We start from the raw sequence: 57,671 nt of genomic DNA on the forward strand, positions 1-57,671 counted from the left end.
TATCAGTGACATCTAGCAAATCTGCACGAAGTTCATTTAATACTACATATTGTTTAGCAAGCGTTGAAAACTTACCATATAAGCCAATGATGGCAGCATCTGCATCGAAAATATCACGATACATTTGTTGGCTAGTGAGTGCTTCTTCAGGGTCGAGGTCGAATACTTCTTTACAAGAACTACCAACCCATACACAAGAAAGTACAGCTAGATTGAAGATTATTTTTCTAAACATTGATTTCATCTTATTTCGATAATTTTAACGATTAATAATTTCAGTTGACCGAGGGATTTTAGCTTGATATTATAAACCAATTCTAAGCCCTAAGTGAAATGATTTTTGGATAGGCTCTAATGTATTGTCAACGCCTTGTCCTACTACTGCATTTGTTGAACTAAATTCTGGATCATAACCAAGGTATTTTGTGAAAGTCAACACGTTATTTGCCGCAGCATATACTGTTAAATATTTCAAAATACTTTTGTCGATTGAGAAATTATACGACACTGAAACTGATTTTAATCTGAAATATGAACCATCTTCAATCCATCTGTTCGAGAAACGTGCGTTTTGAACTGGGTCGCCATAAGTAGCTCTTGGAATATCAGTAATTTGTCCTTCGCCTCTCCAACGAGCAACCATCGCAGCCGATTGATTATTGAAATTTGCACCAGATTCGATACTTCTACGAGTATAATTATATACTTCGTTGCCAGAAACAAAGCTACAAAGGGCATCTAAAGTCCAGTTTTTGTAGATAATACGGTTAGTAATACCTCCGTAGAAATCAGGATTAGGATTACCGATAATCTTTCTGTCTTGGTCGTCGATTACTTTATCTCCATTCAAATCTTCGAATCTAACATCACCACCTTGGAAGGGCTTCAAAGAACCATCTGGCAACCTTGAAGATAAACCTTCAGCATTTGCCTCAGCATTAGAAGCATAAACACCTTTTGAAGTATTACCGAAGAATACATTCGGACTTTCACCCACACGGGTCAAGAAAGAAGCCTGACCATAGTTAGAAATGATGTCGGCATTGGCGTTTGGTAACTTATCTAATTTAGTTTTTGATTTAGCGATGGTTACACCCAAATCCCATTTCAAATCAGATTTGTTTAATAATTTGATATTCAAACTAGCTTCAATACCTGAAGTACTCATAGCAGCGTTGTTCGTCATTACATAACCTACACCAGCTACCGTTGGTAATTTCTCAGCGATAATCATGTCTGTAGTTTTGTTGCTGAATACATCAAGACTTAAACCCAAACGCTCGTGAAGAACGCTCATGTCTAAACCTGCATTAGACTTAGAGATATTCTCCCATTTCAAGTTTGGATTAGCAATGTTTCCACGAACAATCCCTTGAAGACCTAATAAGTTTTGACCAACATAATATTGTTTTGAAGCATAATTACCGATGTCATCATTTCCTACACGACCTGTAGAAACACGAAGTTTTAATAAATCGAAAGGACCATCCGCTAAGAATTGTTCAGAAGAAAGCAACCAAGCTGCCGATACAGCAGGCATCACTGCAAAAGGAGTACCGCCAATTCTGACAGCATCGCTTGTAGAAACATCTTTCCCAAAACGAGAAGAAGCATCCATTGCCATTGTGAAAGCCAAGAAGTATTTATCAGCATAAGTATAATTTAAGTTGAAATAAGTATTCAACCAGTTATAAGTACCAATTCCACCTTGAATATTGTTATATAAAACAGAACCATTGTTCACACTGATTAATTGGTCGGTTGCTGAGTTATAAGCCAAGATTTTGTCTTGTTCTACTTTAGAGCTAATAAAACGTAAACCTATACGACCAGAAATATCATGCACGTTTTTGAAAGTTTTATTGAAAGCTAAATACGTTTCATTAGATACATTAAACAAACGTTTTGTTTGTGAACTCAACTGGTTTAATGCCAACACATTTTTAAGCGTATCACTTACCAAACCATAGTTTGGAATAAAGCGGTTTTCTTTGACTTTATCGAAAGTAACAGCAATGTTCGTTCCTAGTTTGAACGCATTTGAAATCGCATATTGGAAGTCAATCACACCAAAGAAACGATAAGCTTTGTTCCCACCCAAAGTACTTGTAGCAGCCACAGCAGGGTTTCCTACCGAGAATATATCTTCATCTGCCAAGAAAGGAGAAAAAATCCCTTGACTTGAAACACTATAATCTGTTAAGATTGGTGCTTTGATTAAGGCTAAATAAAGAGGATTCGTTTTAGAGGCAAATCCAAAATCTTTGGTTTCAGCTTCATTGTACGAGAAACTCAAGTTGGCTGCTGCTGTAAGCTTGCGGCTTAAGTTCATATCAGCATTGAAACGAGTACTGTATTTCTCTAAAGTTGAACCAGCAACACCATTTTTATTACTTAAATAGTTTACCGAAAGTGCATATTTTGCAATGTTATCACCACCCGTTACACGTAAATACATGTTGGTAAGCGGTTTACTTGCCATTACTTTTTTCTGCCAGTCGGTATCGTTATGATAAGTATAATAATCAGGGTTCGACTTGCTGTCATTCATAAAAGGCAATGTTTCCATTTGCGCATTTGAATAACCAGCCGAAGAAAGAATATCAGTTAAATAACTTCTATAACTATTGGCATTCATTACTGGTAAATCCTTAGGAGCAGCGTTCACACCACCATACATGGCGAAGTCAATTTTTGTACCTAATTCTTTCGCTCTTGAAGTCGTAATCATGATAACTCCATTGGCTGCTTTTGTACCATAAATTGCAGATGCTGAAGCGTCTTTCAATACAGTAATATTACTGATGTCTCTTACGTCAATATAAGCTAATGGATTATCGAAGTAATTGTTATTCAATGAACTGCCATAAATACCAGCATCGTAAATAACATTATCAATCACATACAAAGGACGGTTTGTTCCTTGGATAGAATTTAAACCACGCAAAGTAGTAAAGCTTCCTGCGTTTGTAGTACCAGAATAACGAGTAGCGTTTAAACCAGCGATTCTTCCTTGTAAATAACTATCTGGAGAATCCGTAATTCTTGCCCAAGCATCAGGAATTGCCAAAGCACTAGCTGCACCCACTACACGTTTCCCTGTTGAAGTACCAGTTGGTAATCCAAAAGATTTTTCAAGTCCTGATTGGTCTTGAATGGTGATAGTGATTTTATTACGTTTAGCAACTGCTACTTCAGTACTTTCATAGCCCGGACATTCTACAGAAACTGAAACTTTCGGACTAGGTACACTTAGTTTAAAAGTTCCGTCTTCAGCAGTAATGGCAGAAGTCATGTTTTTAAAATAAACCCTTGCGCCCGTTACAGGTTTTCCTGTAGAAGCACTTATTACAATACCAGTAATTTCGGTATTATATTTCGGGTGAATTTTTACTACTTCCTGAATTTTAGTTTCTTGCGCCTGTACAGCAGTGCCGTACATCATGATTCCACAAAAAGACGCTAAAGCAACTGTCGTTTTGGGAAATGCTTGTATATTTTGTATGAAATACTTCATTTGAATCATCGTTAAATTATTATGTAGCTAACTAAAGAGCTGGTACAAGTTTGATATAGTCAAGTGCCATGGCATTGGTTCCATTGGCAACCAGATACATATTAAGTGTACCATAAGCCCCAACTGTATATTCTCCCAGCAATTGTTCTGTATAGTTCTTTACAGGCAGGGCAGCCGTTGGGTAAGCAAACGTTGCAGAGCTTAAAGTACCCATCGCTAACTTTTGGTTGATAACAAACCCTGCTGTTTCGCCTGTTGATGTGTTTGAATTATACAAATCGTTTACTGCTACCCAATACACTTTATATTTGATAGATGGAGTTTCAGGAGCTACATATCTCAACCAAAAACCTGCGTTAGCATGCCCCACTACAAAAACTGATTTGAAATTTGTATTGGTTAATGGGTTTAATAAGGTTCTTGTGGCGATGACAGCAGCTGCTAAACTTGAAGCAGTAGGCATTCTAGCAATATAATTCTCGCCTTGAATGATGATTGGCTTGAACTTTTCATTAACATTTACGTTGATTTTTCCTAATACGTGAACAATTCCATTACTTACTTTGAAACTTTGAGTGATGGCAGATTTATCAATTGTATAGTTTACATCAAATTTAGATTTGATGGACGTTGGAAGTTGTTCAAGTGAGTATTCCCCTTCAATCACTAAATCTTTGATGGTTTCAAAAGCTGCTTTTCTGTATGTACTATCAGTTGTGCTAGTTTTGTAGTAAGGCGATAACTTATTTACTTCTTGTGTGAAAACATCATTTGGTAATAAAAAATAAGTATAACGTTTAGACTCATCTCCCAAATCATATACTTTTTCGGTAAAAGAGTTTACCGACTGAAAACCAGTTCCCGGACGATATACTGGCTGACCTGTTGTAGCACTGATACTATCAACAATCGCTGTGTTTGGATTAAATACAAGTGTTGTAAGATTTACGATAGCCGAACTTTGTAATGAAGTTGCTTGTGTAGCATTTACATAAGCCCAAAGTGAAGGCAATACTTGTACAGCGCTACCAATAACATGCAATACACCGTTTCCAACATATTTATTAGAAGAAGTAATAGCTGCTGTAGCAAAAACATCTTTGCCGAAGCTTGCATATTTTCCATTTAATAAGCCTACTAATTCAGAAGTTTGCGTTGACGGCATTACATGACTTTGCAAAGCAATATGATTACCCACAAATGCTTTTAAAGCAGTAGTGTCATTGATAATGGTTGTGCTTAAATTAGCTAAGGCATCGTTAGTAGGAGCCCAAACGGTATAATTTTTAGAAGAAGAAATTACTTTATCGTAACCTGATTTTTCTAAAAGTTCTTTGAATTTACTCAAGTTGGTTTGTGTGCTAATTTCAGCATATAATGATTTTCCTAAATCATCATTCTCTGAAACCAAGCGGTCGTCCCAAGTCTTACAAGACGCTAGGATAATGCCGCAAAGAGCAATGAGCAAAAAATATAAATATCTTATTTTCATTTGAATTTCTTTTAATGTTTTAATACAGTTTCTAAATTTTATCAGTCACTGTGTTTGAAAACCTGCTATTAGTTTGCAATTAAGGTACCATCTGGTAAGTGGCGTGGACTCAACTGATTTTGATCAATAGGAATAAATTGAATCATATCAATATTGTTTGGAGAGTGCGTACCATTGATTGCTGTCAAACGGAAAAGGTGTCTGTCAGTTGTTTTAATATCAATTGTTCCAAGCAAACGACCAGCAGCGTTGATGTCAGTTCCAGGCGACATATAGATTTTCCAACCTAATGATTCTAATTCACCAGAAGATAGATTTGGAACTTGGTCAATAAATAAGAATGGGCGAGTCAGTGTCTCTCCGTCAATTGCACCAGTACAAGTAATGGTAAAACTGTTTGAAGTACGTTGACGTCTGTAGCACATCCATACTTTGTATTTTCCTTTTGGAATGATAGGTGTTCTCATTTCTAACCATAAGTTTCTACTTGGTACACCCATTGGTACTTGTAGATAATCTCTTTTGGCAGCGTTTTCAGAACCTGCATACACATAAGTAGGAGGGAAGCTGGCATTAGCCCATTTAATATCATTTAATACAGTACCTACTGGGAAACCGTAAGTTCTTTTTCCATAATAACTAGATAGTTTTTTGATTTCAGGGAAATCGCAAACATCCCAGTCGATTCTAATTGGCAAACGTAATTTTACACCATAATGCCCTAAAGTGCTATGTAATACACCGTTGGTAGCAGTGTTGTCGCTTAGCGTACGAGATAATTCAACACCCATTTCTCTGACACCATTAAAAATGTCATCGTTCAATAATACCGTTTGTCCTTCTAATTTTGAACTTACAACGGTAGGTTCAGTAGATACTTTTGTGATGTGTGAAGTGGCAGTAATAATATCTCCTAAATATTTTGCTCCATCTAAAATATGATAAGCAACAAAAATATTAAGGCTATCAGACTTTAATTTAGGATTACCTGATTTAGAATATCTTGCTTTCAGTTGAGCATAATTTGTAAATCCTGCTTGTGCCAATACAGTATTTGATTCTGCCACTAAAGTCATAAAACGCTTATCTAAATTCTCATTAACAGTATTTAAAGAATCATAATAACCTGTTTCTTTTAAAGCCTGTGTGAAAATAGAATAATCAGGATTAGCCTCTGTTAATTGAGCAATTGTTTTGGTAGCAGGTTTTAACACGCCATCCAAAATATGCAACATTCCATTACCTGTTTTGATGTTCGATTCAACAATGTTTGCTTGGCGATTCAAAGTATAACTTGAGCCATTCGTGCCGTTTGTTACACCAGAAAGTAAGTACTGACCGTACATGGTAACTAATGGTAATTTACCGTCTTTGAAAGAGTTCGTGGTAAGCGTATCTCTAATCACATGGATTTTTACAATGCCTTGAGCTTCTTCTTTCGTAAGCTGGTCAGCAGTTTTTCCAATTTGTGTTAAATATGCTTTTACGGCTGTATTGTTTGGCGCAAACATTGTGTAAGCACCATAAGCATCCAAGAAACTGTTGTAGCCAGATTTATCAATAATACTTGCAAAATCAGAATACTTCTCAGGATACTTTTGTAAATAACTATAAAGGTTGGCATCACCAGTGGTGGTTTCAACGATAGTTATATCCGAACAGCTCATAATACTTAGTCCTAATAAAAGACCAAGCAATGGTAATGTGAGCGATTGTATTAACTTTTTCATTTGTTTATTTTTTTAATGTCTCCAAAATCATCTTTAAAAAATAGAATACTACAATTGGCATGATTGACCATTGATAAAAAATCAATCAACCTTTTGCTGTACTATTTTGCTGTTTACTTATAAAATGGATTTTGTACCAAGAGCGTATTTGTTTGAATTTCGTATTGATAAATTGGCAAATAATGGCTGTTTGGATCTTTGATTTTAGCAATTGCCGATTGTTGTCTTTCACTAGGGACACTTCTTGCAGTTAATTCAATCAATAAGTCGAGACGTTTGTAATTACTTCTTTTAGCATTTCTGAGCATATCGAACCAACGTTTTCCTTCAAAAGCGAATTCTCTGGCACGTTCTTCTAAAATATATTCTAATACACCACCTGTACCATCAATATTAGTAGCGTCTGGAGATTTTTCAGTTTGTGGAATTGCCCAAGCTCTTTTTCTGATTTGTGAAACAATGTCTAAAGCTTCTTGTCCTCTATTTAACAATGCCAAAGCTTCAGCTTTCATTAAGAGTACATCAGCATAGCGATACACAATAAAGTTGAAAGGAGTATCGCCAGAAAGACGGTTATACTTTGTAATTACACCGGTAGCAGTACTTAAAGAAGCATCATCAGCACGAGTATCATAATTGGTAGGATCAATAATATCTTCTGTGAAAAGAGTTTCAGTAACATAAGTAGTTGCTTGGTATCTTCTGAAAGAACTTGATGCACCTGAACCAAAAATGGCAAAGAAAGGGTAAGTAGCGTTGATAAAGCGAATGGTATAATCGCTACCATGTGCTAACTCAAAAATACCTTCGTTTGAATTTCCCGCTTTTACTGTATTGAACCATGCTAAACTTCTTTCTGGGTTTGAAACCAAACCGAATTTTGCACTATTGATTACTTTGTTGGTGGCAGCAAGTGCTTCTGTTGGTTTTTCCATCCATAAATACACATCAGCTTGCAAAGTATTAATCATGTACTTTGTAATTCTGCTATGATCTTTCTCTTTGTTACCATAAGTACTTGGAATATCCTTTTCTGCTTCTTCTAAATCTTTTACGATTTGTGCCAAGATGTCATTCTTACTAGCTTTTGGCAAAGGAACAATTTCGTCATCACTACTTGTAGCCGATAATTTCAAAGGAGCTTCCCCGAACAATCTTACCAAATAGAAGTACATCCATGCTCTCATGGCTTTTGCTTCTGCCACATGACCTTTCAAGGCTGCTTCTGTGTAGGTTTTATCTTTGTCTAAAACACTTGGAGCAAAAGCAATTACTGTATTACTATAATTGATAATACGGTAGAAATCACGCCAGTCAGTCAAAGGGTTGGTAGGAAGAATATTACTATTGATAATATCTAATTCAGTATTCGTAATTCTGAAAGAAGTAGTAATCATATCAGCTCTGATTTCGCCGAGGATAAACATCTTTTCAGGCAATCCATCAATCAAAGACGCATAAATTCCACCCACAGCAGATTCTACTTGTTCTTTATTTTGCCAGAATCTGCTTTGCACGATTCCGTCTTGTGGGCTCAAAGCCAACCAATTGTCGCAAGAACTTGCAATCAATAATGAGCTTACACAAATCAGGTTATAAAATATTTTTTTCAACATTGTATCTATTATCTATATTGTTGTATCTATCTTGATAATGCTTCGTTTAGAAAGTCGCTACTAAACCAAAAGTCACCGTTTTAGCTGGAGGAGTCATTGAGTTATCCGTTGCTACTCTGAATGGGTCGCTACCTCTCATTTGTACTTCTGGGTCTTGTCCGCTATAATTTGTCCAAGTCATTAAGTTTTCTACTGTTCCGTAAGCTCTAAGCGCTGAAAGGTTTAAAGTTTTTAAAGCCTTTTTGGTGAATGTATAGCTCAATGTAGCTGTTCTGAAACGTACAAAAGAAGCATCTTCCACATATCTGCTTGACCCCAACCAGTTATAACCTGTATTGTACAAAGCACGAGGAACCATCGTTTCATCACCTTCTTTTCTCCAACGAGACAATACTTCAGTACTTTGATTTCCGAAACCATACATACTTGTAGTACTCATTCTTGTAGCGTTTACTACATCGTAATCACTACGGAAGTTGAAGAAAGTAGTCAATTTGAAAGATTTATAAGAAGCACTTGCACCAAAACCACCAGTGAAAGCAGGGTTACTATTTCCTAAGTACACTAAGTCCATGTAATTGATGTTACCATCTTTGTTGATGTCTTCATACATTGCATCGCCTGGTTGGAAAATATAATCTGTTTGTGGATAGTTAAAACGCATATAAACAGATTGAGCGTCAGGAGTAATGATTGGCTCGCCACTTTTTCCTCTTGCTACAGTTGCAGCTTTGTCTTTATAAACTCCTAAATAACGGTAGCCATAGAATGAACCAAATGGATTGTTCACTTGCATGTAAGTCATGTAAGCACCATTTACTGTAGCAATACCACCTTGACGAGGATACAAATCTGAAATTTCACGGATTACGTTTGTGTTATGAGCAATGTTCATGTTGAAATCAACCATCACATCTTTTGTTTTGTAAGCGTTCAAGTTCAAGTTGAATTCCCAACCAGAGTTTTCCATCGTTCCAACGTTCATTTGAACAGTGTTGAAACCTGTAAATGCTGGAATTTGTAAGTTTTCAAAGAATAAATCTTTTGTACTGTTTTTGTAGAATTCAGCATCAATCGTTAATTTTCTATTACGAGTAATTAAGTTAATACCTACGTTTCTACCAATAATACGCTCCCAGCGGAGGTTATTCAATTGCATTGTTTGTGGAACTACAGCCGATGAGCCAAGGTATGACCAACCTAAAGTGTTGAATTTACCATAGTATAAATAATCTTTACGTGGGGCATTTCCACTTTGTCCGTAACTCATTCTTAAACCTAAATGCTCGATAAGGTTATCAAATCTTTTCATGAATGGCTCATCAGAAATAATCCATTTTGTAGAAATAGAAGGGAATAAACCATAGCGATAAGCTGGACCAAAACGAGAGTTTCCATCTCCTCTGATACCCACATCAAAAATATAGCGGTCTAAAAATCCATAGTGAACATTCATCAATACACCGATGTTACGTGTTTGCGAAACACCCGACGATAAATTAGAAGTAGTTAAACGTGCAGGGTTAGTAACATCTGTTAAATCAGAAGATGCAGTGTTGGTAACATAGGCTTCTTGCCAAACAGATTTTACATCAGAAGTATTTAACGCCCACAAACTGGTTAATTCGTGTTTCGTATTTTTGATTTTTGGGGTATAAATCAAACTTGTTTTTGTAGTAACCGCAAAACCATCCGCATCACCATCTGTCGCAACGTTTACAGCAGGGCTAGTAAATGTTTGTCCAGTGGCTACTTGTGGTAAGAATGAATTGGTTTTGTTGTTGTTAATATCAAACTGAATATCAAAAGTAGCCACCCATTGTTGTGGTACTAAATCATATTGTACTTGAAAGTGTGGAATAATTCTTTCAGAAATGATATTGTTTTTAGCAGATTTAACCATCGCCACAGGGTTGTAAGTATTTGAAAACGTACCCTGAATATTAGTAAGTGGCGAGAAGTAATTACCAGTTAATTGCCCCAAATCATTGTATTCAAAAATACTCATGTTAGGCATTTTGCTATAAGCTACTGAACGAATTAAATCTTTATTAGATGTCAAAGCTGATACATAGTTTCTTGCATTATCCGAGTGAGTAAACGATAAGTCGGTCTTAAAACGAATTCTGTTAGAAACGTTATAGTCAAGGTTGATACGAGTATTGATACGGCTAAGTCCTGTTCCGATAGTTGTACCGGTTTGGTTGAAATAACCAGTCGAAGCATAGTACTTCGCTTTTTCACCACCACCCGTAATCGAAACAGCATGATCTTGCGAATAACCTAATTGCGTAATAGCATCTACCCAGTTCACATTTTGTCCATAGTTATTATACCAATATGGGTCATTTGGGTCGTATTGGAATTCTTTTACGGTTTGCGTATTCAAAGGAGTACCATTTCTGTTCATAAATGCTTCTGGAATCAACATTGAATATTGGTCACCCGAAAGCATTGGAATGGCATTTGGTTGTTTTGAAACCGAACCTTTAAAAGTATAAGTTACTTTTGGCGTACCTACTGTTCCTCTTTTTGTATTAATAACCACAACACCATTGGCAGCTCTTGAACCCCACATTGCTGTAGCGGCAGCATCTTTCAAAACCGCAATATTTTTAATATCAGAAGGAGCTAAGTTCAATAAAGAAGCATAACCCATTTCATCAGCAGTACCGAAGTTGAAGTCAGATGGAATTGATGTTTCATAAGGCATACCATCTACTACAATCATTGGCTCAACAGAAGAGTTGATAGAAGAAGTACCTCTAATTCTGATTTGCATTCCAGTTCCTGGGTCACCAGAAGCAGCAGTAATATCTACCCCAGCCAAACGCCCTTGTAACATTTGGTCGATTGATGTCCCTTGCATATCTTCAACCATTTTAGCATCAATTTTTGCGACTGCAATGGTTGTATTTCTTTCAGATACTGACATCAAACCATTATCGGTTGGTCTTGCAGAAACAACTACTTCGTCAAGGTCAGAAGTGGTAGCTTCCATCCAGATTTTCAAAGAGCTTTTTCCTTTGATGTCAATTTTTTGTGTTTTATAACCGATACTCGAAAACGATAGTCTATTATTAGCATTAGAAACTCTGATAACGAAGTTACCTTCTACGTCAGAACTCACACCTTTAATGATACGATTATCACGGTCAAGCTCAGCAACCGTAACACCTATTACGGCAGAGCTATCTTTGAGGTCAACTATTTTGCCTCGAACGGTATGTAAAGTAGATGTTTGTGCTATTGAAATGTGTTGACATAATAGCAATACACCCGTTATGATTAGTAATTTGGTAAAAATTTTCATTGGCTTATTTGCAAATTTTTAAACGAGTTGTGTGACCTAAAAATCCACTTGGTTTTCCAAGATTGAGATTTAATTAGCCTTTAGATATCCATCAATCAAATGAATCATTGCTCTGTTAGAAAGGTTATTACTTTTATCAACCCTAACATTTGATTTTTTTGAAGTAGCATCAGCCAATTGCATTGAACCCACCGCATTTATTACAGAGATTTTTACGGGATCTCCTACCGCATCTTTCAATAAAGTTTCCATAGCGCCAGATTCTTTTCCGTCTGTAGCAACTACTTTTTTGTTCAGGATATGGTAGTTAATAAAATCTTCAACAATCTTTTTGTCAAGTAAACTAGTCGGGTTAAAGTTTGGTGTTTTTACTGCTCCAGAGCCTGTTCCGGGTAAAAGACCAGCATTTACTGCTGCTTGGATTGCAGCATTGTCTGGCACAAAGAATGTATAAAAACTACCTTCGTTTACACCATTGATTGCAAATGTCGCCGCCGTGAAAAGCGTAGAGTTTTTAAGGTATTGATAGAAATTATAATATGGTAAATCTGAAGTAGCACCTAGCACAGAAAGGTCTTTTCCGATTGGGTCGGCGATAGATGTGTTGTTTGGTGCAAAATTTAATAAACCATTTGTATAATAAACCTTACCATTTGTAGCAGTTTTAGATTTTGTCACAGTGATAGGTGCATTTTTAGTCCCTGTTGAATATATTTTATTGTTTTCAAATTTGATATATTCACCATTGATGGCATCAATTACTCCTTTTCCTGATAAATCACCCAATTGATTTTGTGGTGTATAAATCACACTGGTAGCCACAATTCTTTGAAGACTTGCCAAAACTGAAGTTCCAGGAGTACGAGTTGTAGAGCCAGGTGGAGTATAACCCCATTCACTGTTGGCAATGTTAGATACAAATTTTGAAGGGTCATAATCATAACCTGCAGCTTTAAATGCTTCATCACTAATCATAAACAAAGTATAATTTACTCTTGGGTTAAGAATGGTGTTTTTCCAGTCCATATCCAAAATTCTAGTCATTATACTGAATTTAGGATCTAAATAAGCTTTAGAATAAACCGAAGAAAACAGGTTTGATGCCTGTACTTTGTTTGTTCCATAAAACATGGCATTACTCAATACTTTTTTCTCAACCACATCTACATTTGCATCAAAGCGAGCTTCTTCTCCCAAAGCATTGAAACTGTTTCTGAATTTTGAAGGCCAAACTGTAGTTGGGAACAAATGGGCATTGATAAGGTCGATGATGATACCCGGAGGCATGGCATCCAATGAAGTATAGTTTTCTAACAATACATTATTGATATACTGATTCAAAACATCATTTGTAGGAATAAATGCAGACCACATATCTAACTGAGAATCATTCTCGGCATTTTTCAAGAAGTTTTCACAGTTTGGAGCGAATGTTAAAAACTTGCCGCTACTTGCTTGTTTGTTGAATGTCTTTACATACACTTTATCGCCTTTACCTGTTAAATTGGCGTATTTTGTAGTCATTGGGTCATTCAAAGCGTAAGTAGATGCGTATTTTTCAATTAAATTTCTGAAAACGCTGTATTGTGGTTTGGTACGTAAAAACTCATCAATTGACGGTTGTGGATTTAATACATGGTCAATTTCATGAATCATTCCATTTTCAGCAAAAATATCAGCGTTAACGACCTTTGCTTCCATCACGTTGAAACCTGTATAAGGAGTATTTGGATAGAAGTAATTGTAATCTGTAGCACTTAAGCCAATCGCAGAAAAGTATTCGCTAGTGAAGTATGAAATGTGTTTGTTGTTGTTATCGCCAACGATGTAATTGTTGTTTGGACGATTGAGTGAAACGGCTTTCAATTTTGTTCCTTCAAAAGTAGTTTCATCATAAAAACCTGTATAATAAGCGGTTTTTCTTCTGAAAGCTCTTGCTTCTTGCCAACCCAATGGCGACTGATAGTCTGGCAAACGAGTTTGGTCAAAAGCATTGAATACTAACATACTTTGTACAATTTCTCTGGCTTTCACCGAATCAATTGCTGCAAGCGTAAGTCCAGTACTTGTAAAATAAGTTTTGAAAGCATCGTCATTTGGAGCAAAGAAAGTCCAATAACCAGCGCTACTCAAAGTACGTTGGTAGCCACTTTTATCAATCACACCTAAAAGCGAAGTAAAATTGCCTTTACTTTGAAGGGTTTGATAAATTGGGGGCTCTAAGGTTGCTGGGCGTTTGTAAATATCCAGCTCTTCTTTAGTACAGCTACTAAGTAAAGTGAATACGCCACCCAGTATGACAAAAAAATAACGGAAAGAGTATTGAAACATCATTCTTTATGGTTTATGTATATTATAGGAATTGTGATTTATGCTAATTAAAATACGTCGCAACGCAACAAAATGAAGGTTATGAACCTTCGTTGAAAAGGAGAATACCTCTATTGGAAAAAATTAACAAAAGCCTTTGAATGAGCCAATTTGTAGGATAGTGTGTTTTTAACACATTTCGAAATTTTACTGAAGAAGTACAGTTTTTTCATAGATAAAATGGATTGCTTGTATGTGATTAAATGAAATAATTGCTTGAAAATGCTCAGAGAATTACTGAAAAGGTATGGAAATATGATTCCACAGTGAGGCTAAAAGATGTCGTGTTTCCTTCCATCATTGTCAAAATTTAGTATATATTAAGAGAGTGATTTAAATGTTTTATAAAATCTTATATTGTATTTTATAAATTATTTATTGTAAAATAACCTATTTGGCTTTCCTGAACCATCATGTACCATCCTGTAAATTATGTTAAATATTAGAATAGTACAATCTTTGACAATTGTCAAGTCAACTTGGAAAAAAAAAGTATTTTCTAAGAAAATTTATAATAGTTCTTTCTTGTAAAAGACATGAAAAGAGAGATTGCCCATAGCCCTCAAAAAGATTTTTTTTCAGGCTTTAAAAAACAATGGATAGCTATTTCAGGAAATAATGTTGAATTTTTACGGATTATACTACCCTTATCGACTGATTTTTAGTAAGTAATGAGTATTTTTTACTAGAAGTGTTACTGAATTTAGGCAACATATTAAGATGAAAAAAGCCAAAATAAAGCTTTATCACTAATGAATTTTATGAGAATTGGTATTTTTAAATCATCATGATAAGTACTATAGATTAGGCGATGAATTGGCTGGGTATTCGTTTTGTATTAAAATTTTGAAGCATTACCTGCAAAATCTGTTGTATTTTTCTAATACAAACTTCATTGATAAAATGAAGATTTTTTTATTTTCTGTCCTTTTTTGCGGGTTTTGTAAGGAGAAATGGGTAAAAAAATCACTCAATATAGCCTTTTTATCAAGTTTATCTGCTCTTTTTTCAATTTCAACCCAAATGTTAGCTAGTTTAAAACATTTTTTAATTTACATTTCTAAGCAATACTAGCTTTGATGAAAAAAAGACAATGAATTCACACGAAAAATTTAGAACCTACGAAGTATTTTTTATTCTTTTTGCCGTCATCTTTTATGTAGTAAGAAGGCTCTTTGGAATTGCCCATGATTTCGATGTTGATATTGAATATCTTGAGCGAATTCCTTTACCCAATCATGTCATTTGGAGTGGCTTAGCTTCTTATGACCAATACCTTAATAACATATTCCCGACTATTGCTGCCGCAGTACTTTTTACTGCGGCTTGGTTTGTTTTCCATTACTTTTTCTTTCCTGCCATCAAACAGAAAAATTATGATATTTCAACTGTTTTATGGATGGTTTTTGTAGTTGTTTTGGTATTAGCCAGTTGTTTTATTTACAAAGAATATAAACTCTTTTGGCGTTTTCGATATGACGTTCATGGGAATCCCATTGGATTTAAAGTGTTTTCACTTTTTAGAAAGTTATATGTACTGACTGATGCTTTTGCGAGCATTATTATCATCGCACTTTATGAAGTCGTTGCCCAGTTATATTATTATACTGCCGATTTATTTGAAAAAGAACGCCAGCCCAAACAACAGTTTTTGAATAACTTAATTTTGTTTTTAGCCTTAGCTTCAATTGCTCTGTTTACACTTTTTGGCGAGGTTGCCAATTTGATTGTTGGTTTGACGGGCTTAGTAATTGGACTGACACAAATACTCTTGATTGCTGGTTTGCATCATCTTTCTTTCAAAATTGTCATTCCTTATTTTGCACAAATCAATTATTCAAAAAAGAATGAGATTGTCATTCCTATGCTTTGGCTTTTTGTATATGGTTTATTTAACATCATTCTTTATTTACTTTGGTACAGAATTGCGAATACTGGCTTTTACTTTGGTCTTGTAATTCTTCCACATTTGCTAGGTTTCTTTTCGGCATTGGTTCGTTGGTTATTTTTCCAAGAGAAAAAACAGTTACAAACACAAGTATTTCAAAAATCAGCCGAGCTTGTTACTTTGCGTTCGCAGATTAATCCACACTTTTTATTTAATGCGCTGAATACTCTATACGCAGTAGCGTTGAAAGAAAATGCTGAAAAGACTTCTAATGGAATTCAGAAATTAGGCGATATGATGCGCTTTATGTTGCACGAAAACCACCAAGAACGTATTCCATTAAGTAAAGAAATAGAATATTTAGAGAATTTTATCGAAATTCAAAGAATGCGTTTAGACGAATCGCATGATATTGAAATTAAGGTAAATATTCAGCAGCTTGACTATGAGATTTATATTGCACCCATGTTGTTGAATCCTTTTGTAGAAAATGCTTTTAAGCACGGCATCAGTTTCAGAAAACCATCTTGGATTTACATTACACTTACTTTTGATGCTCAAAAACTTTATTTTAAAGTACATAATTCATTGCATCCTAAAAATGAAAACGATACCGAAAAACAATCTGGCATAGGTTTAGAAAATGTACAAAAACGACTGGAACTGATTTATCCACAAAGACATACTTTAGAAATTCAACAATCTGAACAAGATTATTTTGTATCATTGACTTTAGGTATCTTTTAAATATTTTTGAGTGATTAGTATCGGATTCTTATATTTTACACAAAAAAATCCGTAGTGGCAACCCTTGCGGTTGCCCATCCATTGTGTGTTGGCAACCACAAGGGTTGCCAACAATTAGAAAAAGGTTTTAAAAGAAAATGTCCAGTAATCAGGCTAATTATTATTTAGAAAATCAATTGTACAAAAAAACATTCACAATTCATCACTCACAACTCACCATTTAAAATGATTGCCATAGCCATCGATGACGAGCCAAAAGCCTTAGAAGTAATTCAATTTCATGCTTCAAAAATTCCTTTTTTGGAATTAAAAGCAACTTTTACCGATGCTTTTGAGGCAATTCCTTATCTGCAAAATAATAAAGTAGATTTGATTTTCTTGGACATCAAAATGCCTGATATTTCGGGTATCGACTTTGTGCATTGCTTACAAAAAGTACCCATGATAATTTTTACAACAGCGTATTCAGAGTACGCCGTGCAAGGTTTTGAATTAGATGCTGTTGATTACTTATTAAAGCCTTTTTCTTTAGCAAGATTTACCAAAGCTTGCAATAAGGCCTTGTCTATAAAAGAAAGTAAAGAAGTTGATGAACGAAATTTTGTTTTCATCAAAACAGGCTATGAAGAAGAAAAAGTATTGTTTGAAGATTTACTCTATATCGAAGCCGAAGGAAATTATCTCACTTTTTACTTGAAGAACAAAAAACTTTTGAGCCGCCAAACCATGACGGATGTCCTACAAATATTGCCTGAAAAGTACTTTGTCAGGATTCATCGTTCTTATATTATCGCTTATCAAAAAGTAAGCAAAATTGCTCGACAATCTATCTTTATTCAAGAAACAGAAATTCCAGTTGGAGCATCCTACGAAGAAAGTCTGACTTTGATTAAAGATAAATTGAAGACATAGCACAAAATCGTACCTCGGCTTTACAAGCCAAGTAAAAGAAAGCTCAAATTTTCAGTTTAACATTTAGCTTACCAAGCAAAGCCGTGATTCCAATAACAATAAAAGCGTAAATTAAAGATTTGATTAAACCTACGATGCCATCAGTAAGAAAACCAGGCAGAGTAATTCCCGATAATTCCGCAATGCTATAATACCAATACGGAATTAAATAGCAAGTAAGCGTACTTGTACCAGCGGTTTTGATGCTACTAAACCAAACCACTTTTTCTTTAATATCAACCAAATAGTAAATTATTGCAAAAAAGATAAAAGCGATTCCACTACACAGCAAAACCCAAGTAGGAGTAGCTTGTATTTTAGAAATGATAAAGAAGTTTCTGGCAATAAAACCAAGGATGATGAGTACAACGCCAATCAATACGTATCTTCCCATCAATTGATATTGGTTTTCAGGCTTTGAAAATTGTTCCAATAAAATACTTGCCAAAATACCTGCAAAGGCAAAAGCAAAGAAAGCCCCATTGGCTAAAATCCAATCAGAAGGACCGCCAGCCCATATTTTTTGTAATAAACCAGCATGACCAGCAATTGCCAAAAGATTGAAAAACAAAAAGAAGAAAATCAATAAAGAAGTTTTTTGATAAGTAAACAAGTAAATAATGGCTGCTGTAAGGTAAGTCCAACCGATGAGCCCTAAAATTCCCCACCATTGTGGCGTCATTCCTATTAAATTATCAGTTGTTCCTGCCTTAAAAATGTAGGCTAATCTTAGTAAAATAAGTACACCAATAATTTGTAAGCCTAAAAAGATTTTACTTTTAAAAGCATCTGTTTTGGGATATACATTCCAGATAAGAAAGAAACCAAGTACCATTAATATTTGAAATACTTCACTACTCATTCCAGTTGCTTCTGCATTGATTTCGGGAACATTCACCGTAAAAACGCCCATAATTAATAAAGCAACTGAACGAGTAATAATATGCTTGACTAACTGTAAAGGCGTATCTCCTTTTGCGATACGATTTTTAATGGCAAAAGGAATTGCCATACCCAAAATAAATAAAAAGCAAGGAAAAACAACATCCGACAAACCCAAGAAATCTTGATTTGCCTCGGCATGTTCCAGCCACAGAGGAACGTTTTTCAATGTCCAAAGGTCGTTTACAAAAATCATTAAAAGCATTGTCAATGCCCTGAATATATCTATTGAAAAAATACGTTTAGCCTTTTCCATTTGCTTTGAATGATTACTTTATTAGTTGATTAATTTCTGTAAACATGGCTTTAAAACAGTTTGTGGAAGAATTTTCTTCTACTGTTTTGTTGGGATTTCTTCCATAAAACTCATCCAAAAAAGATTCCGCACTCGACCAAACCGTTTGCATCATTCCTTGAAAATGTGGTTTCATCGTAGCAGTGGACGATTGTCTGAATTTAAGCATATCCTGTGTTTGAATCACAGCAAATTTGGGCATTCTCCACGGACAAGTAATTACATCAAAACCTTTCATGGCAAAATAAACAGCCGTTTGGTCGGGGCGTTCGTAATGCCAATCACAAATAGTTACGTCTTTAGCAATTAAATCTATTGCCCTATGAGTATTGTTAAAACTACCTTCCCACATGCCTATTCCAGTGGTTTTTCCATCAATTAGGCGGTCGCCCCAAATCCAGAGTTTTCTATTTTTTATCGCTAAATGATTTCTGATTTCATTCACTTCTCCAGCAAATAATTCAGCTTTGTCTCTTCCTGAACATCTCGGACATTTATCATCGCCAATGTAAAATACTTCATCCATCCCTGCATGGAAAGCATTTGTCTCAAATACTTCACAGATTTCATCCATCAATGCAAAAACTACTTTATGCACTGTTGGATGTAGCGGGCAATAACTTTTACAATACAAGCCATCTGGATTGGGCCAAACATATTTTTCTGGCATTTTTACGGCTGGTGTTTCATCAAATTCAGGATATACTTTTAGCAGATTTGTGGTAGTAGCTGCCCAAGACTGATGTCCCAATAAATTGATTTGCGGAATGATACGAATATTGTTTTTCTTACAAACACTAACCAATTTCTTTACATCCTTTTTAGAAAGTGCTTCGGGGTCACGGAGTTCTGGATGACTTTCAAATTGATAGTTATAATCAACTCGCAGGATGAGTGTATTTACTTGTCTAGGTGCTAATTCTTCTTGAATAAACTTGACAAAATCATCCACTTTTTGTGCTTTTGGCGCTGTAATACAAAAACCACGAGTAGGGAGTAAGCTATCAATTTTTGATTGTGCCAATAAACTATTCCATAAAGTAGCACAGAAACTAATAAAGAGTAACAGAGAAAACTTAGCCATGATGAAGAGGATTTTTTAAATTGGATAACACTACAATTTGGCTAAATTCAATAAGGATAACAAGGTGGTTTTACCCAAAAGCAGACAAAACAGGTCAGTTTTAGACCGAAAAAATAAGTCACTCGGAAATATGTTACTTGGTGAACTATAAATGAATGTAGAAATTAGAAATTATCGTAATAAGTAAAATCCTTTGTGATTACTCCGTTTTCAATTGTGAAGATGGTACAGATGGGTAAAACAAAAGCAGATTTATCGGGAGCAGTACCTTTTGAAATAAATTCTACAACAATGTGTTTTTCGCCAGCGGGATAAATATTAGTAACAGAATCTTTAAGGTCTGGAAAAGCTTGGTTTAATTCGCTATACTTTTTAATCGTTTGTTCATGCGTTTGTTTTACGATACTTTGTCCTAAAGAAGGGTCTTTAAAATCAGCAGTATCAGCATACATACTTGCCATTTTCTGCCAATCATGTTGATTGAAATACTCAAAATATTGTTTGATAAACGCCTCGTGAGGATTGGCAGAAGTGCTTGTTTTTTCAGTAGAATTACAAGCGAAACAAGTGAATAAAATAATAAGAAGAACAAGATTTTTCATGAGCTTTCAAGGTTTAAGTTTGGTTTTTAATTTATTAGATAAATATACTTTAAAAGCCTGAAAAGATGAAATAAAGGTTTGTAGATAAGCTAGTTAAACTAATTTTTAATTTAATGAAATAGCTTTTGATTCATACTTTTTCTATTAGCAGGCGAATTAATTCGCCTGCTAATAGAAAACCCCACGCTTCTCCAAGTTGGAAACAGCTTAACAGCTTAAGGATGTTTTCGTTGAAAGCCATAAAGCCTCCATTTAAATCCCGAAGGGAAGCAATGAATTGAAATATCGTTTACAGAACCCTGAAAGGGTGAAACATTTAATCGTATCATCCCTTCGGGATTTATTTATATCAATTGCACAAAAAAACGGCATCAAGAAAACATATTCCTGATGCCATTTTTTGATTAACCACACTGAGTCAATTCAACTTAAAACCGCAATTTCCCGCAAAAAAGAAGGAGTATTCCTACTCTGAGATAGAAATTTGGTTCTTAGAATAGCAAATCTCCTACCTAAAACCGCAATTATCCGTAAAAAAGAAGGAAATTTCCTTGTTAAAACCGCAATATTCCGCAAAAAAGATAGGATTTTGGTACTTAAAGAAGCAATTTTTCATGAAAAAGACACAAATTTTCCTCTTTTATATGGAAAATTGGGGTAAAAAGAGGAAAATTTTATCCTTTTTGTCTTTGTGTTTCGTAAAAAAGTAGTGATTTTTTGTGGGCAGATTTTGCCTAAAACTAACTGAGGATCAGTCATGAAAGGTAAAATAGCCTATTTTTCTTAACCACATGATGATGTGCTTCGTTTGCTAAAGCCAGCTGATGTGCGTAAATTTGAGGAAAATTGCCGACGATTATTTGTTACATATTGATTTTCAATACTCTTTCTGTTTCTATTTAAGCTGTGATAAGCGTCATGGCACGATTTTCTTATCAGATACATAAACATAATCCTTGCTTTTTATTTTACTCTTCAAAAATCATGAAAAAACTTTCTAACTTATTTTTAGCCCTTTTAGTGGCTTTGGTTTCTGCTTGCGGTGTTACGCCAGATATTCAACCAACAACTGTTGACAATACTTTGCCTGCTGCAACAGGTGGACTAGATGTTACTTTTACTGACCCAACTATCAACGCTACGTCGTCTGTAGTGGCGGCTAATGGCGATAACGTAAACGTTTCTTTATTAATTAAAAAAACAGCTTCGGGTGGGAAACCACGTATCTTGAGAGTATTTGTTGAGACTACTGCGAATTACCGTCCAGCCAATGCAACGCCTTTGTTTGAAATTAAATTGAAAAATAAAGACGAGCAAACACAAACAGTTGAATACACTGTTTCACCAACTTCTGGGAAAGTATATATTCACTTTGATGTGTATGACAATACTTCAACAGATGCCAACAGTACTTCGGCTAACGTAACTCGTAGAACTTTGGTAGTGAATGTTTCATCTCAAGCACAGATTGCTTCTTGGCCTTCAATTACTTTAGGAGCACAGTCGAATGCGGCAGGTTCAAGAGTAACATCTGCAACGGGTGATATTTATAAAGTATGTGACTTAGATTCAAATATGAAGTATGTAGATATTACGTATGCTTCTGTAGGTTCGCCTGTGAAATCGACTTTGATGTCGAATCCTGCTAGAAGTGCAAGCTTTAGCTTAAGCACTGTTGCTACTGCTACAGATTGTTCGGGTTCTTATACTGGCGGAGGTTCTGCTACTTATTTTGCAGTGGCGCCAACAGCGGTTGACTTTGCTACGGCAGATGATTTAACATTGGGAGCTTTAAGTATCTCGAATACTGCACCGCAATTTATTGCGATTGAAGCTGGTAAAGTTTATGCTTTCTTGAATGGTAGAGGCAAGAAAGGACTTATCAAAGTGAATAGTGTAGTAGCGGGTGTGGCTGGTACAGTTAGCCTTGATATTAAAGTACAAAAATAATGGGCTGTCGATAATTCGGTCTTGCTATTTAAAATAAAACGAGCCATTTTTCAGTGAAAAATGGCTCGTTTTATGTCTATTCAATAATATCTATTTCGCTGGTTTTTTGAAGATTGCTTCATCTACCTTTGGATTCAATTTGATTGATTCTGTTTCTATCGTCATACTTCCACCCATCGGACTAGGCGTTTCCATCGTATGTGCAAAGATTAGACCTTCTATTGGTTTAAAGTTTGAATATGTCACTTCAGCATCAATTTCTTGTCCTTGAACTTTACGCTTTCCACTTGTTTTTAAAGTATAATATGTTGAAGTTGAAAGATAAATATTAGTTTCTTCTCCGTTTTTTTCTACCAATTTCAATTTGTAAGCATCAGCACCATCTATTTTTTCAGTACCTACTAATTCTAAGGTTGAACCATTTTCTTTGTAGCCAATCAATGAACCTCCTAAATTTAACTGTTTACGAGACTCTCTTACCATAGCTAATGGCATATCTTCTGGTGCTCCAGTTCCTTGCATCATCGCTGGTCTGATAGACCAACCTGTTTCGCCATCTACTACCGTAACGATTTCTTGTCCCATTACACTAACATCCGTTCTCAAAGATTTTCCTGCTACAATTACAGTTTTACTTTCAATGTCCATGCCTTGTACCGAGAATTTATTTTTCATCTCTAAGCTTTTTAAAGCTTTCCATTTTTCTGCACCTCCTATGGCTTCAATATGCTTTGTTACAATTTCGTCGGCTGTTTGTGCAAAAACACTTGCTGTTGTTACCATAACAATCAAAGCAGCGCTTATCATTTTTGAAAATTTCATGTTTATGTTTGTGTTAAATGTGTTTGGATTGATTTTAATCGTTTTGGTTTTCCGTAAATACAATTTGTATCTAATTATGTTTGAAATGTAACAAGGAATATTTTTACCACAAAACACTATCATGATAATCAGTGATTTTGGAGGATGAATGGAGAAGTGTTTTAAATTGAAAGTTAGTGATGGAGTGATTTAATGATTGAGTGAATTAGTGAGTTGTGAATTGATGAGTTGTCGATTTAATAAAGTAAAATAGATTACTCTTTTCTTTTGATTAACTTCATTTAAAAAAATACTTAACCTTGTTCATAACAAATTAACTAATTCACAATTCACCCAATCACTAACTCTCAATTGCCTCTGTTGCCAGTTTGTTTTTAGGAAACGATTTTAAAGCTATTACCAAAGCAATAATTGTTAGCAAAGCTGCCATCATAAATGCTGCTCCAGGAAAGAATATTGGCGCATCGTCTGCTGAAAAGTAAGCAAATAAATTAGAAGCTAACAAAGGTCCGAATATAGTAGTAACACTTTGTAAGCTTGTCAAACCTCCTTGTAATTCACCTTGTTCATTGGCTGGTACTTGTTTCGAAATAATACTTTGTAAAGCTGGACCAGCAATACCACCCAAACCAAAAGGAATCATAAAAGCGTACATCATCCATCCTTTTGTAGCCAAAGCAAATAAAGCAAAACCTGCGGCATAAAATAATAATCCTACCATAACAGAGTTTCTATCTCCTAACTTTGGATTGATAATTCTATTTAAACCCCCTTGTACAATGGCAACTACTAAACCCACAAAAGAAAGTGAGTATCCAACTTCTGCCAATGTCCAATTAAATTCTTTCATGGTAAAATACGACCATGTGCTTGGATGCGTTTGTCCTGCCAATTGAAGACAGAAAAATGCACCTACCAAACCTAACACAACTGGATAACGACCTAAGTTTTTTAATGAACCTATTGGATTTGCTCTTTTCCAATCAAAATCTCTTCTATGATCTTGTGACAAAGATTCTGGTAATACAAAATAACCATAAAGCCAATTAAGAAGGGTTAGTCCTGCCGCTACAAAAAAAGGTACTCTTGCACCTATATCTCCTAATACTCCACCAATGACTGGTCCAATGATAAACCCAATGCCAAAAGCTGCACCAATCATTCCAAAGTTTTTAGAGCGATTTTCATCATTTGAAATATCAGCAATGTAAGCAGAAGCCGTTGTAAAGCTTGCTCCCGTAATTCCTGCAATAATTCTTCCTGCAAAAAGCCATGCAATAGTTGGTGCAAAACCCAAAAGAATATAATCTAATCCAAAACCAAATAGCGAACCTAGAATAATAGGACGACGACCATACTTATCACTTAATCCACCTAAAATCGGAGAAAAAATGAATTGCATAACTGCATAAGCCGCCATCATAAAACCAGAATATTGTGAAGCTTCACTAAGTCCTTTACCAGTAAGTTCTTGTAATAATTTAGGTAAAACAGGAATAATGATTCCGATACCTAACACATCAATAAGAATAGTAATAAAAATAAATAGAATTGCGGGATTGCGTTTTGCCGACATGGGGAGTTTTTGAATTCAGGGATAATTGTTTAGCAAGTTAATCATTTTTTTGATTTTGTTGAGTTTGCTATTATTCGCTTTTGTTGACACCAATAAATGATATTCTTGCTAATTTGAACATTAGCACTCAAGAATAATGCTTAGGAAATACCAAAGTAAATTCTGTTCCTTTACCTACTTCACTTTTGAAACTAATCGTTCCGCCAAGTTTTTGAGTAAATTCTTTTGTAATGTTCAATCCTAAGCCTGTACCGTCGATATTTAAAACATTATTGGCTCTGAAAAATATCTCAAACAAATGCTGTTGATCTTCTAAAGGAATACCAATACCATAATCTTGAATAATGATTTTAAAATCTTTGTCGTTAATTGCCAGTATTAAACTGGGGTTGGGGGCATCTTTAGAATATTTAAAAGCATTATCAATCAAATTATTGATAATGTGCTTCAACAAAGAAGCATCAGAAAAAATTTCTTTACTTTCTGTAGGCAAAATCAGTTCTAATTTTCGATTGTCTTTTCTTTCATTATAATATTGGTTGTTAAGTTCTTTAATCAAACATATAATATCAATGTTCTCTAATTGTAAATTAATTTTATCATTGGCTGATTTCTCCAATAACATTACATCCGAGAGCATCTCTGTCAGTCGATTCGCTTGTGAAGTAACTCTGTTGAGATGATGTTTTAATTTATCTTTGACTTCAGCATCCGATAACATATTGGTGTAAATTCCCAGAATGTCAATACTGGTGACAATCGTAGCCAGTGGAGTTCTGAATTCATGTGAAGCAAAAGAAATAAATCTAGATTTCAACAAGTTTATCTCTCTTTCCTTTTCCAATGAAAGTTCTAGCTGGCGAAGCTGTTTTTTAGATTCTTCTGCATTTTTTCTTTCGGTAATATCTATCAGAATTCCATTGAAAATTATTCTATCGCCCATAATTGTCGGGCTAGACATCCCTTGAAACCATTTTATTTCACCATTATCAGCTTGAACTCTTCCTTCATAGCTCCAATTACTTTTGCTAATCATAGCAACATAAATAGAGTTCAAAAAAGTAATTTTATCTTCTGAATAAATATGTTTGGCTAAATCTTTTTCCTTGTTATCAAAATCAATTCCGAAAATTTCTTGAATTTTAGCACTCAAATACGGAAAGTGTGTTGTTCCATCAGCTTCAACACATAATTGATATACCACTCCCGGTACGTTTTTAGCGAGATTTTTAAACATTAATTCACTTGCACTGAGTTGTTCTTGTACAAGTTTTTGTTCAGTAATATCAATACTAATACCAATTAATCTATCAATTTTACCTTGTTCATTAACAAGTGGTATTTTAGATAATAAATACCATACTCTTTTTTTGGTTGGGTCTTCGATTAACGTTTCTTTGTTGATAATTGCTTTTCCTGTGTTGAAAACAGTTTGGTCTTCTTCAATAAATATTTTGGCATATTCAGCTGTAAATGTTTCATAATCATTTTTGCCTAAGCCTTCTTTTTCATCTTTGAATCCCAGATATTCTAGTTCTGCTTTGTTGATTAAGGTTTTTCGAGATGCTAAATCTTTTACATAAACATTTAGCGGTAAATTATCAATGATTGTCCTTAACAGATATTGTTCACTTTTAAGTAATTGTTCAGCCTTTTTCCTCATGGTAATATCCATGAAATTCATAATAATACCTTCAATAGATGGTTCGTTCAACTGATTATTAAAATGGGTTTCAATCCATAATACTTCACCATTGGGTTTTATATACCTAAAATTTGCTGTTGGGGAATAATCGGGTTGTTCATAAACTTGTTGAAAAGCCAAACGTAATTCTACTAAATCCTCTGGAGGAATTAAATTTCTATCGTATTCATCAAGCGTATTGAAGCCTAATATTTTTTTCCCGACTGGACTAATATCAATAATTTTTCTGTCTGCATTGATAATGGCAATTCCTTCAGTGCTTTTTTCAAAAAGTGCTTTAAGACGTTTTTCTCGCTGAATAACATCATTTTCTGCCTTTTTCTTTTCTGTAACATCTTGTGAAGTGATTCTTATCTGAATATCTTTCCCTTCTTCGTCCTTGTTGAGTTTGGCATTCATTACCAAATACTTTATATTACCATTTGGCATTTTCAAACGAAAATCAAGGTCCACGTACTTATTTTCGCTTACCATTAACTGATGCTGTTCAAGGAGTTTTTCTCTATCTTCTTCATGAACATAGTTTATTGCATCAGCTAAATTGAGTGGACTTTGAGTAAAATCAAGTTCAAATATATGATACATTTCTTCCGACCAGAAATGATTTTCCCCCACCAAATCGACTTCCCAATAACCTAACTTCGCAATATTTTGGGCAGCTAATAATTGTTCATTTGTTTTTTGTAAAGCAAATTCGTTAAGCTTTCTTTCTGTCACATCTTTGCCATAACAAGCAGTTCCAATCACTTTACCATCAAGTTTAATGGGATAAAATGAAACTTCTCTCCATAAATTTTTTAAGTAAGAAATATTGTATTGTGCAGTAAAAGTCTCTCCTGCCAAGGCTCTTTTATAAAAAGAAGTGAATAAGGCTAAATGAGATGGGCTGAATGTTAGGGTTTCCAGAATATTTTGGCCGTAGAAAATTTTTTCTTGGATGTATTCGAAAACTAACTTTTCATAAGCAGCATTAAAAGAAATTAAACGACAAGAAGTATCTACACTCCATACAATATCAGAGGTATTATCAATCAATGACTTTAAGTTTTTGGCATCAAATTCTCTTTGTTTTCTTGCCAAAACTTGTTCATTAATATCTCTAAAATTCATTAAAACGGTTTTTATAGCTTGGTTTTCAAGTAAGTTGTGAATTGTAGTTTCAAGCCATTTTTCAGTGCCGTCTGGCATGATAATCCTAAATTCTATCGTTTTTGTTTGGCATGGATTCGCTATTACTTCTAAGAAAAGATTAGCCAAAGCTGCTCTATCTTCAGGATGGATATTCAATTTAGCTTTAATTGTAGAAGTATTCTCGTCGTAATTGAAACCTAATATTTTTTTGCCTGACGGACTAATCTCTAAAATTGTACCTTCAGTATCAACTAATGAAAAACCTTCTGTAAAGTTTTCAATGATAGTATTAAAGCGTTTTTCTATCATTTTAAAACTTTCATCTTTCGCTTTGTGCAGAGAAATATCCTTAAAATAGCCACGCCAAATAATTGAGCCATCAACATTTACTTCAGGATTTGCCAATACTTCTATCCAGCGAAAATCATGTTCGTTCTGTTTGATTCTGAATTCATAAAACCAATTAGATTGCTCTTTTTGTGAAGCTTCAAGAGTAGCAAAAAAGTTTTGATAATCTTCTTCAAATATTGACTCAAAATAAAGATTAGGAGTGCTTTGAAAAGAAGTTTTATCTGCTTTGAAAAATATATGTTCAATGTTTTTACTGACATAAGAGAATGATATTTTTCCATCAGCAGACAATACCAACTGAAACATTGCTACAGGTGAATTATCAATGCTTTTTTCAATAGTTTGATTTTTGTTTGATGTGCTTTTCACTTTTATTCCGATTGTTTTAAGACCATTGAATCAATAAAAGAACACTTAAATATAAGGATGATATAAAGCGTGATTGATTGATATTACAACTTACATAAAAGTTTGTTAACAATGAGATAAAAAATGAAAAGCTCGGCAATATTTTACTGCGTTTTTGATAGAAGCCTAAAAGTGAAGGATGAAAGAGAATTATTTTTTTTTTGAAATAAGACTTAGGATTTTTGGGAGATTGAAGGAAGAGTTACAACTTAAATTAATCTGAATTTATAAGATAAAGTAATGAGAGAAGTTTATTGAGGTATAAATAGAGTGGTGTAGAACTATTTACTCATGTAATTTAGTATGCCGAACCCAAATGTTAATTCATTTTTTAGTTTACGGTCATTAATATTAGATAAGTATTAATTTAAATTGAAATAGTTTAATTTTTGTTTTGTCCAAATAAAAAACCTCCTTATGATTGTCTGTTGAAAACGTTCATAAGGAGGTTGCTTGATAAGGAATCAGAAAATTAGTCGATAGTTGTATCGTTCTTTCTGATGGTATCGTTCGCCAGCTCAGCGTCTTTTACTACTTTTTTAGTAAAAGGCATTTTAGGGTTTTGCCAAGTTAAGTACTCTTCTTTTGGCTGATTTCTAATAATACTCAAGCCCTTTTCAGTTGTCTGAGTACCTGCCTGTTTGTAATTCCTATTGATTGCGACATTTTCACTGATTGGAAAACCTTTTTTATTTTTTTTAGCTGCCGCAGCTGCTTTATTAGGATGTTTGTAATTGCTTGTGCTATACCCAGGGTCACCTGAAGGAACCTCCTGAGCGAACGAACCATAACTTGCTACCAGTAGCAAGCTCGCCCAAAAAAAATTAGATTTCATGACAATGTAATGTTTAAGTTTTGTATGTTTTGTTTCAGAATTTACTTTTCCAGAAAGTCTCAGTATTGAAAATAAAATCTTACAGAGCCTTGTAATAAGTGTGAGTAAAAACACTTATTGTATTTAGATAACGAAAGTTGCAACCAAAAATTTTGATTGCCAAATGATGGATTTGAAGGATGAAAGCTGAAGTTTTTAACTGGTTTTTAGCTATTTACAGTTTTTTTTAATGAAATATGATAGAAAATATAGGCTATTTTGTGAAATTATCTTTTAGGGGAGAAGAAGTATAGCTAATTGCTACTTGAAATAGTAGGATGGAGAAAATTGATAAAACAAAAAATATTTTTGAAGTTTTGTAAAGTGTTTGGCTGGAAAAATGCCCTTGAAATGATGAAATCAATGTTTTTATATAAAAAGTAGTATTAAATTTTAAGCTACAAATAAGAAATAACAGCCTTTTTTAAGCTTGTAAATACATTTTTAGACCTAAAAATTAAAATAAAAATAAGTATAAATACTTAAAATAAATTTCAAAAAAAATGGAATTAATAAAAGATTAAACTTTTATTAATTCCATTTTGTGACTTGGTAGTCTAATTTTAATGCTCAAAAAAGCGTTTTACTTGTTGTTGGGCTTTTAATCCTTCCAGAATATCTTTAGTCAAAGGCTTTGATACATAAGAAATTACTTGTTCGTAAGTACTTGCTTTGTCGAGGTCGTGTTGGTCAATTGAAGAACTTACCATTACCACAAAAATTTGATTTTTCAGGGCTTGTTTTTTCAAGGCTTCTAACAATTCCCATCCATTCATTACAGGCATATTGATGTCGAGCAATATTAAATAGGCATCATCTCCATTGTTTTTAATAATATAATCAAATGCTTGTTGTCCATCGGCAAAATTTATTGGAGAATCTGTAAGTCCACTTTTTTTTGCTATAATCGAGTGCAATGTTTGCACCATTTTGTCGTCATCTACTATTAATAAATTGAGTTTCATATTAAAATATTGTTGTGATCTGTTTTAATCGTGTTGTTGATTTTTCGAATAATTCCATCAAGTTCATAAGCAGAATCAAGAATATTTTGCAGAAGTTCTTCCTTACTTAGTTCAACACTATCAAAATCGTTTAATAAATTGATAATTCCCATGATACGTGCCACTGGCGCCCTCACAACGTGCGACTGCATCCATGCAATTTCTCTGAGTTGTTTATTTTGTGCTTCTATTTCTCCAAGATGTTTCTTTTGGTCGTTAATATCTTGAATCATTCCATACAATCTTATTGGTTTGCCTTGGGCTAGTTCTACTCTTCCTTTAGCTCTTACCCATCTTTCTTTTCCTTTAGCAGTAACGATTTGTACTTCTAAATCGTATGGTGTTCCTGAATGTATTGCATTGTTCACGGCTTCAATGATGGCATTTCTGCTTTCACCTTCTTTATAGGAACTCATGCTACTTTCAAACGTAGGTTCATAGTCGATTGGTACTTCATGAATTTCTTTTGTGATAGAGCCCCACGTAACTTTTTTAGTGGGAATGTCATACTGCCAACCACCTACACGTCCAATTTCACTTGTTTCTTTTAGAAGTACTTCAAACTTTTTAATATCTTCTAAATCTTGAATCATTCCATGAATCCTAACTGATTTGCCTTCAATTGTTGCTACTCCACCTTTTACTCTAATCCATTTTTCATTGCCTTTTGCTGTGATAATTGGGGTTTCAAAATCAAAATCTTTCGCTTCAGCAACTACTGTATCAATTAATTTTCTAATTCTTTCTCGGTTTTCGCCTTCTCGATAAAAATGAAGTATCTCATCTATTTTTACATCGTAATCTAGTGGAAGTTCATGAATTTCTTTAGTGATTTTTGACCATGAAACCGTTTGATTGACTAAATCTATTTCCCAACCACCAACTCTTGCTACTTCGCTAGTCTCTAGTAAAATTCTTTGATTGGTTTCAAGCGCTAGTTCAATTTCTTTGCGATTAGAGATATTTCTAGCAAACATCGCTGCTCCTCTGATTTTATCGCCATCTTTGATAGGATTAAATCTGATTTCACTCCAAGAACCCCAGATAGAATCTACATTTTGCGAATACAATTCATGGGTAAAGATTTCGCCTGATAAAACTCTTTCATTGAGTGCTTTCCAGTATAGATTTACTTCATCATCAAATCCTTTGATATTATTGATACAATCTCCTTGTTTGATTCTAGTGCCACCAAAATGTTCAATCAGGTTCAAATAAGCATCGTTGGCTGTAACTAAACATTGGTTTTCATCGATACTCCAAACTAAATCATCTGTACTATTGATGAGTGCCGAAGTATTAGCTTTTTCATTTTCAAGAAGTTGAAGATAGTTTTTTTGTTCTGTTATATCATTAATGAGCACGTGTCGAGCTCTTCTTCCGTGATAGTTTAATCCATAAGTAGTTATCAAAACAAAAATCGTATCGCCATTTTTTTTGATATGTCTCCATTCGTACTGATTTACATCAAGTCCATCTTTTGGATTCGAATGGTCGAGGTATTTATAGGCATCCTCTTTCGGTCTAATATCCAAAAGTGTCATCTGTAAAAATTCACCTCTTGAATAACCATAATGTTGGATAGCGGCTTCGTTGATTTCTAGGAAAGCAAGGGTTTCAATATCGTAAATCCACATGGGTTGTGGATTAGAGAGAAAAAGTAATTCATATTGTTCTTTACTTTTAATTATTTTCTCTTTGTCTTTTTTCCTTTTAGTAATATTTCTGGCATTAATAACTAATTTTTCTACTTGTGCATTCTCATAAATTGGCTGGAATGATATTTCCATCCATTGCTCATTATACCATTTAGTGGCAGGAATATAAGTATCTACTGAAAAAGCATTTCCTAAAAAAGCCTTCTGGCTTTGTTCTTTAAAAAATTCGATTAATTCATCTGTATAATAATCTTTTAATAGAAATGAATTTCCACCTTTTAGTATTTTGCCAGTATGTTTTTTGATGGTATCAATGTAGGTTTTGTTAGCAGAAATTAGGTTAAGATTTTTGTCTATACACCAGATATAATCATTGGTAGTACTTAGTAATACTTTTAACTGGTTTTTTTCAAAAACGAGTTCCTCTAAATTAAGCTGGTTTTGTTCTATTAATGCAATTGCTTTTTGGGAAAGCGTTCTTAATATTTTTTGTTCTTTGGCTGAAAGCTCAGTAATTGAAGAGTTGAGTAACGAAATATGCCCTAATATTGCGCCATTAGATAAATACAATGTTTTACTAATGATAGACGCTATACCGTTTTCTATAAAAAAGGCTTCTCGAGGATGCTTGATATTGAAAATATCATCAGAATTGCTGAATTGATATTGGACTAAGTAGCTACTTAGATTGAAATCGAAATTGAAAGCATCATCATCATCCGACCTAAACCATTGCCTTTTTACTCCTAAAAAAGAGAGGCAAATGACTGAGGAGTCAAATATGTTTGAAGCGACATCAAGAACGAGATCGAAATCGTTTTCCTGTAGGGCTTCAATTTGAATTGTAATAAATTCATTTGGCGGAGTGAAATTATTCATACTCTAATTGAAAGCAGTTTTAATAAGACTTGACTGGCGTGGTGTTCCAAATCAATCTTAATGCAAACTAATGAAAAAAAGTTACATTGTTATACGCATTGTTTTATTTATGTTGAATTTTCGTCACTTAAGTTACTGAAAATAAGTATTAGATGCTATTTTATTAATTATTAATATTTGTAAATTATTGGATAACCCATTTTTTACCAGTGTGTTATGGCAAATATGTGAATACCTACACAGAAATTTTAAAAATATCAGGATAAAGCCTTATTGTTTAGTAAATTTTTATTTGTGAGATTTACTTTAAGAACCCAAAAATCTGGATAATTACTTAACCAATTTTAAGATAATGGAAAAACTATCAAATGCTTTTCAAAAATTTGATGAATATAACAAAACCGATAAACATGTTTTTGAGTGGGAGGGAAAAAGCTATCCTCAAGAATATTTTTTGGCAATTCAATTATACAATTGGGTACTCAAATTAGAACCAGAAGCAAGCCAAGCTTTATTACTTGCTTCGAGATGCCAGCATATTGGACGTTGGGAAATAGCCAGAGAATCGTATCCAGATGGAAGAGTTGGTTATTTAACTTGGCGTAAAGATTTGGGGCTTTTTCATGCCCTAAAAGCGAAAGAAATATTACTTGATGTTGGTTTTGACTTAGATGAAATTGCTAAAGTTGAGAGGATTGTCCTTAAACAGAGAATCAAAACTGACCCCGAAGTACAAACAATGGAAAATGCTTTGTGTCTTGTTTTTTTACAATTTCAGTATGAAGAATTTCATACAAAACATGATGCTGAAAAAGTAATCAATATTCTAAAAAAATCTTTGTTGAAAATGGATGCACATGGACATCAGTTTGCATTATCATTAACATATTCTGAAAAAGGATTGTCATATATTCAAGAAGCATTGAAATTATTGGCTTAATAATTTGTGAGCAAAAAGGAATTCTTTTTGCTCACAAATATCAATGAAAAGCACCAGTAAAATAAACGCAGTAATTTAATTACTGGTATTTAGACTTCATAATTCACCACTCACAATTCATCACTCTTAATTTAAAAGCCTACTCCAAACTGAAAGCCCAATGTATATGTAGTTGGTCTGTCGTTTCCAAAACGGACTGGCAATGGAATGGCTACAAAGTAATTAGAATGTTTATTTTTCTTCACTACTTTATTAAGTACTGGCGTAAAGCCATATCTTCCACTTGTCTCAAAAGCAGCTCGTGTCACCAAAGTAAGTCCATGTTTAAAACGAAACATTACTCCCGGATGAAATAGAAAATTGTTCATTTTGCTTACGCCATTTTCAGAGCGAATCGTTGGCACAAATTCAAAGCTAAAGCCAATTTTATCACTTTTTAGAATATTGATACCTGCCGGGAAACCAATTGTGTAAATCGCACCAAAGTTTCCTGTACTTGTACCATCAGCAGACCAAGTATTTAGCGGATGCAAAATTCCCATATAACCCGCTACTTTTGGGTATGAGTTTTCGACTGAAGTTTGTTGGGCGAAAGCATTTTTAGTTAAAAAAAACAATAAGATAAGTAAGGGGATTTTTGTTTTCATTCTGGGAATAATTTGTATGTTTATTTTAGATTAAGGACTCAAAACAAATCTTGGATTTGGGCATTGTTGAATAAAACTACTATTGACATCAGTCAATTTATCTAAATGGCTTTCGTTTAAAAAGCTGTAAAAAGCGAGTTTGAAGGAGCTTACTTGCTCAATCAAACTATTTTGAAGAAATTGTTTTCTGTCCATTTAGATAGATTTTAGAATAAGCCCAATCAAAGCCGCAATCGCAATAATGTAGGGTTCTTGTAATTTTTTGATATAAACTAATGCTACAATTGTAGTTAAGGCGATGATTGAAGTACTTATATCTGTGATACTCTGAGTAGCAATAACGATTACAGCTCCCAACAAAGCTCCAACCACTGCCGCAGTAATGCCTTGTACGAAAGCTTTGATAGATGGATTATTAGAGAAGTGTTTGAAATAAGGAGCGGGCAAAATTGTAAGTAGATAACAAGGTAAAAAAGTAGCTATTGCCGCAACCGAAGCTCCTGAAAAACCATCTACTAAATATCCGATAAAACTTACGGTAATCACGACAGGACCGGGGGTAATCATGGCTACTGCCACTGAATCTACAAATTGTTTCTCATCTAACCAATGATACTCCGATACCACACCACTATGAAGAAAAGGGACAATAGCCAAACCGCTACCAAAAACAAAAGTACCCGCTTTGGCAAAAAACAATGCTAATTTCGTTAAAGTACTTGATTCTGAAGTATCAGCAATAAAGCCTAAAACCAGTAAAGATTTAGGTGAAGGATTGTTTTTTAACCAAGTTGGCGGAGCTTTTACCAACATATAAACCAAGCCCGCTGTAATAAAAAGTAAAACTTCTTCTTTTTGGGTAATAGCCGTTACAGCGACTCCAATAATATAAAATAACCACAACAGCCAATGCTCACGAAAAGAACTGTATGAAATTTTGCCGATAGATTTAATGGTTAATTTATAGGCACTCAATACAATGATTCCAATTACAGAAGCTCCAACGCCATAAAAAACAGCTTGCATCCACGATAAACCTCCATACAAACGATAGGCAATGCCAAGCAAAACTACCATAATAAACGAAGGTAAAACGAAAGCTAATCCACAGAAACTTGCTCCTATAATGCCGTAATGTATAAAACCTAAGTAAATGCCTAACTGTGCCGCCAGTGGTCCTGGAGCAAGTTGTGCCAAAGCTAATCCTGTTTTAAAGTCCTCTTCACTAATCCATTTTTTATCTTCTACTAAATCTCTCTGCATATAACCCACCAAAGCAACTGGTCCACCAAAGCCCGTTGTACCTAATTTCAGAAAGTATAAAATCAATGATTGAAGTGAATAAGCTGGCATTGTAAAAAATATTAACATTTAACTTTTACAAAACTCCAAGATTAATCCTCTGTAAAATAGAACGTAATTAACTTTTTGTATCAAACTTACTTTTAGAAATGTTTTTTCTGAAAATAGAGGGATTTTCGCCTGTATGTTTTTTGAAAATACGTGTAAAATGACTTTGGTCAGAAAAACCTGTTAAATAGGCAATCTCTGTTAACGAATGATTTGAAGTACTCATTAAATCAATTGCCTTTTCAATTCTTAGTTTTCGGATGTATTCGCCAAATGATAAATCTTCAAAGTATTTAGAAAATTCTCTGGAAAGATAAGCGGGGTTTACTTCCAATTCTTTAGAAATTTCTTTCAAACTTAATGTAAGATTTGTATCAATTTGATCTTGAATGATGTCTTTCAACTCCTTTGCCCAAGTTGGCGTTTTACGATTATTTCTTGCATCAGGTTGAAATACTTTTTGAAAAACGTTGACCAATAGGTTTTCAAAAGGATTCTGGAAATGCTTTACAGATTGTAGATACTTTGCCCAACTGTATAAACCATCATAAATTATCATTCCTTGTTTTAGTAATTCATGGTCGTCTTGAATATTGTGCGCCATTCCAGCAGCAATTGCCCACAAACCAGCTGATTGTGGAGCAAGGTCATGTCTGTCTGTATCCGCTCCACGTACAATTGTCGCCATTGTATGGATGGCTTCATCTTCAATTGCATATTTTTCAATCAAGCTATCAAAAGTACATAAACCCAATTGGTGCGATAATTCAACATTCGGAACATCAAAAGGAATTGCATTCAGCAAGGTAGCTTGAGTGATAACTTCATCAAAAGGCACAAAAATAAATTCAGCTTCAGTGTCTATATATTTCTTTATCAGCCACGGACAGGCAATTCTATCAATTTTTGGTTTTTCACGGGTTATCCACTTCATCTCGAATGATTTTTATTGAATAACAAAATAAGTATTTATTTACTAAAGATTAAATTTAAAATAATTACTCTACTTGTTTTGTAGATTAATTTAACTCTATTAACTTTGTAGGAAACAAAGAATTTAATTTTTTATGGAAATAGAATCGCCGGCTCAACTAGAACCAGTTGTTGAAAAAAAGAAGTCTTCTAAAAATCCTTTTGAGGAGGCAATTATTAAAATTTGGAAACGAGAACGAACAATTTATGAAGTAGCCATACACTTTTTCAATGCCTTGGCTTTAATGATAGTAGGATATTTCGTTTTTACGTATCTCACCATTCAAAATATCACTACAGGCTTACAGGAAATCAATTCAGATATTTTATACTATATTCTAGGTGGTTTTATTGCTCAAATGATTGATGGAGCGTTAGGAATGGCTTATGGTGTTACAGCTTCTACTTTTTTAGCGAATGTTGGCGTTTCTCCTGCGGTTATTTCGATGAGTGTACACGCCTCTGAAATTTTTACAAGTGGTGTTTCAGGTTATATGCACTTGAAATTTGGAAATGTAAACTCTAAATTATTTAAAGCCGTATTAATTCCAGGAGTAATTGGGGCAGTTTTGGGTGCTTATGCACTTTCTACTTTAGCCGAAAGTTATATGCACTATGTAAAACCAGCAGTTTCAGTTTATACTTTAATTCTGGGTGTTGTAATTATTCAGAAAGCTTTGGTAAAACGCCAACAAAAGAAAAATGTTAAAATGATTGGACCATTAGCTTGGTTTGGTGGAATGATGGATTCTATCGGCGGTGGAGGTTGGGGACCCATTGTTTCCTCTACTTTGATTGCTTCGGGTCGTCATCCAAAATATACCATTGGTTCGGTCAACTTGGCTGAATTCTTTATCTCACTTTCGTCTTCGTTGACTTTTATTTTTGTCATAGGCTTTTCGCAATGGCAAGTAATTTTAGGATTAATACTTGGCGGAATTGTAGCAGCACCTATTGCCGCACGTTTATCAAGTAAATTGCCGGTAAAAGCCTTGATGATTATGGTTGGAATTGTGGTAATCTTAGCAAGTTTAAAGAAGATTTTAGGATAATTTATTGGGGATTTTGGAATGTAAATTTCAGATTTCCGTGTGAAATATTAATGTTATTTTCAATAGGGCTGGACTTAAGTCAAGCCCTATTGAAAAATTACCATAATAAATTTAGCAATTCATTTTACTTAAAAGCTCACTGCTCAAAGCTTAAATCTCAAAGCTATCATCTACGCCGTTACAAACTGCATTTTATGTAAACTTGCATACCAACCATCTTTTTCTAAAAGCTCATCGTGTGTGCCTTCTTCTTTGATTTCGCCTTTGTCTAGCACTAAAATTTTATGAGCATTCTGGATGGTAGAAAGTCTGTGAGCAATCACGATAGCCGTTCTGCCTTTCATCAATTTTGCAATCGCATTCTGAATCATTTCTTCGGTTTCGGTATCGACAGACGAAGTAGCTTCATCCAACACAATTACTTTCGGGTCGTGAACCAAGGCTCTTACAAATGAAATCAATTGTCTTTGTCCAACCGAAAGCGTCGCACCTCTTTCCATCACATTGTAATCATAGCCATCAGGCAAACGTTCGATAAAATCATGCGCACCAACCAATTTTGCGGCTTCAATGATTTTTTCTCTGGTAATACTTTTATCTCCTAAAGTAATATTGTTTTCAATCGTGTCAGAAAATAAAAATACATCCTGCAAAACAACACCAATTTTACTTCTCAAACTATTTAATTCATAGTCTTGTAAATCGACATCGTCCACAAAAATTTTACCTTTATTGATTTCGTAAAAACGACTTAATAAATTAATTGTTGATGATTTCCCAGCGCCTGTTGCTCCGACTAAAGCAATGGTTTCTCCTTGTTTTACTTCAAAAGAAATATCTTTCAACACATATTCTTCGTCATTGTAAGCAAACCAAACGTTTTCGAAACGTACATTTCCTTTTAGTTTATCGGCTTTAAAAGTACCGTTGTTCACCACATATTCGTCTGATTCCAGTAATTTAATAATTCTTTCGGTAGAAACAATTCCCATTTGAAGCGTATTAAAACGGTCTGCCAAAAAGCGAATCGGACGAAAAAACAAGTTCATAAACATAATAAACGCTGTGAGTGTCCCCAATGTCATATCGTGTGTAAGAATCTGTTTTGAACCAAACCAAACAATCAAACCCGTTCCAGCGGCTAAAATTACATCGGCAACTGGAAAGTAAACAGAATATGCCCAAATAGAACGAATATGCGCATTACGGTGTACTTCGTTGATTTTTAGGAATTTGTCATACTCTAATTTCTCAGAATTAAAGATTTGTACAATGTTCATTCCTGTAATATGTTCTTGCACAAAGGAATTCAAGTTGGCTACTGCCAAACGCACTTCATTAAAGCTTTTCTTGATATATTCTTTGAACAAATACGTGGAAATCACCATAAACGGAACGGTACAAAGACAAATCAAAGTCAAACGCCAATCTGTCCAAAACATGACGCCTGTGATTAAAACCAATTGCAGAATATCGCCAGCAATTGCCGCCAAACCTTCTGAAAACACATCATTAAGCGTTTCAATATCTGAAACAGTACGAGTCACCAAACGACCGATGGGCGTATCATCAAAAAACTTTAGTCGAAGCGAAAGTATTTTCTCGTATAGTTGCACACGGATGTCACGAATAACGGTTTGTCCTAACCAACCAGCCATATAAGCACTAACAAATTGCAGAAAACCTTGTAAGAGTAAAACTCCAATCATCAACAAAAGCATGTTAGCAAGCATCGGATAATTGCCAGCTACAATATAATTATCAATGGTATGGCGAATTAACAATGGATTAAGCGGCACCACACAAGCCGAAACCATGATGATGACAACCAAAGACCAAAACCTTAAGCGATAAGGAGTAAGGAAACTGTAAATTCTTTTAAGGATTTGTATATCAAATATTTGCCCGCTTTTTTCTTCTTTTCTCATTAATTTGTTTGAAATATTGAGGTGGTTTTCAATAACACTTCAAAATTAACATAAGATTTTGGGGAATGGTTTAGCATGGTGGAAATAAGTAGCATTCAACTATCAGTTTTTTAGTATTAAAAAAGGTATAAAAAGACTAAAAAATAACCCCGTATTTTCCCCGTATTGATAGCGTAGAAATACGGTATTTTACCTCAAAAAGCCTTTAATTTGTTGATTTTGATGGTTTTAGTGAAAATGCCTATTGTGTAAATGATGATTAAATAGTAGTTTCAAATAGTTAAATCGAATCTAAAACATAAACCGCTTAAATTATCATGAAAAATACACTGATTCTATTACTCGGCATTTTTGTTGGTAGCCTCAACCTCATTTTTAACTTCAAACCTACTTCGATAGAAGGGCAAAAGGAAGAGAAGTTGGTAGCCACAGCTAAAGCTCCTTTGGTGATGGATACTTCCCCTAATGATGCCAAAGAAATGATTAGCAATTTGTATGCTTTTATGAAGAAAAATCCAGAAAAGACACCAGCTTTATTTAATAGAAGTTATGCTTTGGATTTTAGATATTTCAATCAGATTATCGAAAAACATGATTTAATAAATTTTGTAAACGACCCTACAAACAAATCAGAAGCATTAAAAATTAGAATTTACCCAGCATTGAGAAAGCAAGGAAATACTGAAGCCTTGACATTTATTATGATGATAGAGAAAAATGGAAAAATGTTATGGGATAGTAATAATCCAAACTCTCCTCAACTTGAAATACAGGACCAAATGGGTATTTGTCCGATAATTTGTCCAGAGGAAAATGATTTATTTACTGAATCAGAATGGAAGAAGAAAACCAGCCTTTATAACTAAAACTAAGAGTATTTAAAATTTAACTATAAATATTTAACCGTTTCACAATTTAAACCCCTAATAAAAACAAATGGATATTAAATTAAAAACAACTGCCACTATTAATGAAATAAGTGCTTTAAAAATTGTAAATAAAGAAGCGACTATGACTTCAAGTCCCAAAGACATTGATTTATCTGAAAACACAACTACTCAAGGAGCATTTGGGAAATTTGTATCAAAAGAATTTGCTTGTGATGTATTTAAAAGCTACAAGCAAACAATTCAAACAGCACCTTCTTCACCTTTTGGCAAAGATGTAGAAAGAGTATTTTTTAGTAGAGAATTAATTGATTTGATTCTTTCTCAAAGTGGTTGTGAGGGAATTTCAGTTTATTATGTTTACCCACCAACTGTAGAACAGATAAATGATATGGTTCTTAATAATGCCAGAATAAAAGAATCCGACATTAAAAGACATCTCTCAGTTTTAATCTTAGGAAATGACGGAAATGGAAAACCTTTGGTAGATATAGAAAATCCAACGCAAGGTTCTAACAGTATAATTGCTGAAGTAGGTGCACCTCCACCATACAATAAGACTCTTAGAGGAAGTGGAGAAGCTTGGAGTGCGGAAAAATCTGTAAAATCAACAATGGAAAATAGGACAACAGGCATTGATTATTTATCTTTATAAGATAAATAATCAATTACTTAAATGGATTTAGGTTTATATATTCTTTATTTGATACTTCTAACTGTATGTTTTATTTTAAGTTTGATTAAAATAAAAGGAAATCAATTAAAAATTTTTCCTTATTTACTTTTTTGTTCATTAGTAACAGAGATAACCGTCTCTGTTACTAATTATGTTTACAAAAATCATGGAATAATGTACTTAATTTATCAAATTTATATTCCTATTGAGTTTTTGTTTTTGATTTTTTTTTTAAAACAAAGCATTACTGATAATAAAATATCAAGCTTTATTAATTGGACTATTCTGTTTTTTTTTATTGCAGATTTTATTCTAATTTATTTTCAAGGTATTTTTATTTTCCCAGGTCACATCCTTAATTTAGAAGGGATAATAATATCAATTTTAGCTTGTAATATGTTATTGAATCTACCAATTGATATTAATACTCCAATACATAAAGTGTCTCTACTTTGGATTAGTTTAGGCTTACTTACTTATTATTCATCTTCATTTATTTTCAATGGACTTTATAATTATCTTTTTATTAACGCAATTAAAAGTCTTTCTTTTCTACAATCAGTGTTGATGATGCTTCCTAATTATTTATTGTATTTGTTTATTTCAATAGGAATTTTATGCTCCAACCCAACTCAGAAATAGTAGTAACAATCATAAGTGTTTCAGTTTTGCTAACTGTAATGATAGTATTTGTTTTTATCGCTATTCTTAGATACCAAAATAGAGTTCGTATTCATTTAGAAGAGGTGACAAATCTCAAAATTGCTTATGAACAAGAGATTCTTAAATCTCAGTTAGAAATTCAAAACCAGACTTTACAAGAAATTGCTCAAGAATTGCATGATAATATTGGTCAGTTACTTTCTGTGGCTAGGATTAATTTGAATGTCATGGAAGAGGAAGTAGATGATAAAGATGGTTACATCAAACAAACTAACGAGATTATCAATCAATCTATCAACGATTTACGTGCTCTAACAAAAAGCTTTGATGGTGACTTTGTACAACAATTTGGTTTAGAAGAAAGTCTCTCTCACGAAATCGCTAGAATCCGTAAAACAAAACGCTTTGCTACAGAAATCAATATTGTTGGCGAAAAATATTCGCTTGGTTATGAACGAGAAATTGTTTTATTTAGAGTAGCGCAAGAGATTCTAAATAATGCTCTCAAGCATTCTAAAGCCCAAAATTTAATAGTACTTTTAAATTACACACCCGAAACTTTTGAACTGACTATCAAAGATGATGGAAAAGGTTTCGATATCGAAAGAATTCAGCAAAATGAAATAAATCAATCGGGGGCAGGACTTAGAAATATTCAAAGAAGAGTAAAACTGATAGGAGGGATTTGCCAGATTAGTTCTGAAATCGGAAAAGAAACACAAATTACAATTACATTAAACCACTAAGTAAGATTTAAAAAATGAAATACAAAATTGCCATTGTAGATGACCACACTTTATTTGCTAATGCTTTGGCAGGCTTAGTCCAAAAAATGGAAACTTTTGAAGTGATGTTCGAGGTTGGTAATGGAAAAGAATTGATTCAGCACTTTAAATTAAAAATGATTCCAGATGTTGTGCTGTTAGACATCAATATGCCTGAAATGGATGGCTACGAAACGGCTTTATGGTTGAAGAATAATTACCCAGAAGTAAAAGTATTAGCACTTTCGATGTTCGATAAAGAGGAGGCAATTGTCGGAATGTTAAGAAATGGTGCTAAAGGGTATTTACTGAAAGGTTGTAAACCTTCTGAACTCAGAACAGCTTTAGATAATGTTATCAATAAAGGATTTCACTACACAGAATTTGTAACGGATAAATTATTAAAAAGCTTGAATCCTGAAAAAGTTAAAAATCCCATCAAAGAATTAGGTTTGAACGACCGTGAACTTGAATTTGTTCGTCATGCTTGTACAGAACTTACTTACAATCAAATCGCAGATTTGATGTGTTGTAGTGCCAGAACTGTAGATGGTTATCGAGAACAAGCTTTCTACAAAATGAAAGTAAAGACAAGAGTAGGAATTGTTGTAGAGGCGATAAAATTAGGAATTGTTACTTTGTAGCTTTGAGTCATCAGCCTTGGTAATCCAACGCTAATGACTCAAAGTTCAGATTCCTGATAGCTTACAAAGTCCAAACAGTTTCACCTGTCACCAATTCTAGTCCGTTTTGATTGACCATTTTGTGAATAAACCCATCTTTTCCTCTTTGGCTTTGTGTGATAATTTTATCTCCGAAAAGACTTTCGTTCTTAAAAATAATTTCAAAAGTTTTTAGTACTCCATCGTTCAGCACATTGGTAGGAACACTTTCCATCAACCATTCTACATATCGATTATTATTTGCATGTTGGTTTGAATCAATATCATGCCAACGAATATCGAAAGCTCTTTGTGTTTCAACAGTAGTCAAGGGTGAAATTTTACCAGCAACCTTTTGTACGGGCTTTTCGCTTCCACAAGTTGGAGTGATGGCACGCATCCAGTCTGGCACAGATGTTATTCTACGACGAGCAATATCAATCAAGCCAAACAAGGCATTGGCACGAATTATTTCAACGCCAGCGGCATTATAGACTTTAAAATCACGATAGTAAAAATACTTGTCTATTTCTTGAACGTATGTTTTTACAACAACGGTTTCGTCATAAGATGGCAATTGTTCAATCCATATTTTCATGCGAGATAACACCCAAGTAATATTATGTTGGGCACTCAAATCTGGTGCAGAAACATTAGCAACAACAGAATGCCGCCAAGCCATTTCTTGAAACAGTCCATTCAAAGCAGGAATGGTTAGATTGCTGTGGGCATCTACTTCGGTAATTCTAATTCGGTATGATTCAGTAATAAACTCCAATATTCAAAGTGGTTAAATATGTTTATAAAAATGAAAAACTTCCAAAAAACAGTTCAAACGAACCGTTTTTCTGGAAGTTTTTATAATTGATAAATGCTGTGAAAATTACTGGAAAATGTAACTAAGCAAAATAACATTCAATCTAATTTCCAGTTTTTTGTTCTTTCAAGAATTTCTGACGAGAAATTCCCTCAGAAGGAGCATCTTCATAAGCTTTTTTGTACTCAGTCTTTTTTAAATCTCCATTTTTGATTGACTTAATGAAATTTGCCCAAGCAAAAGGGTTGGTAAATGCCATTAAAGGACTTTGCACGAAGCTTCTATTAGCAGCTGAGAAAGTCATTTGGTCTGAAAAGTTCTTGAAATTTCCTGCGCCACTCAATCCCGCTCTTAAAGCCAATACATTCAATTTCGATTGCTCAAGGTTTTTTGCTAAAGCTTTTCTTCCTGCTTCATTATCCAATTTCATGTCCAGAAAAGCTTTTTTAAATTCATCTTCTGTTCTGTATGGATAAATTTTTACTTCCGCCAACATCTTAGAATCTTCGGTCATAAAAATGGTAGCAACTTGAGTCTGATCGTTGGTTCTTGGAATGATGTAATACTTCTTTTTATAACCAACGTAAGAAAATACTACGCTATCACCAGGATATACATACAAAGAAAAATTACCAAAATCATCTGTCAAAGTACCTCTTCCTGACTGTGGATTGAAAACATAAGCATTCGGTAGAAACTCAGAACTACGGTCGGCAACAACTCTACCCGAAAAAATAACGGATTTGTCTTGTCCTTGTCCAAAGCTAGTGTATTGAGATAGACAAATGATAAAAGCAATTGTAAATATGTATTTTAATTTTAATAGCATCGTTTCACTTTCAGATGATGAATTTTATGTAAACTTACTCAATTTAACGCTTTCAAATGATAATCTTGTGTTGCTTTAACAGTTTTTAACGTTTCGTAAGTCTAGTAGAATTCAGGCTAGATTTACGGAAACAACTTTAAAAAAGTAATGATAAATGGAATAGAAAGTAACAAACCATCGAATCTATCTAAAAAACCACCATGCCCCGGAATGGTTGAAGCAGAGTCTTTTATTTTGATACTTCTTTTAAATAATGATTCTACTAAATCTCCATAAGTACCCGCTACCACAATAATTGCACCACAACCAAACCACTGCCAAGTTAAAAGGTCCGTAAAGTATTTTGAAAGAATAAAAGAAACAAGCATCGAAGCTAAGAATCCACCAACACTTCCTTCCCAAGATTTTTTGGGTGATACTCTTTCAAATAACTTGGTTCTGCCAAACTTTGTTCCAGCAAAATAAGCACCTGTATCGCTTGCCCATAACAAAAATAAACAACCTAAAGGACGTTGCCAACTAAAATTTGTACTATTTAAAAATGCCAAAATGATAATTAAGGCAAATGGCAATGCTACATAAATAACACCTAAAAAAGTATAAGCGATATTTTTAAAAGGTTTTTCATCTTGTGCTTTATAGAGTTTGATAAAAAATATCAAAGCCATCAAAGGTGAAAGTATATAATAATTGGCTTCGTGGATAATTCCTTTTTCGATGAGGAAAGTAACTGAAACCAATACAAAGCCACAAAAAGTACCGTAATAAGTTAAAGGTTCGTCGCCGTCTAGCCCCAATAATTTATAAAATTCAAGTTGAGCTAAGATGGCAATAATAGCAAAAAGCCCAAAGAAAGTCCAATCGCTAAAAACAATGCAAAATATCAAAAAAGGAACAGCCACAACCGCTGCAATTACCCTTTGTTTCAGATTCGACATTCCTTGTAGTTTTTCATTCATATTGATTATTTTTTAATTAGTGATACTTATGCAATTTCTTTACTTTCTTCCAATCCTCCTTCATTATCCAATAAAAACTTGGCTAAAACAGCATCTTTCTGGTGAACATATACTTCACACAGCCCGATAAGATAAGAACTATCTCTTTTACTGACGATAACCGCATTGATTTGGTGTTCATCTTCCAAATAAGCTTTGGCTAATTCTGCTTTAAATGGATTTGCAGATTCGTAAATTTTCTTCCAATCATTCATTAAGTAAAAGTTATGAATTATGAGCAATCCGCTGTAGCGGTGATGAATTCTGATTCGTTTGTCTATTTCTTTTAGACTATCTATAAAATCAATCGTCACTTCTGTAAATACTATGTTGCCAAAACCAGCGGAGTAATAACACAGTAAATAAACATGAAACCAATGCTAAGCCAACAGGTACAGATTCTGTTTGTTCAATATCAGTTTTAGTTACTTTCATTTGATAAAGATAAGCCATCAACAAAGTAAAGCCATTATTTACAAAATGGGCAAACATTGATAGCCACAGGTTTTGTGTCCAGTAATACAAATAGCCAAACATGGCACCCAGTAACATTCTTGGAATAAAACCGAAAAATTGAAAATGAATAAAACTAAACCAAAAAGCCGCAAACCAAATGGCTATATGTGGATTTTTGAAAGCTTTTAAAGCTAGATTTTGTAAAATGCCTCTGAATAATAACTCTTCACTAACGCCAGCTAGTACTGCAACAACAAAAATCGCCAAGGCAAATTGTGCTGGATTATTAAAATTAGTCAAAAATTTAGTGAGACCCTCCATCGATTTTTCAGATGTTCTCATCCATTCTTCAACTCCTTTCATTGATGCAGGCAATTGCATTTTTTGATTCAGTTCGATAAAAACAGCATCAAAAGGCATAAAACCAATTACTAAAATAGCAACGAGCATCAATACTTGTAAGTTAGTAGCTTGGAAACTTAAAGTTTGAATGCTTTGTTTTTCGATAACCGACCAATAAAACATGGAAGCACCAATAAATGCCATCGGTGTTGAAAGCATCTGAAGAACCATAATTCCAAGATAAGTATTGGGATAATCGTTAAGATGTTGTTGGAAATTAGCTGCTTCAGTAATGGGCATTCCTGTAATGGCTGAAAGAGCGAAAAGTCCTATTGTGGAGCCAACAAACAAGAAAATTAAGGTCAAACCCACTAAAATCATTAGCTTGGCTATAAAGGGGCGTTCAGTTTGTGGACGAAAAGTATCGAATTCTGTCATAATGGTTGTAAATTTACGTAAAAATTAGCAGTGGACAATTATCAAAAACAGCGAAAAAAGCTGTTTAAATTAATATTCACTCAAAGGATGGGTAAAAAATCATCCGAGAATAATTGAAAAAGAACAATGGTCAAGATTAAAAACATAGAATTAGGTGAATTTCCTTTATTACTTGCTCCGATGGAAGACGTTTCAGATCCTCCATTCCGTGCAGTTTGTAAGGAAAATGGTGCTGATTTAATGTACACTGAATTTATTTCTTCTGAAGGGCTAATTCGTGATGCGGCGAAATCTATTCAGAAATTAGATATTTTTGAATACGAACGCCCGATTGGTATTCAGCTTTTTGGTTCGGATATAGAAACCATGAGAAATTGTGGAGAAATTGCTACCAAGGCTGGTCCAGATTTGATAGACATCAATTATGGCTGTCCAGTTAAACAAGTGGCTTGTCGTGGTGCTGGTGCGGCTTTATTGCAAGACATTCCTAAAATGGTATTGATGACCAAAGCTGTTGTAGAATCTACACATTTACCAGTAACCGTAAAAACTCGTTTGGGTTGGGACGATACTACTAAAAATATTGAAGATGTAGCAGAACGTTTACAAGATATTGGTATCGAGGCGCTTACGATTCATGGAAGAACCAGGGTACAAATGTATAAAGGTGATGCCGATTGGCGATTGATTGCCAAAGTAAGAGAAAATCCAAGAATTAGAATTCCGATTTTTGGTAACGGAGATATTGATTCACCAGAAAAAGCACTTGAATACAAAAATCGTTATGGAGTAGATGGTATCATGATTGGGAGAGCATCCATTGGTTATCCTTGGATTTTCAATGAAATCAAACATTTTATGAAAACGGGAGAACATCTTGCTCCGCCAACAATTCAAGATAGAATTGATGTTTGTAAAAAACACTTAGATTTTAGTATTCGTTGGAAAGGAAATCATGTGGGCATCGTTGAAATGAGAAGACACTATTCTAATTACTTCAAAGGAATATCACATTTTAAAGAGTTCCGAATGCGATTAGTTACTTCGATGGACTATGAAGAAATTTTAGGAATTCTCAACGAAGTATCAATATTTTATGGCGAAGAAGAATTGCTCGTAAAAGCTTAAAAGAAGGCGAAGTAAATGTGAATTTTACTTCGCCTTTTTAAATTTTTCTACAAACTACTTATCACTAAAGGGTTATCTTCAAATCAGAAGAAACTTTCTTGATTTTGCAAGGGTTATCTTTTTATGAAAACAACCCTTACTACTTCAACAACAACCTCCACGAAACTTCAAAATCCTTTACTTGTTTGGGGCTTATTAGCACTTTTAGCGGGCATTTGGGGAAGTTCGTTTATTTTAGTCAAAAAAAGTTTAGTCGTTTTTGACCCCGCCCAAGTCGGTTCACTTCGTATTTTCTCGGCTTTTTGTTTCTTTCTTCCATTTTTTATTATCAATTTCAAGAAAATCCCTTTTGCTAAAGCTAAGTATTTTTTATTAGCAGGTTTATTAGGGAATCTTCTGCCAGCTTTCCTGTTCTCGTTGGCTGGTTCAAAACTTGATAGTGGCGTTTCTGGCGCTTTAAATTCTACAACGCCTTTGTTTACGTTGATTATTGGTGCGGGCTTCTTTGGAAATAAAATCACCAAGCGACAAAGCTTTGGTATTGTACTTGGTTTTATTGGTGCTATTTTATTGATTTTGGCGGGTGCTACTGGTTTCCATGTAAATGGCTATGCACTTTTTGTGATTGCCGCTACTTTACTTTATGGAATCAATCTGAACATTACTAAAAAATATTTGACGGGTTTAGGAATCGACTCATTCTTGATTACTTCATGTATCTTCATGACCATCGGACCAATTGCTGCTGGCGTATTATTTTCGACCGACTTCATTTCAAAATTACAAGAACCTAATGCTATTCAAGCCCTAGTTTTTGCGATGTTGCTGGGCATTTTAGGTTCAGCCATTGCGATGGTACTTTTCAATCGTTTAATTCAGATGACGAGTGCCGTGCTGGCAAGTTCTGTTACTTATCTTATTCCAATCGTTGCGATTCTTTGGGGAGTGATAGACGGTGAAGCTATATTATTTCAGCATTATTTAGGCATGAGTATTATTCTTATTGGTGTATATTTGGTGAACAAATCTTAAATAAATTTCTCATGTTGAAAGCCATCGTAAACCAGCAAACATTTAATATTCATGCTGATAATTCAGCCACTATCATTGATGGTCAAACATTGGACTGGGACATTGTTGAAATCCGTAAAAATCATTTTCATATTCTCTATAAAAATCGTTCTTACAATGCTGAAGTACTAGAAGCCGATTATCAAGCAAAGACGTTTTTACTTAGTTTGAACAAAAGGCAATTTGTTGTAAACGTAAAAGACCGTTTTGATATATTGTTAGAACAATTAGGAATGACAGACGCCGCCAATGCCAAAGTAAATGATTTGAAAGCACCCATGCCGGGGCTTATCGTATCAATACAAGTACAAGTTGGTGATAGCATTAAAAAAGGAGATTCATTATTGATTTTAGAAGCCATGAAAATGGAAAATGTTTTGAAAGCAACTGGCGACGGTAAAGTAAAAAGCATTAAAGTAAATAATAAACAGAATGTAGAAAAGAATCAGGTTTTAATAGAATTTGAGTAAGTCTTTATCCTGATAAGCGACAATTTTCCACGCCAAATAAAAAAAAAGTATATCTTTGCCTCCGAAAAAAACCTTAAATCATGGACAAACCGAAGTATAAACGAATTCTTCTCAAACTATCAGGCGAAGCCCTCAGTTCAGATGGTGAAGTAATTGACCCATCAATTTTAGAGCAATACGCTCTTGAAATTAAGAAAGTAAAAGAATTAGGCGTTGAAATTGCCATTGTGATTGGCGGAGGAAATATCTTCCGTGGGGCAGCAGCAGCTAAAGCAGGTATTGACCGTGTTCAAGGAGATTATATGGGAATGCTCGCTACTGTTATCAACGGCATGGCGATTCAAGGTTCTTTAGAAAAACACGGTATGTTTACTCGTTTACAAACTGCTATCAAAATGGATGCTGTTTGTGAACCATTTATTCGTCGTAGAGCGATGCGCCATTTAGAAAAGGGACGTATTGTTATTTTCGGAGCTGGAACTGGAAACCCATATTTTACAACAGATTCTACTGCGGCTTTGCGTGCGATTGAAATCGAAGCAGATGTGGTATTAAAAGGAACTAGAGTTGATGGTGTTTACACTGCCGACCCAGAAAAAGACCCAACTGCTACTCGTTATACGAATCTTTCATTTACAGAAGCAATCAGCAAAGGTTTGAAAATTATGGATACTACGGCATTTACTTTATGCCAAGAAAACAAAGTTCCAATCATTGTATTTGATATGAACAAAAGTAACAACTTAGTAGATTTAGCAAGAGGAGAAGAAGTAGGAACTTTAATTAGTTAATGATTTAGGTAAACCGATGAAGATTTTCTAATTCAATCGAAAACCTTGTAATCAATATAGAAAATCCCAAATTAAACAATGGAAGAAATAGAATTTTACATTGATGCAGCCAAAGAAACGATGGATGGAGCGCTCAAGCACTTAGCAATTGAGCTTTCTAAAATTCGTGCAGGAAAAGCAACGCCTTCAATGTTAGATGGTATTCAAGTAGATTATTATGGAATGATGACTCCACTTACTGGAGCTGCATCAATCAATACGCCAGATGCTCGTACAATTGTTGTTAAACCTTTCGAGAAAAAAATGATTGCTGAATGTGAAAAAGCAATTCGTAACTCAAATATTGGTTTAACGCCGATGAACGATGGCGAAATTATCCGTTTAAATATTCCTCCACTTACTGAAGAGCGTCGTCGTGATTTAGTAAAAAGAGTAAAAGCGGAAATAGAAACGGCGAAAATTAATGTAAGAAACGTTCGTCAAGATGCGAACAGTTCAATTAAAAAATTGAAAAACGAAGGTGTTTCTGAAGATGCTGTGAAAGCAGGAGAGGAGCGCATTCAAAAAATGACTGATAGTTATATTCTTAAAGTAGATGCAGTATTTGCTGATAAGGAAAAAGATATTATGTCGGTGTAATTAAGAATTGTGAGTTTTGAATGCTGAATTAGGAATGAAAAGCAGTATTTAGAATTATTTCTTTGCCGTTGCTTGTATTTTCACTAGCAACGGCATTTTTTTTATTCTTGTTAACTAAAAAAGGCGGTCATTGTTGTTAGTGCATTTTCACTGTGCATTCGTTCTCCATTTTCAAGTGACTCTTCTGCCATTCTTGAAGCCCTCTTCCGCATATTTGTTTCATAAAAAGAAATAGCGTCTTGTATTGAGTTATGTTGATTCGTTGTTAAACGCTCACTCAATTCTAAGGCGTCAAGCATTGCCATATTTACTCCTTCACCAGCAAAAGGTGGCATTAAGTGAGCAGCATCACCAAGGATTGTCACGTTTGGCAAAGCTTCCCAAGTTTGGTTTAATGGCATGCAATTGATTGGTCGTGGAATAAAGGGCGTCGTTGCATTTTCAAATAACTCATGCCAAACATTACTCCATTCTGAATATGTCGTTTTAAACCATTCAAGTATTTGTGCTTTATTTGAAAAATCTAAACCGCTCTCAGTTGTCCAATTTTCTTCTGCTTTGAAACTTGCATAAAATCCAATTTCACCATTAGCTTTTTGTCCCATCAAAATATCTTTTTCATTGCCAAAAGCCATTATTTTTCCTCCACGTAATATCGCAGAAATGTGTGGGACATATTTTTCAGCTTCATATACATTACCTTCAAGCATTGTAATGCCAGAGTAAAAAGGTTTTATATCAGTGATGTAAGGTCTAATTTTTGAGTTTGCTCCATCTGCACCTATCACAATGTCGGCATAGGCATTTTTCTCATTTTTGAAATGTAATAGCCAACCCTCATCTTGTTTTTCCATTGATAAAAAGTGACTATCCCAAACAATATTTTCAGGCTGCAATGAGTCTAATAATATTTTCCGTAATGCTCCTCGGTCTATTTCAGGGCGGAAATGTTCGTGTCCAAAATCCTCACTTTGTTCGGTTTCGTGGTCGCTAAAAACTATTTCTGCGATTGCATTCGTAATGGTAGTTTTATCGGCACCAACTAGATAATTTTGTTTGAATTCATCTAATAAGTTGGCTTTTCGTAAAGCTGCTAAACCTGAATCATCGTGCAGGTCAAGAGGCGAACCTTGTACTCTTGCATTTTTATCAATATCTCTTTCATACACTTTTACATTAACGCCTTTAAGTTGTAAAAGTCTTGCCAATGTTAGTCCACCCGGACCACCGCCAATAATGGCTATTTGCTTATTTTGTAACAACATGATTTTAAAATTTAGACTTTAAAATTATGCTTACTCACAGACTAAAAATTGTAAAAATCGGTCGTTTTTATTTTTATGTAATTCTTTTGGAGAAACGCCTGAAAGCTGTTTGATTTCTTTAATAAAATGCGATTGGTCGGTGAAATTTAGTTGCGGATACAGTTCTCCTTTATGTATGTGAGGAAGTGAGGCTTGAAAACGAAGTATTTTACAATATGTTTTTAGAGAAAGTCCGAATTGTTGATTGAAATAACGATTGATTTGTCGTTGACTCCAAAGCACTTTTTCAGAAAGTTCTTTGATAGGCATTTCGCCATTTGACGCAAAAATCAATTGAAATAATTTACGTTTGCGTTCATCTATTTTATCAGGCAAAAGGCTGTGTATTTTTTGTGTAATTTTTTTACAAAAACTTTCAAAGTCGTTCAAGTCATCAATAGAGAAATCCCAAAAATCACTAGGCAATATTCTTCCAGTATTTATGATGTTGGCTGTTGAAAGATTGAAGAGATATTCTATGGCAAGTGGGTTAAAACTAACTGAAAAAAAGTTTGAGACTTCTTGATTGGGGTATTTGGGTTTAGTTTCTAAACCTAATAAGGCAATAATGATTTGATTTTCTTTGGTTTTTGAAAATATTAAATCAATTTTTCCATTAGGAATTACCACCGCTTCGTGCTGATTTGAAAAGTTTTGCAAAGAAGAAAAACAATAAACAAAATCAGTGATTGATTTATCAGGTTCGATGATTTGAAAATGTAATGTGTTTTTCATTAGGTTCTTTACACTATTAGTGTCTCATAAAATTTGCTGTGGCGGATGTTTTTAATGAAATTGCTCGTTAGGCATGAACAATGGCATTGCGTTTTATAAAATATTAAATTGTTACCATGTGGTTGCAGTCAGAGACTGCATTTATTTGTAGGTCTAAGTGAAAAACACTTAGACCAGCGAGGGTTTAGAAGCACAAAGTTTCAAATTATTACTAAAGCCCTACTTTTGTTAAACCTATGTTACCGGTTCATGCTTCTTTTTCTAATATCTTTATATAGTCTTTATTCCGCATAATTGAAAGTAATTAAATGTTTTGTCATACAATTCTTTTGGTCTTGTATAGTCAAGGTCGTCACCTTCTGGAATATATATTATTAGTCCTTGTCTGGCTCTTGTCAAAAGTACTCTATAGGCATTTTGCAAATATGTTTTGTCGTTTTCGTTGTGGATATTTTGCCACTTAGTTCCAGAAAAGTATTGACAATTCCACTTTCCATTTTCAAAATAATAGTTAATGTCCCAGGCTATACAAACCCAATCAATTTCTAATCCTTGTATGTCAAATTCCGTTGCTATTTCTTCTAAAAAATACGAAGAACGAATATCATCTGAATTGTTTAGGAACCAATTTGGGGCTGAAATTTCATTTTTAACATCAATTCCTAAAGGTCTTAATCTTCTGCCTCCCGAACTTGCAACTAGCCCAATTCTTTCACTTCCTTTTGCTTGAGTTCTCAGCCATTTTTTTGCTGTTGTCAAATCTCTTGTAACTAAAATTGGAAAAACATTGTTGACTTCTCCTAAAAGAGTACTTGCTCTTTCATGTTTTGCTTCTAAAATTTCGTGCATTAATTCAGAAATTTTCTCTGAACGAAAAGACCTCACAGATACTGATAAATGCAATTCATGCTTTTCTGTAGCTACTGATCGAACCCAATTTCGTAATTCAATGTTTGATAGATAATTAACGTCTGAAGAAATTAAATTAGAGTAATGAATATCCCAGTTGGGATAGTTGTTTTTCAAAGATGAAAGCCATTCAGAAACTCCGGCCTCACCAGTATTTATTTCTTGTCCGCCTCCGATTAAACAGATAATTGTGCACCAATCTTCATGTCTATCCATAACACTGATTAAGAATTCGGGCTCTGACATACCAAAGTCTTCAACGCCTTTTTTTCTTTTCATAAAAGAACTTACTTGTTCTTTTGTCCATGCTCTTTGAGCCTCATCAAAAACTACAACTTTTTCAACTGGAGCTTTCTTCGAAATTAAATTGTCGTCTCGAAAATGATGAATATTTTGAATAAAAGCGTTAGCTTTTATTGCAGCAAGTTTTTTTGTTAGTGCTTGACCATTTTCTTTTGAGGTTGCAACCTCATCTCTGGTCAAAGCTTCTCTTAATACATCTACTAACGGTCCATTGCCGGAAAGAAAAACTGCATGTTCATCTTCATCCGCTTTCATTCTTTCGTTAGCTATATTTAGTCCTGCTAGTGTTTTTCCAGCGCCAGGAACTCCTGTCAAAAAGCAAATTGATTTTTTTTGTTCTCTTTTTGCCGTTTCAATTATTTTGTTAATGCAGTCTGTTGTCTTTGAAAGATTGATTGCTCCTGCATCGTGCCTTGATATTTCTTTTACATTGTGTCCCTTGTAGAGTGCTTGTGCCGCTTCAATTATAGTTGGTGTTGGTTTATAAATTGAATTTTCCCATTTGCTCGGATTTATTTGTTTTCCGTTGCTATGTAAAAGTGATTTAGTAATTACCTCTCTTAAATTTTGTTGATTAGCTTTTAAAGGCTCAAATAAATTGTTCACACTCGTAAATACGTTTTCAATCGGGTCTGCTTTGGTTGAAATCAATATAGGAATTAATTTTTCATGATGACTTCCTTCGTGAAAATTTTGCAAGTCCAAACAGTAGTCAATCACTTGTTCTGTTGATTGTTTCTGATATTGATTATCACCAACTTTAAACTCTAAAACAAAAATAATGTCGTTTATTATTAAAATATTGTCAACTCGCTTTCCCATTCTCGGGATTGAAAATTCAAAATATATTTGTCCATTGTCAATACCTTGAAGTGTGTCTTTGAGAATTGTTATTTGTTTAACCCAAGCATTTTTTTGTAGGTCTTCAAGTGCATGGTTGTGATGCAAACTTAGTTGTCCAAGAATTCGTGTTTCATCATCCTGTAAGAAGTCCGAAATTATATTTGAGTAGTAACTTCTTGTCATTTAAATATCTTAATTATTAGTCATTCGTTTGTCGTCATAGCATGAGCGGTAACTCGTAAATACACATGTTTATGTTTTTTCTAAAAATCAATAATTGATATAAATAAAGCGATTATTGTTTTTGTTTACATTTAAATAGCTAATTGTCAATAAATTATAATTGATAACAATATAAATTACGAAATACAAAACCATAAATTATAAGCAGGATATGAATACTTGATTTAGTGATATACCCTTTCAATCTTTATACACGACACTTTCATTTAGTGAAATGTCATTTTAATCTTTATACACGTCAATTACCTTTTGTGATATGCCCCTTCAATCTTTATACACGCCACTTGCATTTAGTAATATGCCATCTCAATCTTTATACACGTCACTTGCATTTAGTGAAATGACCTTTTAATCTTTATACACGACAATTACATTTAGTGAAATGCCACTTCAATCTTTATAAATACAATGAGCTTTTATATAATTCACAACTCAAAACTACTTCTTATACTCTCTCATTTCCTCCATTCCTTGTTCATAGCCTAATAGTAACATTCTTTTGATGTCGTCTCTATTGAATGCTTGAATATCAATATTCAAATGGTGTTGTGGACGAATAATTTTTAGCTTTATTCTGGATTGTCCTTTCAAAATGCCAAATTCACTTGGCGAACCATCTGCTGGTAAACATTCATTTCTAAACTCTGCCCAATCCAAATCTGCATTCAAACATTCGTTTACGGCAATGTCCATTACTCTATCTACCAAAGCCAAAAGATTTCCATAAGGGAAGTATCCACCATCAATGTTCCGAGTATGACAAGCCACACAAATGATTTCGGTAGCACCGTCTTGAATAGCTTTTTTAACAGGAGCTACATCACGCATACCGCCATCTAAAAATGCCATATTGTTTTGTCCTCCGATATTCACAACGGGCATCAAAATTGGAATGGCTGAAGATGCCATGATATAGTCTAAGAAATGATCATAAGAAGGATTGGCATACACGATATTTCCATTGATAATATCGACAGCACCAACTTTTAATTGAACAGGACTGGCATTTAGATTCCTCATCGAAATATTATTGTCCAGAATTTCTCTTAATGGTGTAGTATCTAATAAACCTTCAAAGTTTCTACGGATGGCGCTAAGTCCTAGTTCGTAAGTGCCACGTCTCAGTGACAAGCATTCTGGAGCGTAAATATTATTAACCCAAAAGTCATTCAAATCTTTCGTTGCCTGATTAAAGTCGATATAACCATCGTTTTCGATACTTTGTCTGCCAAAACTATTGATTAAATAAGAGGCATTCATACTACCTGCCGAGATACCATAGATGGCATCAGGAGAAAACCCTGTTTCAAAAACTGCTTTTACAACTCCTGCTTGATACGCACCTTTTACCGACCCACCCGCCAAAACTAAAATTTTACTCATGGTTAAATATTGTTTTATAGATACTCCGTCAACGTTTAGAATGAACAATTTTGTGAAACGAACGATTCATCAATTAACGAACTAAAAAAATAATTTCAGGTTATTAATTCAAGCAATATACATTTTTTTAGAGAAAAGCGTAATTTGCAAGCCATTTAAAAATATTATGAATTTATCTATCAAAGAAATACAAGCTCCGATCCTCACTGAAATGAATGCCTTCGAAGGAAAGTTTAAGGAGTTTATGAAAACAAAGGTGATGCTCTTGGACACGATAATGAATTATATCGTCCAAAGAAAAGGTAAACAGTTACGTCCGATGTTTGTATTTTTATCGGCTGGTATTTGTGGTACAATCACTGAAAAAACGTATCGTGGAGCCGCTTTAATCGAGTTATTGCACACTGCTTCTTTAGTGCATGACGACGTGGTGGACGATTCTAATTACCGTCGTGGCTTCTTCTCGGTAAATGCCCTTTGGAAAAACAAAATCGCTGTTTTGGTAGGAGATTATCTATTGACAAGA

At 34.2% G+C, this 57,671-nt stretch carries 47 protein-coding genes (2 of these 47 running past the window's edge); 17 read left to right on the forward strand and 30 right to left on the reverse strand.

What is annotated here, in order from left to right; all coding sequences use genetic code 11:
- The 7 genes from VB798_RS01555 to VB798_RS01585 all read right to left on the reverse strand — a co-directional run.
- A protein-coding gene (locus tag VB798_RS01555; protein ID WP_323255245.1) for a RagB/SusD family nutrient uptake outer membrane protein crosses the window boundary here: on the reverse strand, positions 1–235 show its 5' end (the start). Its footprint begins 1,574 nt before the window's first position; the window shows 235 of its 1,809 coding nt (coding positions 1–235); the start codon lies at positions 233–235; its stop codon lies beyond the left edge, outside the window.
- A gap of 69 nt (positions 236–304) precedes the next feature.
- The gene (locus VB798_RS01560) at positions 305–3,517 is read right to left on the reverse strand and encodes a SusC/RagA family TonB-linked outer membrane protein (RefSeq protein WP_323255247.1); all 3,213 of its coding nucleotides are present in this window, start codon (positions 3,515–3,517) and stop codon (positions 305–307) included.
- Between the two features lie 31 nt (positions 3,518–3,548).
- Entirely contained in the window at positions 3,549–5,009 is a 1,461-nt protein-coding gene (locus VB798_RS01565; protein ID WP_323255249.1) for a fasciclin domain-containing protein, read from the reverse strand.
- Between the two features lie 68 nt (positions 5,010–5,077).
- On the reverse strand, positions 5,078–6,739 hold the full coding sequence (locus VB798_RS01570) for a fasciclin domain-containing protein (RefSeq protein WP_323255251.1): 1,662 nt from the start codon (positions 6,737–6,739) through the stop codon (positions 5,078–5,080).
- Positions 6,740–6,852: 113 nt separating this feature from the next.
- Positions 6,853–8,355 carry a RagB/SusD family nutrient uptake outer membrane protein gene (locus VB798_RS01575; protein WP_323255253.1) on the reverse strand — a complete coding sequence of 501 codons (1,503 nt, stop codon included), beginning with the start codon at positions 8,353–8,355 and terminating at the stop codon, positions 6,853–6,855.
- 46 nt (positions 8,356–8,401) lie between these two features.
- A complete protein-coding gene (locus VB798_RS01580) occupies positions 8,402–11,668 on the reverse strand; it encodes a SusC/RagA family TonB-linked outer membrane protein (RefSeq protein ID WP_323255255.1) in 3,267 nt (1,088 codons plus the stop codon).
- Between the two features lie 69 nt (positions 11,669–11,737).
- The gene (locus VB798_RS01585) at positions 11,738–14,002 is read right to left on the reverse strand and encodes a fasciclin domain-containing protein (protein WP_323255257.1); all 2,265 of its coding nucleotides are present in this window, start codon (positions 14,000–14,002) and stop codon (positions 11,738–11,740) included.
- Between the two features lie 572 nt (positions 14,003–14,574).
- On the opposite strand from VB798_RS01585, the gene VB798_RS01590 reads away from it, so the two are divergent.
- The 3 genes from VB798_RS01590 (at position 14,575) to VB798_RS01600 (ending at position 17,585) form a co-directional block, all read left to right on the forward strand.
- A complete protein-coding gene (locus VB798_RS01590) occupies positions 14,575–14,703 on the forward strand; it encodes a hypothetical protein (RefSeq protein WP_323255259.1) in 129 nt (42 codons plus the stop codon).
- A 428-nt stretch (positions 14,704–15,131) separates the two neighbouring features.
- Positions 15,132–16,673 carry a sensor histidine kinase gene (locus tag VB798_RS01595; RefSeq protein ID WP_323255261.1) on the forward strand — a complete coding sequence of 514 codons (1,542 nt, stop codon included), beginning with the start codon at positions 15,132–15,134 and terminating at the stop codon, positions 16,671–16,673.
- Positions 16,674–16,898: 225 nt separating this feature from the next.
- On the forward strand, positions 16,899–17,585 hold the full coding sequence (locus VB798_RS01600; protein ID WP_323255262.1) for a LytR/AlgR family response regulator transcription factor: 687 nt from the start codon (positions 16,899–16,901) through the stop codon (positions 17,583–17,585).
- A gap of 43 nt (positions 17,586–17,628) precedes the next feature.
- Here VB798_RS01600 and VB798_RS01605 read toward each other — a convergent pair whose 3' ends face one another.
- From VB798_RS01605 to VB798_RS01615, 3 genes are all read right to left on the reverse strand, one after another.
- A complete protein-coding gene (locus VB798_RS01605) occupies positions 17,629–18,822 on the reverse strand; it encodes a DUF5009 domain-containing protein (RefSeq protein ID WP_323255264.1) in 1,194 nt (397 codons plus the stop codon).
- Positions 18,823–18,835: 13 nt separating this feature from the next.
- Complete coding sequence (locus tag VB798_RS01610) at positions 18,836–19,945, reverse strand: family 20 glycosylhydrolase (protein WP_323255266.1); 1,110 nt, start codon at positions 19,943–19,945, stop codon at positions 18,836–18,838.
- A gap of 164 nt (positions 19,946–20,109) precedes the next feature.
- Positions 20,110–20,547 carry a nuclear transport factor 2 family protein gene (locus VB798_RS01615; RefSeq protein ID WP_323255268.1) on the reverse strand — a complete coding sequence of 146 codons (438 nt, stop codon included), beginning with the start codon at positions 20,545–20,547 and terminating at the stop codon, positions 20,110–20,112.
- Between the two features lie 984 nt (positions 20,548–21,531).
- On the opposite strand from VB798_RS01615, the gene VB798_RS01620 reads away from it, so the two are divergent.
- Positions 21,532–22,497, forward strand: coding sequence for a hypothetical protein (locus tag VB798_RS01620; protein WP_323255270.1), 966 nt, complete (start codon positions 21,532–21,534; stop codon positions 22,495–22,497).
- A 90-nt stretch (positions 22,498–22,587) separates the two neighbouring features.
- Here the strand turns inward: VB798_RS01620 and VB798_RS01625 are convergent, their stop codons facing one another.
- The 6 genes from VB798_RS01625 to VB798_RS01650 form a co-directional block, all read right to left on the reverse strand.
- Positions 22,588–23,319: an outer membrane lipoprotein-sorting protein gene (locus VB798_RS01625; protein WP_323255272.1), complete on the reverse strand. Its 732-nt coding sequence runs from the start codon at positions 23,317–23,319 to the stop codon at positions 22,588–22,590.
- A gap of 340 nt (positions 23,320–23,659) precedes the next feature.
- Positions 23,660–24,895, reverse strand: a complete 1,236-nt coding sequence (locus VB798_RS01630; RefSeq protein ID WP_323255274.1) for a TCR/Tet family MFS transporter — start codon at positions 24,893–24,895, stop codon at positions 23,660–23,662.
- 127 nt (positions 24,896–25,022) lie between these two features.
- Positions 25,023–28,451: a PAS domain S-box protein gene (locus tag VB798_RS01635; RefSeq protein ID WP_323255276.1), complete on the reverse strand. Its 3,429-nt coding sequence runs from the start codon at positions 28,449–28,451 to the stop codon at positions 25,023–25,025.
- A gap of 511 nt (positions 28,452–28,962) precedes the next feature.
- Entirely contained in the window at positions 28,963–29,325 is a 363-nt protein-coding gene (locus tag VB798_RS01640) for a hypothetical protein (protein WP_323255278.1), read from the reverse strand.
- Positions 29,326–29,927: 602 nt separating this feature from the next.
- A complete protein-coding gene (locus VB798_RS01645; protein ID WP_323255280.1) occupies positions 29,928–30,329 on the reverse strand; it encodes a response regulator in 402 nt (133 codons plus the stop codon).
- Positions 30,326–32,905 (reverse strand): PAS domain-containing protein, encoded by a 2,580-nt coding sequence (locus VB798_RS01650; RefSeq protein ID WP_323255282.1) that lies wholly within the window; start codon positions 32,903–32,905, stop codon positions 30,326–30,328. The genes VB798_RS01645 and VB798_RS01650 overlap by 4 nt, the downstream gene beginning before the upstream one ends.
- A gap of 352 nt (positions 32,906–33,257) precedes the next feature.
- Here VB798_RS01650 and VB798_RS01655 point away from each other — a divergent pair, with 352 nt between their 5' ends.
- The gene (locus tag VB798_RS01655) at positions 33,258–33,845 is read left to right on the forward strand and encodes a DUF4202 domain-containing protein (protein WP_323255284.1); all 588 of its coding nucleotides are present in this window, start codon (positions 33,258–33,260) and stop codon (positions 33,843–33,845) included.
- Positions 33,846–33,976: 131 nt separating this feature from the next.
- On the opposite strand, the gene VB798_RS01660 is transcribed toward VB798_RS01655, so the two are convergent.
- The 4 genes from VB798_RS01660 to VB798_RS01675 form a co-directional block, all read right to left on the reverse strand.
- A complete protein-coding gene (locus VB798_RS01660; RefSeq protein WP_323255286.1) occupies positions 33,977–34,492 on the reverse strand; it encodes a hypothetical protein in 516 nt (171 codons plus the stop codon).
- A gap of 30 nt (positions 34,493–34,522) precedes the next feature.
- The gene (locus VB798_RS01665; protein WP_323255288.1) at positions 34,523–34,687 is read right to left on the reverse strand and encodes a hypothetical protein; all 165 of its coding nucleotides are present in this window, start codon (positions 34,685–34,687) and stop codon (positions 34,523–34,525) included.
- Positions 34,688–35,845: a chromate transporter gene (locus VB798_RS01670; protein WP_323255290.1), complete on the reverse strand. Its 1,158-nt coding sequence runs from the start codon at positions 35,843–35,845 to the stop codon at positions 34,688–34,690.
- 67 nt (positions 35,846–35,912) lie between these two features.
- Entirely contained in the window at positions 35,913–36,776 is an 864-nt protein-coding gene (locus tag VB798_RS01675; protein ID WP_323255292.1) for a chromate resistance protein ChrB domain-containing protein, read from the reverse strand.
- A gap of 133 nt (positions 36,777–36,909) precedes the next feature.
- On the opposite strand from VB798_RS01675, the gene VB798_RS01680 reads away from it, so the two are divergent.
- On the forward strand, positions 36,910–37,866 hold the full coding sequence (locus VB798_RS01680) for a sulfite exporter TauE/SafE family protein (RefSeq protein ID WP_323255294.1): 957 nt from the start codon (positions 36,910–36,912) through the stop codon (positions 37,864–37,866).
- Between the two features lie 170 nt (positions 37,867–38,036).
- Here VB798_RS01680 and VB798_RS01685 read toward each other — a convergent pair whose 3' ends face one another.
- The gene (locus VB798_RS01685) at positions 38,037–39,794 is read right to left on the reverse strand and encodes an ABC transporter ATP-binding protein (RefSeq protein WP_323255296.1); all 1,758 of its coding nucleotides are present in this window, start codon (positions 39,792–39,794) and stop codon (positions 38,037–38,039) included.
- A gap of 317 nt (positions 39,795–40,111) precedes the next feature.
- On the opposite strand from VB798_RS01685, the gene VB798_RS01690 reads away from it, so the two are divergent.
- The 5 genes from VB798_RS01690 (at position 40,112) to VB798_RS01710 (ending at position 43,428) form a co-directional block, all read left to right on the forward strand.
- On the forward strand, positions 40,112–40,660 hold the full coding sequence (locus VB798_RS01690) for a hypothetical protein (protein WP_323255298.1): 549 nt from the start codon (positions 40,112–40,114) through the stop codon (positions 40,658–40,660).
- Between the two features lie 70 nt (positions 40,661–40,730).
- A complete protein-coding gene (locus VB798_RS01695) occupies positions 40,731–41,336 on the forward strand; it encodes a hypothetical protein (protein WP_323255300.1) in 606 nt (201 codons plus the stop codon).
- 21 nt (positions 41,337–41,357) lie between these two features.
- Complete coding sequence (locus VB798_RS01700; RefSeq protein WP_323255302.1) at positions 41,358–41,999, forward strand: hypothetical protein; 642 nt, start codon at positions 41,358–41,360, stop codon at positions 41,997–41,999.
- On the forward strand, positions 41,975–42,766 hold the full coding sequence (locus VB798_RS01705; protein WP_323255304.1) for a sensor histidine kinase: 792 nt from the start codon (positions 41,975–41,977) through the stop codon (positions 42,764–42,766). The genes VB798_RS01700 and VB798_RS01705 overlap by 25 nt, the downstream gene beginning before the upstream one ends.
- Before the next feature lie 14 nt (positions 42,767–42,780).
- The gene (locus tag VB798_RS01710; protein ID WP_323255306.1) at positions 42,781–43,428 is read left to right on the forward strand and encodes a response regulator transcription factor; all 648 of its coding nucleotides are present in this window, start codon (positions 42,781–42,783) and stop codon (positions 43,426–43,428) included.
- Between the two features lie 61 nt (positions 43,429–43,489).
- Here the strand turns inward: VB798_RS01710 and VB798_RS01715 are convergent, their stop codons facing one another.
- The 5 genes from VB798_RS01715 to VB798_RS01735 all read right to left on the reverse strand — a co-directional run bounded on the left by VB798_RS01715 (position 43,490) and on the right by VB798_RS01735 (position 47,326).
- Positions 43,490–44,224, reverse strand: a complete 735-nt coding sequence (locus tag VB798_RS01715) for an acyl-[acyl-carrier-protein] thioesterase (RefSeq protein ID WP_323255308.1) — start codon at positions 44,222–44,224, stop codon at positions 43,490–43,492.
- A gap of 142 nt (positions 44,225–44,366) precedes the next feature.
- Positions 44,367–45,092, reverse strand: a complete 726-nt coding sequence (locus VB798_RS01720; protein WP_323255310.1) for a carboxypeptidase-like regulatory domain-containing protein — start codon at positions 45,090–45,092, stop codon at positions 44,367–44,369.
- A gap of 122 nt (positions 45,093–45,214) precedes the next feature.
- Positions 45,215–46,051, reverse strand: a complete 837-nt coding sequence (locus tag VB798_RS01725) for a phosphatidate cytidylyltransferase (RefSeq protein ID WP_323255312.1) — start codon at positions 46,049–46,051, stop codon at positions 45,215–45,217.
- 26 nt (positions 46,052–46,077) lie between these two features.
- Complete coding sequence (locus VB798_RS01730; RefSeq protein WP_323255314.1) at positions 46,078–46,305, reverse strand: putative signal transducing protein; 228 nt, start codon at positions 46,303–46,305, stop codon at positions 46,078–46,080.
- A gap of 88 nt (positions 46,306–46,393) precedes the next feature.
- Positions 46,394–47,326, reverse strand: a complete 933-nt coding sequence (locus VB798_RS01735; RefSeq protein WP_323255316.1) for a CPBP family intramembrane glutamic endopeptidase — start codon at positions 47,324–47,326, stop codon at positions 46,394–46,396.
- 126 nt (positions 47,327–47,452) lie between these two features.
- On the opposite strand from VB798_RS01735, the gene dusB reads away from it, so the two are divergent.
- The 5 genes from dusB to frr all read left to right on the forward strand — a co-directional run bounded on the left by dusB (position 47,453) and on the right by frr (position 51,425).
- Positions 47,453–48,454 (forward strand): tRNA dihydrouridine synthase DusB, encoded by a 1,002-nt coding sequence (dusB, locus tag VB798_RS01740; RefSeq protein WP_323255318.1) that lies wholly within the window; start codon positions 47,453–47,455, stop codon positions 48,452–48,454.
- Between the two features lie 123 nt (positions 48,455–48,577).
- On the forward strand, positions 48,578–49,486 hold the full coding sequence (locus tag VB798_RS01745) for a DMT family transporter (RefSeq protein WP_323255320.1): 909 nt from the start codon (positions 48,578–48,580) through the stop codon (positions 49,484–49,486).
- 11 nt (positions 49,487–49,497) lie between these two features.
- The gene (locus VB798_RS01750; protein WP_323255322.1) at positions 49,498–49,995 is read left to right on the forward strand and encodes an acetyl-CoA carboxylase biotin carboxyl carrier protein subunit; all 498 of its coding nucleotides are present in this window, start codon (positions 49,498–49,500) and stop codon (positions 49,993–49,995) included.
- Between the two features lie 80 nt (positions 49,996–50,075).
- Complete coding sequence (gene pyrH / locus VB798_RS01755) at positions 50,076–50,786, forward strand: UMP kinase (RefSeq protein WP_323255324.1); 711 nt, start codon at positions 50,076–50,078, stop codon at positions 50,784–50,786.
- Positions 50,787–50,864: 78 nt separating this feature from the next.
- A complete protein-coding gene (gene frr / locus VB798_RS01760; RefSeq protein WP_323255326.1) occupies positions 50,865–51,425 on the forward strand; it encodes a ribosome recycling factor in 561 nt (186 codons plus the stop codon).
- Positions 51,426–51,535: 110 nt separating this feature from the next.
- Here the strand turns inward: frr and VB798_RS01765 are convergent, their stop codons facing one another.
- The 4 genes from VB798_RS01765 to VB798_RS01780 all read right to left on the reverse strand — a co-directional run bounded on the left by VB798_RS01765 (position 51,536) and on the right by VB798_RS01780 (position 57,145).
- The gene (locus VB798_RS01765; RefSeq protein WP_323255328.1) at positions 51,536–52,690 is read right to left on the reverse strand and encodes an FAD-dependent oxidoreductase; all 1,155 of its coding nucleotides are present in this window, start codon (positions 52,688–52,690) and stop codon (positions 51,536–51,538) included.
- 30 nt (positions 52,691–52,720) lie between these two features.
- Positions 52,721–53,464, reverse strand: a complete 744-nt coding sequence (locus tag VB798_RS01770; protein ID WP_323255330.1) for a helix-turn-helix domain-containing protein — start codon at positions 53,462–53,464, stop codon at positions 52,721–52,723.
- Positions 53,465–53,734: 270 nt separating this feature from the next.
- Complete coding sequence (locus VB798_RS01775; protein WP_323255332.1) at positions 53,735–55,702, reverse strand: DUF2075 domain-containing protein; 1,968 nt, start codon at positions 55,700–55,702, stop codon at positions 53,735–53,737.
- 498 nt (positions 55,703–56,200) lie between these two features.
- Positions 56,201–57,145, reverse strand: a complete 945-nt coding sequence (locus VB798_RS01780; RefSeq protein WP_323255334.1) for a patatin-like phospholipase family protein — start codon at positions 57,143–57,145, stop codon at positions 56,201–56,203.
- 166 nt (positions 57,146–57,311) lie between these two features.
- On the opposite strand from VB798_RS01780, the gene VB798_RS01785 reads away from it, so the two are divergent.
- A protein-coding gene (locus VB798_RS01785) for a polyprenyl synthetase family protein (protein ID WP_323255336.1) crosses the window boundary here: on the forward strand, positions 57,312–57,671 show its start. Its footprint extends 615 nt past the window's final position; only the first 360 of its 975 coding nucleotides appear in the window; the start codon lies at positions 57,312–57,314; its stop codon lies off the right edge, out of view.

Origin of the sequence: Arcicella lustrica (assembly GCF_034930985.1) — a bacterium.
In the GTDB taxonomy this organism is placed as follows: Bacteria; Bacteroidota; Bacteroidia; order Cytophagales; family Spirosomataceae; genus Arcicella; species Arcicella lustrica.

Bases quoted from the DNA above. Each gene is read 5' to 3' on its own strand.
- VB798_RS01570 (WP_323255251.1), bottom strand. From the start codon at position 6,739: ATGAAAAAGTTAATACAATCGCTCACATTACCATTGCTTGGTCTTTTA.
- frr (WP_323255326.1), top strand. From the start codon at position 50,865: ATGGAAGAAATAGAATTTTACATTGATGCAGCCAAAGAAACGATGGAT.
- VB798_RS01610 (WP_323255266.1), bottom strand. From the start codon at position 19,945: ATGGCTAAGTTTTCTCTGTTACTCTTTATTAGTTTCTGTGCTACTTTA.
- VB798_RS01660 (WP_323255286.1), bottom strand. From the start codon at position 34,492: ATGAAAACAAAAATCCCCTTACTTATCTTATTGTTTTTTTTAACTAAA.
- VB798_RS01590 (WP_323255259.1), top strand. From the start codon at position 14,575: ATGAAAAGAGAGATTGCCCATAGCCCTCAAAAAGATTTTTTTTCAGGC.
- VB798_RS01720 (WP_323255310.1), bottom strand. From the start codon at position 45,092: ATGCTATTAAAATTAAAATACATATTTACAATTGCTTTTATCATTTGT.
- dusB (WP_323255318.1), top strand. From the start codon at position 47,453: ATGGTCAAGATTAAAAACATAGAATTAGGTGAATTTCCTTTATTACTT.
- VB798_RS01700 (WP_323255302.1), top strand. From the start codon at position 41,358: ATGGATTTAGGTTTATATATTCTTTATTTGATACTTCTAACTGTATGT.
- VB798_RS01595 (WP_323255261.1), top strand. From the start codon at position 15,132: ATGAATTCACACGAAAAATTTAGAACCTACGAAGTATTTTTTATTCTT.
- VB798_RS01615 (WP_323255268.1), bottom strand. From the start codon at position 20,547: ATGAAAAATCTTGTTCTTCTTATTATTTTATTCACTTGTTTCGCTTGT.
- VB798_RS01605 (WP_323255264.1), bottom strand. From the start codon at position 18,822: ATGGAAAAGGCTAAACGTATTTTTTCAATAGATATATTCAGGGCATTG.
- VB798_RS01735 (WP_323255316.1), bottom strand. From the start codon at position 47,326: ATGACAGAATTCGATACTTTTCGTCCACAAACTGAACGCCCCTTTATA.
- VB798_RS01655 (WP_323255284.1), top strand. From the start codon at position 33,258: ATGGAAAAACTATCAAATGCTTTTCAAAAATTTGATGAATATAACAAA.
- VB798_RS01640 (WP_323255278.1), bottom strand. From the start codon at position 29,325: ATGAAATCTAATTTTTTTTGGGCGAGCTTGCTACTGGTAGCAAGTTAT.
- VB798_RS01560 (WP_323255247.1), bottom strand. From the start codon at position 3,517: ATGAAGTATTTCATACAAAATATACAAGCATTTCCCAAAACGACAGTT.
- pyrH (WP_323255324.1), top strand. From the start codon at position 50,076: ATGGACAAACCGAAGTATAAACGAATTCTTCTCAAACTATCAGGCGAA.
- VB798_RS01565 (WP_323255249.1), bottom strand. From the start codon at position 5,009: ATGAAAATAAGATATTTATATTTTTTGCTCATTGCTCTTTGCGGCATT.
- VB798_RS01730 (WP_323255314.1), bottom strand. From the start codon at position 46,305: ATGAATGATTGGAAGAAAATTTACGAATCTGCAAATCCATTTAAAGCA.
- VB798_RS01600 (WP_323255262.1), top strand. From the start codon at position 16,899: ATGATTGCCATAGCCATCGATGACGAGCCAAAAGCCTTAGAAGTAATT.
- VB798_RS01745 (WP_323255320.1), top strand. From the start codon at position 48,578: ATGAAAACAACCCTTACTACTTCAACAACAACCTCCACGAAACTTCAA.
- VB798_RS01690 (WP_323255298.1), top strand. From the start codon at position 40,112: ATGAAAAATACACTGATTCTATTACTCGGCATTTTTGTTGGTAGCCTC.
- VB798_RS01585 (WP_323255257.1), bottom strand. From the start codon at position 14,002: ATGATGTTTCAATACTCTTTCCGTTATTTTTTTGTCATACTGGGTGGC.
- VB798_RS01775 (WP_323255332.1), bottom strand. From the start codon at position 55,702: ATGACAAGAAGTTACTACTCAAATATAATTTCGGACTTCTTACAGGAT.
- VB798_RS01725 (WP_323255312.1), bottom strand. From the start codon at position 46,051: ATGAATGAAAAACTACAAGGAATGTCGAATCTGAAACAAAGGGTAATT.
- VB798_RS01670 (WP_323255290.1), bottom strand. From the start codon at position 35,845: ATGCCAGCTTATTCACTTCAATCATTGATTTTATACTTTCTGAAATTA.
- VB798_RS01675 (WP_323255292.1), bottom strand. From the start codon at position 36,776: ATGAAGTGGATAACCCGTGAAAAACCAAAAATTGATAGAATTGCCTGT.
- VB798_RS01630 (WP_323255274.1), bottom strand. From the start codon at position 24,895: ATGTCGGCAAAACGCAATCCCGCAATTCTATTTATTTTTATTACTATT.
- VB798_RS01780 (WP_323255334.1), bottom strand. From the start codon at position 57,145: ATGAGTAAAATTTTAGTTTTGGCGGGTGGGTCGGTAAAAGGTGCGTAT.
- VB798_RS01765 (WP_323255328.1), bottom strand. From the start codon at position 52,690: ATGTTGTTACAAAATAAGCAAATAGCCATTATTGGCGGTGGTCCGGGT.
- VB798_RS01705 (WP_323255304.1), top strand. From the start codon at position 41,975: ATGCTCCAACCCAACTCAGAAATAGTAGTAACAATCATAAGTGTTTCA.
- VB798_RS01575 (WP_323255253.1), bottom strand. From the start codon at position 8,355: ATGTTGAAAAAAATATTTTATAACCTGATTTGTGTAAGCTCATTATTG.
- VB798_RS01620 (WP_323255270.1), top strand. From the start codon at position 21,532: ATGAAAAAACTTTCTAACTTATTTTTAGCCCTTTTAGTGGCTTTGGTT.
- VB798_RS01625 (WP_323255272.1), bottom strand. From the start codon at position 23,319: ATGAAATTTTCAAAAATGATAAGCGCTGCTTTGATTGTTATGGTAACA.
- VB798_RS01770 (WP_323255330.1), bottom strand. From the start codon at position 53,464: ATGAAAAACACATTACATTTTCAAATCATCGAACCTGATAAATCAATC.
- VB798_RS01710 (WP_323255306.1), top strand. From the start codon at position 42,781: ATGAAATACAAAATTGCCATTGTAGATGACCACACTTTATTTGCTAAT.
- VB798_RS01680 (WP_323255294.1), top strand. From the start codon at position 36,910: ATGGAAATAGAATCGCCGGCTCAACTAGAACCAGTTGTTGAAAAAAAG.
- VB798_RS01685 (WP_323255296.1), bottom strand. From the start codon at position 39,794: ATGAGAAAAGAAGAAAAAAGCGGGCAAATATTTGATATACAAATCCTT.
- VB798_RS01645 (WP_323255280.1), bottom strand. From the start codon at position 30,329: ATGAAACTCAATTTATTAATAGTAGATGACGACAAAATGGTGCAAACA.
- VB798_RS01580 (WP_323255255.1), bottom strand. From the start codon at position 11,668: ATGAAAATTTTTACCAAATTACTAATCATAACGGGTGTATTGCTATTA.
- VB798_RS01665 (WP_323255288.1), bottom strand. From the start codon at position 34,687: ATGGACAGAAAACAATTTCTTCAAAATAGTTTGATTGAGCAAGTAAGC.
- VB798_RS01750 (WP_323255322.1), top strand. From the start codon at position 49,498: ATGTTGAAAGCCATCGTAAACCAGCAAACATTTAATATTCATGCTGAT.
- VB798_RS01650 (WP_323255282.1), bottom strand. From the start codon at position 32,905: ATGAATAATTTCACTCCGCCAAATGAATTTATTACAATTCAAATTGAA.
- VB798_RS01695 (WP_323255300.1), top strand. From the start codon at position 40,731: ATGGATATTAAATTAAAAACAACTGCCACTATTAATGAAATAAGTGCT.